The organism is uncultured Azohydromonas sp. (assembly GCF_937926365.1).
In the GTDB taxonomy this organism is placed as follows: domain Bacteria; phylum Pseudomonadota; class Gammaproteobacteria; order Burkholderiales; family Burkholderiaceae_C; genus Azohydromonas.
In genome coordinates this window covers 1-56,183 of sequence record NZ_CALAOH010000250.1, presented here as the reverse complement: position 1 = coordinate 56,183, position 56,183 = coordinate 1, and the positions used below count along the sequence as shown (strand labels likewise).

Genomic DNA, 56,183 nt, shown 5'->3' with positions numbered 1-56,183 from the left:
GGCGAGTCCTTCGAGGCCCTGGCCGGCGAGATCGAGCAGGCGAGGCCGGTCACGATCGCGGCCATCAACGGCGGCTTCCACGGCGGCGCCACCGACCTGGCGCTGGCCTGCGACTTCCGCATCGGCGTGGCCGAGGCGCGCATGTTCGTGCCGGCGGCGCAGATCGGCATCCTGTTCTATCGCGGCGGCATGGAGCGCTACGTGCGGCAGCTGGGCCTGCGCGTGGCCCGGCGCGTGCTGCTGGCGGCCGAGACGCTGGATGCCCGGCAGATGCTGGAATGCGGCTTCCTGGACCGGGTGGTCGAGGCCGGTGCGCTGGCGCCGGCGGTGGACGATTTCAGTGAACACCTGGCCGGCATGGCGCCGCTGGCGCTGCTGGGCATGAAGAAGCACCTCAACCGCATCGCCGCCGGCACGCTGGACGCCGCCGAGCTGCGGCGCGACATCGCGCAGGCCGACGCCTCGCAGGACCAGCGCGAGGGCATCGCCGCGCGCGTGCAGAAACGAAAGCCCGAGTTCCATGGCTGCTGACACCACTCCCGCCGCCGACGGCTACTTCGCGCGCGTGCGCCGCGGCGAGCTGGCGCCGCCGCCCGTGAGCACCACGCTGGGCGGGCGCATCACGGCCGTGGACCTGGAGGCCGGCACGCTCGAATCCGACTACCACGCCGGCGAGGGCTTCCTGAACCCGGCCGGCCAGGTGCAGGGCGGCGTGCTGGGCGCGATGCTGGACGACGTGACGGCCTTCCTCGTCACCGCCACGCTGGCGCCGGGCGAGCACTGCGCCACGCTCAACCTGAACCTGTCCTTCCTGAAACCCGCGCGCGCCGGTGCGCTGCAGGGCCGCTCGCGGCTGGTGCGCCGCGGCCGCGGGGTCTGCCACGTGGTGGGCGAGCTGCTGCAGGAGGGCCAGCTCATCGCCACCGCCACGGCCGTCTGCACGGTGGTGCCCGGCCGCTGACCGCGCGCGCCGCGCGCGGCGCTTCGCTTTCCGAGGCTTTGCCGATGCCGGGCTTGGCGCCCGGCCGGGCGGAGCCTTGCCTTCAAGGGCCTGCATCCGAACGGGCCCGCCTCAACCGCAAGGAGACATCCAGTGAACAAGACCTGCATCACCGCCGCCATGCTCGCGGCCTGCGCCGGCGGCGCGATCGCGCAAAGCAACGTCACGCTCTACGGCATTGCCGACGCGTACGTGGAATCCACCCGCATCTCCGGTCGCGGCTCGATGGCCCGGCTGTCCAACGGCGGCATGCAGCCCTCGCGCTGGGGCATCCGCGGCTCGGAAGACCTGGGCGACGGGCTCAAGGCGGGCTTCGTGCTGGAAAGCGGCCTGTCCATCGACACCGGGACCTCGCTGCAGGGCGGGCGGCTGTTCGGGCGCCAGGCCTACGTGTCGCTGTACTCGCCGCGCGCCGGCGAGATCCGGCTGGGGCGGCAGTACGCGCCCATCCATTACTCGATGGTGTTCAGCGACGTCGATCCCTTCTCGGCCTTCTCGCCGGTGCTGTCGATGTACGTCTCCAACGGCGACCAGAGCCGCCAGGACAACCAGGTGAGCTACTGGACGCCGTCCTTCGGCGGCTTCAGCGCCATGGTGGCCGTGGCCGCGGGCGAGCGCGCCGCCACCGCGCCCGGCGTGGCCACGCCCTGGGTGGCGGCCGGCACGATGAAGCGCAACGTCGGGGGCCTGCTGCGCTACCAGGGCGGTGGGCTGGACGCCACGGTGGCCTACCACCAGGGCGGGCAGGCGACGGCCGCAGGAGACGTGGACCAGAAGGCCTTCAACGTCGGTGCGACCTACAAGCTGGGCGGCTACGTGCTGGGCGGCAACTTCTGGGAGCACCGCAACGAGCTGGTCGGCGGCGCCACGCCCAAGACGCGCGGCCTGGCGCTGGGCGTGAAGGTGCCCATCGGCACCGCCTGGAGCGCCGTGGCGCAGGTGGCGCGGGTGGAGGACAACGGCCTGGCCTACGCCACCGGCGCGGCCAAGGCCGAGGGCCGCAACACCTACCTCAACGTCGGCATGAACTACCGGCTGTCCAAGCGCACGGACGTGTACCTGCGCTACGCCCGCATCGAGGACGACAACGGCGGCTACAACGGCCGTGCCACCACGGCGCTGTACGGCATCTTCGGCCCCGGCAACACGCTGCCCGCCGGCGGCTCGGCCAGCTCGCTGGGGGTGGGGGTGCGGCACGTGTTCTGACGCGGGCCTGATCTCCGGGGAGGCCGCTGCTTGAGTGGCGCGGCGGCTTGCGGCGCTGGTGTGGGTCACCAGCGCCGCTTTTTCGTGCGCCTATTCCGGTTCGATACCCGCGGCCTTGACCAGCCGGCCCCGCGTGGCGAGCTCCTCGCGCACCAGCTCGGCCAGCGCCTGCGGCGTGCCGCCCGAGGGCACCAGGCCGGCCTGCTCCAGGGCCGAGCGCACGGTCTCGTCCGCCAGGGCCTTGTTGATCTCGGTATGGAGCCGGGCCTGGATCGGCGCGGGCAGCCCGGCCGGCGCGAAGAAGCCCAGCCAGCCCGCGAGCACGTAGCCGGGCAGCGTTTCGGCGATGGTCGGCACCTGGGGCAGGCCGCTGAGGCGCTGGGCCTGCGTCACGGCCAGCGCCCGCACCTGCCCGTTGCGGATGTGGGGCAGCGCGGTGGCCAGGCTGGCGAACAGCACGTTGATGCTGCCGCCCAGCAGGTCCGACATGGCCGGCGCGCCGCCCTTGTAAGGCACGTGGAGCATGGCGATGCCGGCCCGCTCGTTGAGCAGCTCGCCGGCCAGGTGGTGCGGCGTGCCGAGCCCCGAGCTGCCGTAGCTCAGCGCGCGCGGATGCGCCTTGGCGTACTGGATCAGCTCGGCCAGGCTGTGCACCGGCAGCGAGGGATGGACCAGCAGCACGATCGGGTTGAAGGCCGCGGACGCCAGCGGCGTGAAGTGCCGCAGCGGGTCATAGGGAAACTTGCGGGTGAGATGGAGGTTGGTCGCCTGGGTGGCGTCGGTACCCAGCAGCAGCGTGTAGCCGTCCGCGCTCGCCTTGGCAACCATGTCGGCGCCCAGCGTGCCGCCGGCGCCGGCGCGGTTGTCGATCACCACCGGCTGCCCCAGCGCCTGAGCCAGCGGCCGGGCCAGCACGCGGGCGAGCTGGTCCGCCGCGGCGCCGGGCGCGTAGGGCACCACGAGGTGGATGGGGCGGTACGGGTAGCCTTGTGCCAGCGCGCCGCGAGCGGCCAGCAGCGGCAGGCTTGCCAGCAGCGCCAGGGCGCCGCGACGGCGCAGCGTTGTCGAACTCATGGGCGTGTTTGCTGCAAAACGACGACAGCGCCATCGCTGCCAGGGAGGGCCTGGGCGCGATGGCACTTGCGAATTGAAGGGAAAGGCGCAGTGTGACTCGCTGCCGTTCAGTGCGCCAGGAAGTCCAGCACCATGCGGTTGAACTTGTCAGCATGCTCCCACTGCGCCCAGTGGCCGCAGCGGCTGAAGACGTGCAGCTCGGCGTTCTGCAGCCCCGCCACCAGGCGCAGGCCCGTGTCCAGCGGCACGAAGCGGTCGTCGCGGCCCCAGATCACCAGCGCAGGCGCCTTGATCTCGCCCAGCCGGTGGCCCACGTCGGGGAACTGCTTCGGATTCGCCTCGGCGCTCTTGACGAAGTTCTCCAGGTGGTCGCGGCGCGTGAGCATGTTGTCCAGGCGGGCCTGGAACAGCTCTTCCGTGAGGCTGCTCGTGTCATACACGAACACGCTCATCATGCGCTTGAGGTTCTCGATGGTGGGCTGGCGGTACAGCGCCCCGATGAGCTTGATGCCCTCGGTGGGCATGGGCACGAAGGAGCTCACGCCGCCGGTGCCGCCGCCCATGAGGATGAGTTTCCCTACCCGCTCAGGGTTGGCCAGCGCGAAGGCCACGGCGCTGTGCCCGCCCATGGAGTTGCCGATCAGGTGCGCCTTGTCCAGCCCGATGGCGTCCATCAGGCCCTTGAGGGCGCGGGCGTTGAGCTCGGAGCGCGAGCCGGTGCACACGATGGGGTCGCTCTTGCTCCAGCCCGGGCAGTCCATGAGGATGACGCGGTAGCCGGCCGCCACCAGCGGCTCGATGTTGCGGTTGAAGTTGGCCCAGCCGCTGGCGCCGGGGCCCGAGCCGTGCAGCATGACGACGGTCTCGTCGCCGCTGCCGCAGTCGTTGTAGTGGAGCTGCAGCGCCAGGTCGCCTTCCTGGATGCGGACGAAACGGCTGGTGGAGGCCTCGGTGAGGGTGGTGTTGCTCATGGCGTGTCTTTCAAAACGTGGATAGGGGAAGCCATTAGGCGGCTTGCGCGGTGGTGCGCTCCTCGTCCCGTCTCTTGAGCAGGTCCAGCGCCACGTCCACGATCATGTCCTCCTGCCCGCCGACCATGCGCCGGCGGCCCAGCTCGACCAGGATGTCCACGGTGCTGATGCCGTACTTCTTCGCGGCGGCTTCCGAGTGGCGCAGGAAGCTGGAGTACACGCCGGCATAACCCAGGGCCAGGGTCTCGCGGTCCACGCGCACCGGCCGGTCCTGCAACGGGCGCACGATGTCGTCGGCCGCGTCCATCAGCCGCATCAGGTCCGTGCCGTGGTTCCAGCCCAGGCGCTCCGCCGCGGCGATGAACACCTCCAGCGGCGCGTTGCCCGCGCCAGCGCCCATGCCGGCCAGGCTGGCGTCGATGCGGTCGCACCCTTCCTCCACCGCGACGATGGAGTTGGCCACGCCCAGGCTCAGGTTGTGGTGCGCGTGCATGCCCGTCTGCGTCTCGGGCTTCAAGACGTCCTTGAAGGCGCGGAAGCGCTCGCGCACGTCCTGCATGCCCAAGGCGCCGCCGGAGTCCACGACGTAGCAGCAGGTGGCGCCGTAGCTCTCCATGAGCTTGGCCTGCTCCGCGAGCTTCTGCGGCGTGGTCATGTGGCTCATCATCAGGAAGCCCACGGCCTCCATGCCCAGGTGGCGGGCGTACTCGATGTGCTGCTTCGAGATGTCGGCCTCGGTGCAGTGCGTGGCCACGCGCACGACGCGCGCGCCGGCGTCAAACGCGGCTTTGAGGTCGTGCACGGTGCCGATGCCCGGCAGCAGCAGCGTGGCGATCTTCGCGTGCTTGACGACACTCGCCACGGCCTCGATCCATTCCAGGTCCGTATGGGCGCCGAAGCCGTAGTTGAAGCTGCCGCCTTGCAGCCCGTCGCCATGGGCGACCTCGATGGAGTCCACCTTGGCGTCATCGAGCGCCTTGGCGATCTGCGCGGCCTGCGCCACGCTGTACTGGTGGCGGATGGCGTGGCTGCCGTCGCGCAGCGTCACGTCGGAGATGTAGAGCTTCTTGCCGTTCATGGTGTTGGTCTCCTTCAGGCCGTGAGCGGCTGCAGCAGCTTGGCCGCCATGCTCTCGGCGGTGCGCAGCGCGGCGCTGGTCATGATGTCGAGGTTGCCGGCGTAGGCGGGCAGGTAGTGCGCGGCGCCTTCGACCTCCAGGAAGATGCTGGTTTTCAGGCCCGCGATGCGTCCCACGCCCGGGATCAGGATGGGCTGCTCGATGCGGTCGAACTGCACGCGCTGCTTGAGCCGGTAGCCCGGCACGTAGGCCTGCACGTCGGCGGCCATGCGCTCCACCGAGGCGGCAATCGCGTCCTCGTCGGCGAAGTCGGAGAGCGTGTAGACCGTGTCGCGCATCATCAGCGGCGGCTCGGCCGGGTTGAGCACGATGATGGCCTTGCCCTTGGCGGCACCCCCGACGGCCTCGATGGCCTTGGAGGTCGTCTCGGTGAACTCGTCGATGTTGGCGCGCGTGCCCGGGCCCGCGCTCTTGCTGGAGATGGAGGCCACGATCTCGCCGTAGTGCACCTTGGCCACGCGGCTCACCGCCGCCACCATCGGGATGGTGGCCTGGCCGCCGCAGGTGACCATGTTCAGGTTATGCGCGTCCAGGTGCTGCTCGCCGTTGACCACGGGAATGCAGTACGGGCCGATGGCCGCGGGCGTGAGGTCCACCATGCGGATGCCGGGTTTCAGGGCCCGCAGGAAGGCGTCGTTCTTCACGTGCGCGCCGGCGGAGGTGGCGTCGAACACGATGTCGATGTCCTCGAACACCGGCAACCGCGCCAGGCCTTCCACGCCCTCGTGCGTGGTCGCCACGCCCAGGCGTTGAGCACGTGCCAGGCCGTCGGAGGCCGGGTCGATGCCGACCATGGCGCCCATCTCGATGTGCTTGCCGTGGCGCAGGATCTTGATCATCAGATCCGTGCCGATGTTGCCGCTGCCGATGATGGCGGCCTTGAGTTTGGTGCTGCTCATGGGTGGGTTCCTCATTCGACGGATGCGCCGCTCGTCTTGACCAGCGCGCTCCAGCGCGTGATCTCTTTCTTCATGAAGTCGCCGAAGGCCTCCGGGCTCATCGGCATGGGCTGCAGGCCCTGGTCGCTGAAGCGCTTGACCACGTCCGGGCTGCGCAGCGCCTTGGTCAGCGACTCGTTGAGCCGGGCAACGGCCGGTGCCGGCGTGCCCGCCTTGACCACGGCGCCGAACCACACGCTGGCGTCCACGCCCGCGGTGCCCAGTTCCTCCAGCGTGCGTACCTCGGGCAGTTGCGCCGCGCGCCTGGTCGCGGCGATGGCCAAGGGTTTGAGCTTGCCGCCCTGGATCAGCGGCGCGGTGGTGATGACGGGGTCGAACATCAGGTCCACCTGGCCGCCCATCAGGTCCTGCAGCGCCGGCGCCGAGCCCTTGTAGGCGACGTGATGGAACGCGCCGCTGGTGCGGCTGCGGTAGAGCTCGCCCAGCAGGTGGCCGATGGAGCCCACGCCCTGCGAGGCGAAGTTCAAGCCGCCGTTGCTCTTGCTGGCGGCCACCAGGTCGGCCACCGAGTTGACCGGGCTGTTCTTGGGCACCACCAGCACCAGCGGCGAGGAGATCAGCGCCGTGACGGGATGGAAGTCCTTGAGCGGGTCGTAGCTGAACTTGCGGAACAGCGTGGGGTTGATCGCGAACATCTCCGTGGCGGCGACGAAGAGCGTGTGCCCGTCGGCGGGCGCGCTCTTGACGGCCTGCGCGGCGATCTGGCCACCGGCGCCGGGCTTGTTGTCCACGATCACGGTCTGGCGCAGGTCCTCCTGCAGCTTGCCGGCCAGCACGCGGGCGATCTGGTCCGTGACGCCGCCGGGCGGGAAGGGCACGACCAGCGTGACGGGTTTGCTGGGGAAATCCTGGGCGACGGCCGCACCGGCCAGCGACAGGGCAGCGGCCGCGGCCGCGGCCAGCGCGCCCAGGGTGAAGCGACGGGTGATGTTCATGGCGAATCCTTTGGGGGATCTGAAGGCATGTCAGGCCGCGGAAAAGCGCGCACGCACGCTGCCCACGCCTTCGATGCGGGCCTCGAAGCGGTCGCCCGGCTGCACGGCGACCATGGGCCCCAGCGCCCCGGTGAGCACGAGGTCCCCGGCACGCAGCGGCTGTCCCAGCGCGGCGAGCTTGCGCGCCAGCCAGACGGCGGCATTGAGCGGATGCCCCAGGCAGGCCGCGCCGCTGCCGCTGGAAACCGTCTCCTCGCCGCGCGTCATCGACATCGCGCACAGCTTGAGGTCCAGGCCGTCGAGCTTCGTGGGCACGCCGCCCAGCACCACCAGGCCGCTGGAGGCGTTGTCGGCGACGGTGTCGGTGAAGCGGATGTTCCAGCGCGCGATGCGGCTGCCCACGATCTCGATGGCCGGCAGCACGTAGGCCGTGGCGTTGATCAGCTCGACCAGCGTGGTGTCGGCCGCGGGCAGGTCGCGCGAGAGCACCAGCGCCACCTCGGCTTCGACCTTGGGCTGCAGCGTGCGCGACAGCGGCACCTCCTCGTCGTCGCCGTAGAGCATGTCGGCGAAGAGGGCGCCGAAGTCGGGCTGGTCCACGCCCAGCTGCTGCTGCACGGCGGGCGAGGTCAGGCCGATCTTGCGGCCGACGATGCGCCGGCCCTGCGCCAGCGCATGCTCCACATTGGCTTGCTGGATGGCGTAGGCGATGCGGCCGTCGGGGTCGGAGCCGATCTCGTCGCGCAGCGGCTCCACGGGCTCGCGCTGGGCCTCGGCCTGGCGCAGTCGCTGCGCCCATTCGGTGATGCGGGGATTCATGTTGTCTCCAGGGTGGGTTCAGGCCTGCAGGCACAGCAGCCCGAAGCCGGCGATGTATTCGGGAATGGCCTGGTAGTGGCGCAGGGTGCAGCGCGGCGAGCGGCCGGCAGGCAGCGCGCTGCGCGCCACCAGCCAGCTCTTGGACTCGTGGGCCGAGAGGCCGGCCTCGCGCTCGATGCTGTCCTCGCTCAGCGCGCACAGCGCGTCGAGCGCGGCGCCGCCCGTTTCCAGCGCATCCATCCAGCGCGCATCCCAGGCCGGGTTGAGCGGCTTCATGGCCGGGTCGCCGGCGGCCAGCGCGCGGCCCGCGGCCATCACGCGCTGGGTCTTGGCGTCGCGCTCGGACGGCGTGGGCTCGCGGCGGAAGGTGATGCGCTCGCGCACGGCCGGGTCCGGGTGCGCCAGCGTGGGCACCGGCGGCTCGTGCGAAAGGCCGCCCGAGCCGATGAGCAGCGTGCGCTGCGGGACGTTGTCCAGGAAACGGCCGATGGCCGCGCCAAGCTGGCGGCAGCGGCGCAGGCGCGGGATGCCCGGCTGTGCCACCGCGTTGAGGAAGATCGGCACCACCGGCGGCGTGTCCAGGCTGCCCCACAGCAGTTGCAGCGCCTGCGCAAAGCCGTGGTCCACCACCATGCGGCGCGAGATGGCGATGTCGAAGTCCTCGTCCATCAGCCGCTGGGCCATCGCCAGCGCCGTGTCGCCGTCCACGTGCAGCTCGCCGGGCGGCGTGAGGTAGTCGCCCACCGAGCAGGCGGCCGTGCCGATGCACAACGGCGGCATCAGCTCGTTGAAGAAGCCGTTGTAGTGATCGGGGGCCACCAGCACCACGAGCTCCGGCTTGAAGGCCTGCACCTGCTCTCGGGCCTGCGCGATGGCGCCCAGCAGCGCGGCCTCGACCGGCGCCGCCACGGGGTTGAGCCCCATCAGCGGCGAATGGGACATGCCCAGGAATGCGCGTTCCATGCTCATGCGGCCTCCGCGAGCTCGAACACCGGTGCGGCGCTGGCCTGCGCGGCCAGCGGCATGGCCATGACCTCGGCCAGTGCGCGCGTGGTGGCGTCCACCTCCTGCGGCGAGCACAGCGCGGCCACGAAGCGGTCGGGGCGGACGAAGACCACGGAGCTGGGCTGCTGCGCGAACCAGGCCTTGAGCCGGTTGCCCAGGTCGCCGATGCTGATCACACCGCGGCGGTGGTCGTCGCGGTGCGCCATCTGCACCGCGGGCTTGACGGTGATGAAACGCGCACCCAGCCGCTCCCAGAAAGCGCGCGCCTGCGCGCTCATGCCGAAGGTCGGGTCGGTACCCCAGGCCACGATGGCGAAGTTCAGGCCGACCACCTCGTCGAGCAGCCGCGTCTGCCCGTCCTCGCACAGCACGCGGGGCTGGATGAACATGCGGCCCACGGCGGTGCCTTCGTCGCTCTGCCGGCCGTGGACGAGGCGGTGCACCGGCGAGCCTTCCTTCTCGGCCATCAGTCCGAGCAGCCGGCCCAGGGCCGAGCCGCCCGAGCGCTCCAGCATCCGCGCCAGCAACCCGTGGCGCGGGGCCGCGCCGTTCGTCAGCACGGCACCCTGCCGGTAGCGCGGCATGGGCTTGAAGCGCATCTCGACGATGTAGCGCTTGGCCGAGGGCAGCCGGTTGAGCGCCAGCGTCAGGCCATCGCGCAACTTCGTGCCCCAGCGGCTGGCGGGCGCGAAGATGTCGCCCGCAACTTCCGAGAGATGGATCATCGAGCGCGCGTGGCTGCGCCGCTCCTGGGTGTAGCTGTCGAGCAGCCGGTCGCTGGCCAGGCCCTTGACCACGTGCGCCAGCTTCCACGCCAGGTTGCTGGCGTCGCGCAGGCCGCTGTTGTAGCCCTGGCCCTGCCACACCGGCATGATGTGCGCGGCGTCGCCCGCCAGCAGGACGCGCTGCACGCGGAAGGTCTGTGCCAGCCGGGCGTTGTGCGTGTAGACGCGCTTGCGGATGTAGTCCACCTTGTCAGGGTCGGCCACGACCTTGCGCATGAGGCGCGCCATGTTCTCGGGCCTGGAGAGCTCCTCCTCGGTCTCGCCGGGCATCACCATGAACTCGAAGCGCCGGATGCCGTGCGGCAGTGCCGCGGAGACGTAGGGACGCTCGGGGTCGCAGTGCATGTAGACATGGGGCGTTCCCAACGGGTCGTTGCGCACGTCCACCACGATCCACTGGTTGGGCTTGGTGCGGCCTTCGAACGGCACGTTCAGGCTGCGGCGGATGAAGCTGTTGCCGCCGTCGCAGGCCACGAGGTAGCGGCCGCGCGCCTGCCGCGTTGCCTCGGCACCCTTGAGCTGCAGCGTCACGCCGGCCTCGTCCTGCGTGAAGGAATCGACCTCGTGGCCGAACAGCACCTGCACGTGCGAGAAGCGCGCCAGGCCCCGGTACAGGATGTTGTCGATCTGCGGCTGGATGAAGGCGTTGCGGCGCGCCCAGCCGAACTCGTCGGTGCGCGGATCGATGTCGGCGAAGCAGCGGCCGCTGGCCGTGACGAAACGCATGGCGTGGTCGGGCGTGATGTGCGCCTGCACCTCGGTGGCCAGGCCGGTGGCCTGCAGCGTGCGCAGCGACTCGTCATCGATGCCGATGGCGCGGGGATAGTCGATGATGCGGTCGAGCTTCTCCACCACCAGCACCCGCACGCCGTAGAGGCCCAGGGTGTTGGCGATGGTCAGCCCGACCGGGCCGGCGCCGACGATCAGCACGTCGGCATCGAGGCGGTGTGGGATGGTGGACACGGCTGTCTCCTTCGGGATCCGAGCGGCGTCGTGCCGCGATGGCCGCAATGTCCTTGTGCTGGGTCAAAGCGTAAACTGCGTGCACCTGGTGCACGTTTGCGCCTGGGTTAACCCGGACCAAGACCTGCCATGCCCGCACCCAGCCGCGACAGCGACGAAGGCGTCTACAAGGAGGTGCGCGGACTCGCGCGCGGGCTGACCGTGCTCAGGGCCTTGAACCGGCTGCCCGGGGGCATCGGCAGCACCAGTGAACTGGCTCGGCTGTGCGGGCTGGACCGCACCACCACCAAGCGGCTGCTGGAGACGCTGCGCGCGCAAGGCTTCGTGCGCCAGGGCGAGAAGGAGGGGCAGTACTACCTGACCTTCGAAGTGCGGCGGCTGAGCGAGGGCTTCGAGGACGAGGCCTGGGTGGCGCGCATCGCCTCGCCGGCCATGCAGGCGGCCGTGCGCGAGCTGGTGTGGCCTTGCGACCTGGGCACGGCCGAGGCGGGTTTCATGGTGGTGCGCGAGTCCACCCACCGCTGGAGCGCGCTGTCCCAGCACCGGGCCATGATCGGCGAGAAGATGCCGCTGCTGGAGACGGCCATCGGCCGCGCCTACCTGGCCGCTGCCGACGAGGCCGAGCGCGAGGCCATGCTGGAGCTGCTGCGCCGCCGTGGCGACCGCCTGGGCGAACTCGCACGCGACGCCGCTCACGTGCGGAGCCTGATCGCCCAGACACTGGAGCGTGGTTACGCCGTCAACGAGGGCGAATGGCTGCAGGAAGCGGACTTTGCCGCCGTGGCCGTGCCGGTGCATGCCGGCCAGCGGCTGCTGGCCGCGCTGAACCTGGTGTTTCCGAAGGCCGCGGTATCGGAGCGTGATCTGCAGCAGCGCTTCGTGCCGGCGCTGCGGCGCCTGGCGGATGCGATCGGGCGCGGCAGCCGGGCCTGGATCGAGAGCTGAACCAGGGTCTACCCCTATCCGGCATGGCTCAGGCGATCCGGACTGCGCAGCGGCGGGGAGGCGGCATCACCCCAGCCCCTGCGCCTCGCGGTAAGCGCGCGCCTCATCCCTCAGCCAGTCCCGGAACAGCATCAGCGAGCGATTCCCAGCCATGCGCTCCGGCCACATCAGGTGGTAGCTGCGGTCACCGGGGTGCTGGTGAGGCGAAGCCCGCACCAGTACCCCGCGCCGCAGCTCGTCCTCCACCAGCGTGCGCGGCACCAGCGCCACGCCCAGCCCGTGGATGGCGGCCTCGACCAGCATTGAGAACAACTCCAGGCGCGGGCCGGTCATGTCCCCGTCCACCTGCACGCCCCGGGAGGCGAACCATTGGCGCCACGCGTAGGGCCGGGTGCTTTGCTGCAGCAGCGTGCACCGGGCCCAGTCGGCTTCGTCGATGCGCGGGCAACGGTGCGCCGCCAGGTAGGACGGACTGGCCAGCGGGAAGAGCTCCTCGTGCATCAGGAACTCGGCCTCGGTGCCGGGCCAGGTCCGTTCGCCCGCGCTGATGGCGGCATCGAAGGGCGTTTCGTCGAACAGGAACGGGCGCGACCGGGCATTGAGGTTCACGGTGATGCCCGGATGCTGGGCGCTGAATCGCGGCAGCCGCGGCAGCAGCCACTTGGTGGCGAACGTGGGCACGACGCCCAGCTCCAGCGTGCCGCCCTGGCTCCCCTTGGCCATCAGGTCCAGCGTGTCGCGTTCGACCTCGTCCAGCCGGGCTGCAACCTGGCGGCTGTACGTCGCACCGGCATCGGTCAGCGCCACGCCGCGCCGGTCGCGGCGGAACAGCTTCACGCCGAGGAAGTCCTCGAGCGAAGCAATCTGTCGGCACACGGCGCTCTGCGTCACGGACAACTCGTCCGCGGCCTTGGTGAAGCTCTGGTGGCGCGCGGCGGACTCGAAGGCGGCCAGCGCCGCGGTGGAGGGCAAGGTACGTCGCATGGCGTCTTATCTGTGCGTTGACGGAACAAGTCAGTGCAAATAAATCGTTTGTGATCCATGCTTTGCTTGCGTAGAGTGCTCATCCACCCCCTCACCAAGCAGGTGCACAAATGAGTTCTTCGCACAAGTATGCCGCCTTCCAATGGGACGATCCTCTGCTGCTGAATTCGCAGCTGACCGAAGAGGAGCGCATGGTGCGCGACTCGGCGCACGCGTACTGCCAGGAACGGCTGGCTCCGCGTGTGCTCGATGCCTTCCGTCATGAGCGGACGGACGCTGTCATCTTCCGTGAGATGGGCGAGCTGGGCCTGCTGGGCATCACCATCCCGGAAGCCTACGGCGGTGCCGGGCTCAACTACGTGAGCTACGGCCTGGTGGCGCGCGAGGTGGAGCGCGTCGACTCGGGCTACCGCTCGATGATGAGCGTGCAGTCCTCGCTGGTGATGGTGCCCATCAACGAGTTCGGCACCGAGGCGCAGAAGCAGAAGTACCTGCCCAAGCTCGCCAGCGGCGAGTGGATCGGCTGCTTCGGCCTGACCGAGCCCAACCACGGCTCCGACCCGGGCAGCATGATCACGCGAGCCCGCAAGGTGCCCGGTGGTTACAGCCTCACCGGCAGCAAGATGTGGATCACCAACAGCCCGATCGCCGACGTGTTCGTGGTCTGGGCCAAGGACGACGAAGGCAAGATCCGCGGTTTCGTGCTGGAAAAGGGCTTCAAAGGGCTGTCCGCGCCCGCCATCCACGGCAAGGTGGGGCTGCGCGCTTCCATCACCGGGGAGATCGTGATGGACGAGGTGTTCTGCCCCGAGGAGAACGCCTTTCCCGAGGTGCGCGGCCTCAAGGGCCCGTTCACCTGCCTCAACAGCGCGCGCTTCGGCATCGCCTGGGGGGCGCTGGGCGCGGCCGAGGACTGCTTCCACCGCGCACGGCAGTACGTGCTGGACCGCAAGCAGTTCGGCAAGCCGCTGGCGGCCAACCAGCTGGTGCAGAAGAAGCTCGCCGACATGCTCACCGAGATCACGCTGGGCCTGCAGGGCTGCCTGCAGCTGGGGCGCATGAAGGACGAGGGCACGGCCGCGGTGGAGATCACCTCGATCATGAAGCGCAACAGCTGCGGCAAGGCGCTGGACATCGCCCGCGTGGCGCGCGACATGATGGGCGGCAACGGCATCAGCGACGAGTTCGGCGTGGCGCGCCACCTGGTGAACCTGGAGGTGGTCAACACCTACGAGGGCACGCACGACATCCACGCGCTGATCCTGGGCCGCGCGATCACCGGCATCCCGGCCTTCTGAGCCACCATGGACGCTTCGATTCCCGCACCGGCCATGCAGCCCGGCGCCTTGGCCGGCCTGCGCGTGCTGGACCTTTCGCGCGTGCTGGCCGGCCCCTGGTCGGGCCAGCTGCTGGCTGATCTTGGCGCCGACGTGGTCAAGGTCGAGCGGCCCGGCGCCGGCGACGACACCCGGGCCTGGGGCCCGCCGTGGCTGCCCGATGAGAGCGGAGCCACCACCAGCGAGTCGGCCTACTTCCTCAGCGCCAACCGCAACAAGCGCTCGGTCACCGTCGACCTGGGCCAACCCGAAGGGCAGCGCCTCGTGGCCCGCCTGGCCGCGCAGGCCGACGTGCTGATCGAGAACTTCAAGGTGGGCGGCCTGGCGCAGTACGGACTCGACTACGAGACGCTGAAGGCCGCGAATCCGCGGCTGATCTACTGCTCGATCACGGGTTTCGGGCAGACCGGCCCGTATTCCTCGCGTCCGGGCTATGACTTCCTGATGCAGGGCATGGGCGGCTTGATGAGCATCACCGGCCGGCCGGACGGCACCGAGGGAGGAGGGCCGCTCAAGGTGGGCGTGGCCTTGACCGACGTGCTGACGGGCCTGTATGCCACCGTCGCCATCCTTGCCGCGCTCGCCCGGCGTGAGCGCAGCGGCCAGGGCCAGCACATCGACCTCGCGCTGCTCGACGTGCAGATCGCATCGCTGGCCAACCAGGCGGCCAGCTACCTGGTGAGCGGCAGGCCGCCCCAGCGCATGGGCAACGCCCATCCGAGCATCGTCCCGTACCAGGACTTCCCGACGGCCGATGGACACATGATCGTGACGGTCGGCAACGACGGGCAGTTCGCGCGTTTCTGCGCCACGCTGGGCCATGCCGAATGGGCGAGCGACGAGCGCTTCGCCACCAATCCGCAGCGGGTTGCGAACCGGGATCTCCTGGTCGGAATGATCCGGTCCGCCACGGTCACTCGCACGACCGACGAATGGGTGACGGCCATGGAGGAGGCAGGCGTGCCGTGCGGGCCGATCAACACGCTGGACAAGGTATTCGACCATCCCCAGGTGCGGGCGCGCGGCATGCGGGTGGACATGGAGCATTCCCTGGGCGGCACGGCGCCGCTGGTGGCCAACCCGATCCGCCTGTCCGAGTCGCCCGTGGCCTATAGGAACGCGCCGCCCACGTTGGGCCAGCACACGTCGCAGGTGCTGGAAGACTGGCTGGCCATGAGCGATGCCGATGTGGCCTCGCTGCGTCAGCGCAGCGTCGTCTGAACACAGTACCGCAAAGGCTCAGGGACGAAGGGCTGGATGCGGCGCGCGCTTGCGCCGGGCTGCAAGGTCGCCCGGACGAGCCTGCCAAGTGAACGGCACAGGCCGTCAGCAACTGCGAACCCGCCGAAGCAACTCCAGCACGGTTCGACGCCGCGCTGGAGCGCCGTAGGAATCCCCGCCCTTTCCGCTCTTTGAGCGGCGAGCGTCAGCGAGAGGACGGGGTGGACGTCAAACCGTGGCCAATAGGCGCCGTGATGATCCGCCAGGACCCTTGTCATGCACCCTTGCGGCATTCGTGATGCGCATTGAACGCCAAGCCGCCGGTGCTGGGGCGCCAGCTGTTCAACCTGTTCACGAAATCTGGGTGCTGCTGGGCGGCGCCCTCGTCATCCTGGTGCTCACGGCCGCGGCCGTGCTGGTGCTGTGGCGCAGCCGTCAGGAAAGCCTGGACACGTGGCAGCGCTACCTGGACAACTTTTCCATCACGACTGCCGAGCACGCATCGCAGACGTTTCGCTCGGTGGATTTCGTGCTCGGCCGCGTCGTGGACCGGCTCCAGGCTGCGGGACTGAACGACAGGCAGGCACTGGAGCGCGCCCTGAACACGCCAGCCATGCATGCCTTCCTGCGAGAGCGCGTGGCCGAGGTGCCCGTGATCGACGGCATCGCGATCTACGGGGTGGACGGCTGGCTCCTCAGCAACACCTGGACCTCTCCACCGCCCAAGCTCAGTGTGAACATGCGGGAATTCTTCCAGGCTCATGTGGCCGATCCGGCGCGCGAGCTCCACGTGTCCCCTGTGGCGATCAACCGCATCACCGGACGCTGGACCTTCGCCCTCTCCCGGAAGCTGCGTTCGCCTTCGGGCCAGTTGCTTGGCATAGCCTTGATCAGCATCGAGCTGAGCTACTTCGAGCAGTTCTACCGCGCGATCAACTTCAGCGATGGCGTCATCCTGCTGTTGCGCCGCGACGGGACGCTGCTGATGCGCTACCCCTTGCGCACCGAGGTGCTGGGCCGCTCCTTTCACGACGCGCCCGCGATGCGAGCGCTTGAGGACGCCCTCGCGCAGGGTCGTTCGGGCGCCACTGTGCGGACCTCCGCACCTCGGATTGCCAATCCGCTCGATACACAGGCTCGCATGGAGACGGCGTATGCCGTCGCCGGTTTTCCACTGGTCGTGGGCATCGCCACGACGGAAAGCTTCGCGCTGCGCGACTGGCGCGCCATGGCGGTTTCTGTCGCTGCCGGCATGCTGGTGACGGACGCGCTGATCGCCGCGCTGACGCTGTGGATCCACCGCCTGCTGCGCCGCCGCCGTGCGGCGCTGCTGCAGCTCCAGGAGGCTCGCGAGGCCGCGGAGAGCGCCAGTGTCGTGAAGTCGCAGTTCCTGGCCAACATGAGCCACGAGATCCGCACGCCGCTCAACGCCGTCATCGGATTGACCGAGCTGCTGCGCCGCGACCAGCCCACGCTCACACAGGTCCAGCGGCTGGAGCAGATCGACAGGGCCGGCCGGCACCTGCTGTCCACCATCAACGACATCCTCGACATTTCCAAGATCGAAGCGGGCCGGCTGCAACTCGAACAGCTGGATTTCCGTCTTTCGGCCGTCCTGGGCGATGTCCACTCGATCGTTGCCGAGCAGGCGCGCGGCAAGGGGCTTGCCCTGACGATGGATGGCGATGCCGTGCCCGTGTGGCTGCGCGGCGATCCGACCCGGCTGCGCCAGGCGCTGCTCAACTACGCCAGCAATGCCGTCAAGTTCACGCAGCAGGGCACCATCGCCATTCGTGTCCGGCTGCTCGAGGACGGCGAAGACCAGTTGCTCGTGCGCTTCGAGGTACAGGACAGCGGCATCGGCATACCGGCAGACAAGCTGTCCGGTCTTTTCAAGCAGTTCAAGCAGGCCGACGCCTCGACAACGCGCGAGTACGGCGGCACGGGGCTGGGACTCGCGATCACGCAGAGCCTGGCCCGGATGATGCGCGGGGAGGCTGGCGCCACCAGCACCCCAGGCAACGGCTCGACCTTCTGGTTCACGGCAAGGCTCGGCCGCGGGCACGGTCCGGTCCCGTCCTCGCAGACGGAGCCCGATGCTGCCGAGGTACTGCGGGCCGAGCATTGCGGCAAACGGCTGCTGCTGGTCGAGGACAACCCCGTCAACCTCGAGGTGGCCAAGGCTTTGCTGAACGCCGTTGGGCTGGTGGTCGAAACGGCGGCCAACGGGCAGGAAGCCGTTGAGAAGGCCACGGCGCACGGCTATGACGCCATCCTGATGGACATGCAGATGCCCGTCATGGACGGGATGCAGGCCACGCGTGTGATTCGCACACTGCCAGGCTGGGACTCCAGGCCCATCCTGGCATTCACCGCGGCCGCCCTCAATGAAGACCAAGCAGCCTGCATCAGGGCCGGCATGAACGACTTCATCACCAAGCCGGTCGAAGCCAGCACGTTGTACCGCACCCTCCTGAGATGGCTGAGCACCTGATCGGAAATTGCCAGTCTGGTCACTGGACGCGCTCAACTTGGCCTGCACCGGGAGCTGTAGATCCCACCTTCATGGCCTGTTGAAGACAGGTCATACCTTCGTGCCTCTATGCCAGCCCGTACCAGAGGCCTGTGGCGATGAGTGCCAGCGCCGTGCAGCGGCGCAACACCAGGACATCGATAAGCGGCACCGCCCGCCGGCCCGCCCAGGCACCGGCCAGCAGCGCCATGCCGACGAGCGTCGAGAGTCCCAGATCGAGCCGGCCGGAAGCCCAATGTGCCGCGCTGGCGGCCAGCGCGATGGGCAATTGCACCGCCTGTGCGGTGGCCACCGCCGCGAGCGTCGGCACGCCCAGCAGCATGAGCACCGGCATCAGCAGCACCGGGCCACCGGTGCCCGACAGGGCCGAGCCACAGCCTACGGCCGCACCCAGGACAGCCAGGGAGCCGCGGCCCAGCGCCGCCAGGCTGGCCGAGGGGGCGCTGTGCAGCGTGATCAGCGAATAGACGCCGGAACCCAGCGCCAGCAACGCCACCCAGCCCCGCACCAGACCGGGCGGGACCTGGTGCACCAGCACCGCGCCGGCGACCGCCCCCGGCAACGCCGCCGCGTGCAGCGGCCAGGTCGCGGCCAGCGCGGCGCCGGGTGACGGCGCGCGCCGCCAGCCAAGCAGCCCGGTGAGCAGGAAGCCGAAGCTCGACGCCGCCACGGCTGCGCCCAGCGGCAGCCCCGCCAAGCCGGCGAGCGCCGGCACCACCAGCACACCGCCGATGGACGTCGCGCCGATCGCCGCCCCGGCCAGCAGCACCAGCATCCCGGATACGAGCAGCATCATTCGCCCTCGGCTCGGCCAGGCAAGCTCAAGAAACCACCTGGTAGTACAGGTTCTGCGGATGGCGCGCCTGCGCGAAGAACAGCCAGCGCTCGGCCAGCAGCCCCAGGAACTGCAGCGGCAGCGCCACCAGCCATGCCAGCGGCGGGCCGCCGCCCAGGGCCCACATCAGCAGTGCGGCCGGCAGCACGAAGCCCCACAGCAGCATGAAGAGCTGGATGCGCCGCAGCGCGGGTATCGATGCATGGGCAAAGAACTCGCGCGTGTTGAAGGACCCGCCCGAGAAGCCCATGGACTTCTGCACCAGCCGCTCGGCGCGTATGCCCGTGGCCGTCTGCTGCGTGGAGCGAGGGACGAGCCGGGCATTGCGCAGCAGCGCCAGCGCACGCGTGCTCAAGGCCGCCAGCGTCAGTGCGAGCGCCCACGGGCCCAGCAGCCGCACGAAGCCGTCCTCGCCGCCCAGCACCGCCAGGGCCCCGGCCAGCACCCAGCCCGAACTCAGGCCGATGAGCGTGTAGTTCACCACGGTCAGCGGGTGCGCCCACTCCTGGAGGAAGCGCAGGCAGGCGTAGATCATGGCCGTGCACAGCCACAACAGCGCGCATAGCAGCAGCGCCAGCAGCGGCAGCAGGAGCCCCGGTTCTTTTCCAAGCGCCAGCGTCAGCCACCAGGCCCCCACCACGGCCATGAACGCCGGCAGCACGATCACCTCCCGCGACATCCAGGACGTGCGCCACATGCGCACCGCGCGCCAGGCGCGCGCCGGTCGGCCCAGGTGCAGGAACGAGGCGGCCAGCGCGGCCAGCAGCAGCGCCTGTGCCACGCCGAGGGCCTGGACCGTGAAGCCGGCGGAAGGAGCCCTGTCCGCCAGCGTCGCCACGACCAGCGCCACGACCAAGCCCTGCGCGCTGCCAGCCAGCGTGGTGAAGAAGACGATGGAGAAGGCTGGGTGCATGTCAGGCTCCCATGCGCAGCAGGCGCGCGAACCACCCCAGTGCGGGCTCCGCGGGCCGTGTCTCCTGCGGCCGCGCCGCGGGGGCGCTCGCCGGCGCGGCACGCGTGTCCTGGTGCGTCGGTTCCGCAGCCTCGGTGATGCGCCGTGGCAGGTAGCGGTTGGCGGGCCGCGTCTCCCACTCCGGCATCAGTTCGTAGCCGCCATGCTCGCGGATGGCCTGGGACACCTCGGAGGCCGGGTCGTTGACGTCGCCGAACAGCCGCGCCCCGGTGGGGCAGGCCTTGACGCACGCGGGCCGGCGGTCCTCCAGCGGCAGCAGCTCGTCGTGGATGCGGTCCACGCACAGCGTGCACTTGGTCATCACCCCGCGCGACTCGTCGTACTCGCGCGCACCGTAGGGGCAGGCCCAGCTGCAGTACTTGCAGCCGATGCACTTGTCGTAGTCCACCAGCACGATGCCGTCCTCGGCGCGCTTGTAGCTCGCTCCCGTGGGGCACACCGGCACGCACGGCGGTTCCTGGCAATGCAGGCAGCTCTTGGGAAAGTGGATGGTCTGCGTGCCGGGGAAGCGGCCCGCCTCGTAGGTCTGGACCCGGTTGAAGAAGGTGCCCGTGGGCGACGCGTCGAACGCACCGGGGTCCGGCGGCAGGGCGGCGGCGCCGGCGCTGTTCCATTCCTTGCACGAGGTGACGCAGGCATGGCAGCCCACGCACACGTTGAGATCGATGACCAGCGCGAGCTGTCGCGCCAGCGTTTCGCGGGACTCGATGGGCGTCATCACTTGCGGCTCCTGAAGAAGGCGGTCACGGCCTGGCCCAGTACGCCGGGCACGCTCGCAACGGCGGCGGCCCGGGGATGGCTTTCCTGCGGCTCGTCGGGCGCGGCCGGACGGATCCGCACGCGCACGTCGTACCAGCCGGCCTGGCCCGTCACGGGGTCCGAATTGCTGATGGTCTTCTGCCCCATCGGAAGCTCCTCGCTGATGAGGTGGTTGAGCAGAAAACCCTTGCGCGACTCGTCGGCCCCGGGCGCGAGCTGCCAGGCGCCGTCGGCCTTGCCGATGGCGTTCCAGGTCCACACCGTGCCCGGCTCCACCGCGTCGCTGTAGCGCGCCATGCAGCGCACCCGGCCCCATCGGCTCTCCACCCAGCACCAGCCCCCATCGCTGACCCCCGCGGCCATCGCGGTGACCGGGTTGACGTGCAGGTAGTTGTGGCTGTGGATCTGGCGCAGCCAGGCGTTCTGCGAGTCCCAGGAGTGGTACATCGCCATCGGCCGCTGCGTCACGGCCGCCAGCGGGAAGGCGTCCGTGTCGGTGCAGGCCTGCTCCAGCGGCTCGTACCAGAAGGGCAGGGGGTCGAAATAGGTGGCCACGCGCTCGCGCAGCGCCTCGGGCGGCTGCCGCCCGCGCCGCTTGCCCTGCGCCGCCAGGCGGAACGCCTGCAACGTGTCGGAGTACAGCGCCAGCTGCACCGGGTCGTTGCGCTGGCGCCAGCCCTTGTCCTTGGCGAAGTCGAGATACGCCCGATTCCAGTTGCGCATGTACTGCTGCTCGGGGGGCATGTGGTACTGGAAGACGCAGTTGTTCTTCTCGTACATCTCCCACTGCCGCGGATTGGGCGCGCCGCGCAGGTGCTCCGTGCCGTCCTTCCCCCTCCAGCCCATGAGGAAGCCGATGCCGGACTGGACCTCGTAGTTGACGATGAAGTCCGGATAGTCCTTGTACTTGCGCGTGCCGTCCGGGTGCGTGAAGGCTGGCAGCTTCAACCGCGAGCCCAGCTCGATGAGCACCTCCTGGAACGGCCGGCACTCGCCCGTGGGCGGCACCACCGGCACGCGCACCGAGTCCACCGGGCCGTCGTACTCCGAGATGGGCCGGTCGAGCATGCTCATCACGTCGTGCCGCTCCAGGTACGTGGTATCCGGCAGCACCAGGTCGGCGAAGGCCACCATCTCGCTCTGGAACGCATCGCACACCACCAGGAAGGGAATCTTGTACTTCCCGTCCTCGCCCTTGGCGTTGAGCATCTCCCGCACGGCCATCGTGTTCATGGTCGAGTTCCACGCCATGTTGGCCATGAAGATGAGCAGCGTGTCGATCGGGTACGGGTCGCCCCGCGTGGCATTGGTGATGACGTTGTGCATCAGCCCGTGCGCGGACAGCGGGTGCTCCCAGGAGAAGGCGTGGTCGATGCGGATCGGGGAGCCGTCCGGATTGATCGCCAGCTCCTCGGGGCTCGCCGGGAAGCCCAGCGGCGCGGCGTTGAGCGGCGTGTTGGGCTGGATCAGCTCCGGGTCGTTGAAGGCACGGTAGTTCGGCACGATGTGGCGCGGGTACGGCGCCTTGTGCCGGAAGCCGCCCGGCCGGTCGATGGTGCCCAGCACGCTCATGAGCACGGCCAGCGCGCGCACGGTCTGGAAGCCGTTGGAATGCGCCGCCAGGCCGCGCATGGCATGGAAAGCCACCGGGCGCGCCGTCGTGGTGGGATGGCGCTTGCCCCAGGCGTCGGTCCAGGCGATGGGCAGTTCGAACGCCTGCCGCAGCGCCGTCTCGCCCAGCTCCCGTGCCAGCTTGCGAATGCGCCCGGCCGGGATGCCCGTGATGGCCTCGGCCCATTCGGGCGTCGTGCTGGCCACGCGCTCGCGCAGCAGCTGGAACGAGGGCGCCACCCGCGTGCCGTCCGCCAGCACGTAGTGGCCCTCGAGCGCCAGGTCCCGGCCCTCTTCCACCCCCTGCGGATACGCGGCCACGACGCACCCGGCGGCCTTGTCCCAGGCCAGCTTGTTGTGCGGGTTGCGCCCATCGGCGGGCGCTCCCGCGTCAGGGTCGAAGGCGAACAGGCCCTCGCGCTCGCCCTCGTCCAGCACCACCAGCTGAGGCGCATTGGTATGGCGCTGCAGGAACGCGCGGTCGATGAGGTCGTCCTGGATCAGCTCGTGCAGCAGCGCCATGAAGAGCGCGCCGTCGGTACCGGGCCGAATCGGGATCCACTCGTCGGCGATGGCCGAGTAGCCGGTGCGTACCGGGTTGATCGAGATGAAGCGGCCGCCCGCGCGCTTGAACTTGCCCAGCGCAATCTTCATCGGATTGCTGTGGTGGTCCTCCGCGGTGCCGATCATCACGAAGAGGCGCGCGTGGTCCAGGTCGGGCCCGCCGAACTCCCAGAAGCTGCCGCCGATCGTGTAGATCATGCCGGCGGCCATGTTCACCGAGCAGAAGCCGCCGTGCGCGGCGTAGTTGGGCGTGCCGAACTGGCGTGCGAACAGCCCGGTCAGGGCCTGCATCTGGTCGCGCCCGGTGAACAGGGCGAAGCGCTTGGGGTCGGTGGCCCGGATATGCGCCAGACGTTGTGAAAGCAACGAATAGGCCTCGTCCCAGGAAATCGGCTCGAACTCGCCCGCGCCGCGCTCGGCGCCGGGCTTGCGCCGCAGCGGCTGGGTCAGCCGCGCCGGTGACACCTGCTTCATGATCCCCGAGCTGCCCTTGGCGCAGATCACCCCCTTGTTGAGCGGGTGCGCCGGGTTGCCGTCGATGTAGCGCACCTGCCCCTCGCGCAGATGCACCCGGATGCCGCAGCGGCACGCGCACATGTAGCAGGTGGTGGTCTTCACTTCCGTGTGCGCCGTGGCGGACGCGATCGGATCGTGCAGCGGCTGATTGGAGAGGAATTTCAGCATGGTGAGGCCATCCTAGGCTTCGCATCCTGACCGATGAAGCTCATAATTTCTCTTGTCATGAACGAAAAAACCGATCAGAGACTGAAGTTGACCCTGCGCCAGCTGGAGGTGTTCGCCGCGACCGCCAGGGCGGGTTCGACCCGTGCCGCAGCGGAGCGCGTGGCGCGCTCCCAATCCGCGGCCAGCACGGCGCTGGCCGAGCTGGAGGCCACGCTGGGCGCGCAGCTCTTCGACCGCGTGGGGCGCCGTCTGGTACTCAACGAGAACGGCCGCGCGCTGTTGCCGCGCGCGGCGTCGCTGCTGGAGCAGGCGGCCGAGCTGCAGGCGCTGTTCGATTCGGAGCATGCGGCGCCGCTGCGCGTGGCCGCGAGCTTCACCATCGGCGAGTACCTGCTGCCGCCGCTGATCTCGCAGTGGAAGCAGATGCACCCGCTCAGCCAGGTGCGGCTGGACATCGCCAACACGCGGGAGGTGCTTGACGCGGTGGCCGCCTTCGATGTGGACGTGGGCTTCATCGAGGGCACGGGGTCCCATCCGGAGCTCCGGGTGCGGCGCTGGCTCAGCGACGAGCTGGTGATCTTCGCGGCGCCGGGCCATCCACTGGCAACGCGCGGCGCGGGCACACGGCGCCTTGCCGACGCGCGCTGGGTGCTGCGGGAGCAGGGGTCGGGCACGCGCGAGGCCTCCGACCGGTGGCTGACGGCGCAACTCGATCGCGTGGACATCGGCCTCGAACTGGGCAGCAACGAGGCGGTCAAGCGCGCGGTGGCCTCCGGGCTGGGCGTGGGCTGCCTCTCACGCCATGCGGTGGCCGAGGCGCTGGCGCAGGGCACGCTGGTGGACCTGTCCGCGGCATTGCCGCCCATGCGCCGCGCCTTGTCGATCGTGGTGCACCGCGCCAAGCGGCTGGGTTCGGCCGCGCAGGATTTCATGCGGCACTGCCTGGAAAGTCACGCGCAGCCCCGCAGCGCACGGGGGGCTTGAGGGCGGTGCGGGCGCGCTGCCTTGCGGCGCAGCCACCGTGGCATGCGCATCGGCAATCCCAAGCGGCAGCTTTGCATCAGGGCTTGTTGCGGACCACTTCCTGCAGAAGCCGGCGATCGAGTATCAGGTCGGCCACCAGGCGCCTGAGCCGCGCGTTCTCCTGTTCCAGCACGCGCAGCCGTTGCGTCCCGGTGGCGTCAAGGTCTGCATGGCTCATGGCCTGGGCCTCCAGCGTCGCGTCCGTGAGGTCGTTGTGCCGCCATCCTTGCGCCGCCGGCATACCGGCCTTCAGGCACAGCCTCACGGCGGCCTGGACGTCGGTGTAGCGGAACTTCCTCATCGCTCCTTGTTGCCCTCCCGGGCCGAATCGGAAGCGACCGGATGACGGTGCTCGACCGGCGTCCTGGCGCCGGGGCCCGGTCACGCGCCGAGCTTGAGCACGCGCTCGGCGTTGCGGTACATCACGCACTCCAGCACCTCGGGCCGCAAGCCGAGCTCACGGTAGTCCGCCACGGACTGCTTCATGGCCCGGAACGGATAGGAGCTGCCGAACATGAGCTGCTCCTTCATGAAGCCGTTGGCCGCCTCGACGTACAGGCGCCCGCCGGGCATGAAGATGTACATGTCCGCCACGACGCTCACGTTCTCGTAGCGGAACGCCACCCCCACCATCTCCTGCACGTGCGGCCAGAACCCGTGGTAGCAGACGATCTGCAGCTTCGGGAAGGCCCGCGCCACGTGGCCGACATGGGTGGGATCGCTCAGCGACAGGCTCGGCGAGGTCGGGCCGGACATGAGGCACACGGGAACGCCAAGCTGCTCGCAGGCGTCGTAGACGGGAAACAGCATCGGGTCGTCGCAGTGGCGCGGCGGATTGCAGAAACCCGGCTCCAGGTTGATGGCCTTGAGGCCGAGCTTGCCCACTGCGCGCTCGACTTCCGCAATGGAGCCGCGCACGCCCCGGGCGTAGGGATCGACCGAACCGACGCCGACCAGTTCGCGGTGGCCCTTGACCATCTTGTGGATCTCGTCGTTGCTGTGGCTGACGCCGGGGGTCTCGCGGCCCACCACCACCGCCATCGAGATGTCGCTGTCCCGAATCTCGTCGATGAAGCCATCGAGCGTGGCCGAGCGCGTGAAGTGCTCGTCCTCGTGCGAACCCACCCGGCGGTTGAGCCACTTCACCACCTCGTAGGATGGCGTGCCCGGTGTGGCGCCATAGAAGTCGTGCAGGAACGCAGGGCGGCTGCGCATGTCGATCACGGTGTTGGACGTCTTGCTGGGCATTTCCATCTCTCCTGTGGCAGTCAAGATAGGCAGGCGTGGCCTGTTCAGGGCCGCACATGCGCACGAGTTACACGTTGCGGCGCGTCAGGCCGTGGCGCCCTTGCCGGTGCGCCGGGCATACGCTTCGACGAAGTCCGAGGCGGCCTTGCTGCCCCCGGAGAAGGACTTCATGGCCTCCTCGTGCAGCAATGACAGCACCGTCATCTTCACGTCGTTGGCATGCTCGTTGTCGAAGATGTCGGCCAATCGGCGCGGTCTGGGCAATTCCAGGTCGATGACCGTACGCACCCGCATGGGGATGTTGGTCATGACGATGAGGCGGTCAGCGAGGTAGATCGCCTCGTCGATGTCGGTGGTGATGAAGAAGTTGGTGCGGTGCGATTCCTCGAACAGGGCCGCGTAGTACTCCCACATCAATTCCTTGGACATCGCGTCGAGCCCGCGGAACGGCTCGTCGAGGATCATGACCTTGGGGTTGTTGATCATCGCGCGCGCGAGCTCGGCGCGCCGCTGCATCCCGCCGGAGAGCTGGGAGGGGTACTTGTCGCGAAAGGCCTCCAGGCCGACCTTCTTCAGCAGGAAGCCGGCGTGCTCGCGGGTGTTGGGCCCCATCTCGCCGCGCGCACGCGGCCCGTAGAGGATGTTGTCCATCGACGTCATCCAGGGGAACAGCGCCGATTCCTGGAACACCACCAGGCGGTCCTTGCCCGGAGCGGTGACGATCTCCCCGTCGATCCTGATCTCGCCCACGGTCGGCCGTTCGAAGCCCGCCAGCAGCCGGATGAGCGTGCTCTTGCCGCAGCCCGAGGGACCGATCATCACCGTGAGCTTGCCGCTCTCGATGGTGAAACTGCAGTTGCGCATCACGCACTTGCTGAAGGCGCCTGCGCCGTAGTCCTTGCCAACGCCTTGCACCACGATCTCGCCGCTGTTGCCCGCCTGGGGCGCGGCCGCGGGCCGACCAGAGATAGTCATGAGCGCCTCCGTTTCAACGCTTGCGCAGCCACGGCGTGGCCAGGCCGCCCAGCCGGCGCAGTGCCTCGCTGCACGCGTAACCGGCGATGCCGATGCTGATCATCCCGACGACGATCTGCTCGTACGAGCCGCCGACGTAGGAGTTCCAGATGAAGAAGCCCAGCCCGCCACCCGAGCCGCTGCTGCCGCCGCCGGAGATCATCTCCGCGGCAACGACCACGTTCCAGGTGATGCCCATGCCCACCGAGGAGCCCACCACGATGGACGGCAGCGTGGCAGGCAGCACGACGCGCCGGAAGATGTCCCACTGCGACGCGCCCATGGCCCGAGCCGCATGGAAGAACCTGGTGTCGATGGACTTGGCCCCTCCCACCACGTTGATCACCACCGCGAAGAACGCGCCCAGGAAGGTCACGAAGCCGATCGAGAGCTCCTGCGTGGGCCAGAAGATGATGGACGCGGGCACCCAGGCCAGTGGCGGTATGGGCCGCAGCACCTCGAAGCTGGGAAACCACATGTCGTTGAACACGCGGCTCACGGCCATGAGCAGGCCCAGCGGGATGCCCACGAGCATGGCCGCCGTGAACCCCATGAGCACGCGCATGAGGCTCAGGTACCAGCTCTGCCAGTACCCCGGGTCCGTCAGCAGGCCGCCCCACACCTGCAGCACCGCGCTGGGTGCGGGCACCATGCCGATCCACGGCAAGGCGGTCCCGAGCCATTCCTTGGAACGGGAGCCGGCCTCCCAGAACACGATGAACAGCAATATCGACACGACGGCCCGGCGCGTCGCCTGGCTGGGCATGGGCAACTGCAAAGACGCTCTGGAAAACACGGCGGCCTGCATGGCTTCAGCCCTCCTTCTCGCCGGCGGCGAACGACTTCCTGGCCTCTTCGTGCACCACTTCGCTGGTTTCATCCATGATCTGGCGGAAACGCGAACTGGTGAGCACGCCGTAGTCGCGCGGATGCGCGATGTCGACCTCGATCACCTTCTTGGGGCGACATGGGCGCGAGGTCATGATGACGAGCTTGTGGCCCAGGAAGACGGCTTCTTCCAGGTCGTGCGTGATGAAGAAGATCGTGACCTTGTTGCGGTAGTAGATCTCCAGCAGCGCCTCGTGCATGACCGACTTGGTCAGCGAGTCCAGGGCCCGGTACGGCTCGTCGAACAGCAGCACCTTGGGGTCGTTCATCAACGCGCGCACGATTTCCACCCGGCGGCGCAGGCCCGATGACAGCTCGCCCGGATAGTTGTGCTCCATGCCACTGAGGCCCGCGTCGGCCATCATGCCGCGCGCCTTCTCGTAGACCTCCTTGCGGCTCATGCGCCCCTGCATCATGGGGCCGAAGGCGACGTTGTCGAGGTTCGTCTTCCAGGGAAACAGGGCGCCGTTCTGGAACACCACGACGCGGTCGGAGCCCGGGTCCGCCAACGGCTTCTCCGGTCCGCACAGCAGCTGGTCGTCGAGCCATATCCGCCCGGAGGTGATGCTGTGGAACCCCGCGATGGCGTTGAGCAGGGTGGTCTTTCCGCAGCCGGAGGGGCCCACGATCATGCAGATCTCGCCGGCTGCGATGTCGAGCGAGCAATGGTCCACGGCCATGACGGCGGCGCCCCCCGGGTCGTAGACCTTGACCACGTCCTCGATGCGTATCGCGCCCTGGGCCGCCGCCGTGCGGCCCGACACGGCTCGCGCCGGCGTTGTCTCCATTACGGCAGCCATCAACGACCTCCCATGGTGAGTTCCCGCACACGCCACTGCATCAGCCAGTCGCCGGCCACGCGCACCATCGCGCTCGTGACATAGCCCACCAGGCCCAGCGTCACCATGCCGATGATGATGGTGGGGTAGCGCACCATCGTGTACGAGGTGTTGATCACGTAACCCAGGCCGAACTCGCCTGACACCATCTCGCCGGCCACGAGGGAGAACCAGGCCACGCCGATGGAGATCTGCAAGCCGGTGAAGATGAACGGCATGGCCCCCGGCACGATCACCTCGCGGAAGACCTGCCACTTCGACGCGCCCAGGCAGTACGCCGCGCGGCTGTAGGACTCGTCGATGGACTCGACCCCGAGCATCGTGTTGAGCGCCGTGGCGTAGAAGGACGCCAGGAAGGTCAGGAAGATGACCGGCGACTCCGTTCCGCTGAACATCAGGATGGCCAGCGGCACCCAGGCCAGGATGGGAATGGGGCGCAGGGTCTCGAACACCGGGAAGACGTACTCCCTGAAGGTCTTGGACCAGCCCAGGAACAGCCCCAGCGGCACCCCCAGCGCGGTGGCCAGCACGAAGGCGATGCCCACCCGGCGCACGCTGGCCCAGATGTGCTGGTAGTACTCCGGCGTGTAGACCGACAGGCCGTAGGTGGGGTCCTGGCTGAACATCTCCTTGACCACGACCGTGAGCCCGGGCATGTCCGCGAACCGCGGCAGCTTCCAGACCTCCACCGTCAGGTACCACAGGGTCAGCAGGATGCCGAACCCGGTCACCATCAGGTACGGTCGCGGGCTCTTGAGCCACTGCGCCAAGCGGTACATGGTCAGCGCCCAGCCCGTCGGGACGCCCGCCGGCCCCGCGCTGCGCCCGTTCAGATGCCGTACGCGCGCAGCCACGGAAGCCGGCGCCGAGAACTCCCGCGTGATCATGGCGGCAAAGCGGCTCATCACGACGCTGCCCGCGGCCGGGTCCCGCTCGATCACCTGCAGCAGCTGCTCGCCGTCGATCTGCAGGACCTCGGTACGCTCCAGGGCGGTGGTCTCGGCCAGCCGCTGGCGCGGCGCCTCCAGCACGGCCGCCCAGCCGAACACGTCGCCGCTGTGCATGGTGCGCTCCAGCCGCTCCTGGCCGGGCGCCAGCAGCTCGTGCCGTACCCGCCCGCTGGCCACGATGTGGATGTCGTCGGCCTCTTCGCCACGCCGGTAGATCACCTGGCCCGCGGCGTAGGAGCGCACGCGCGCCAGACGGGCCACCGCGTGCAGCAGTTCCTCGGGCAAGGTCTGGAAGGGAAGGGTGCTGCGCAGCAGGGCGCAGATCCACTCCTGGGAATAGGTTTCGACACCCGGCACCTCAAGGGCCCGGGACGATGACGCGGACCCCGGAACGGTGGTCGGCGCATTCGCGGCGCCACGCCAGGGCGGCGCGCCGGCGGCGGTGCTGCTAGCGGGCGTATTCACGGTCTTCCAGTGCGGTGACTTGGCCAATGGGCGACTTCATGCCGCGCTCGTTGAGCACGGCTTGAGCCAGTTCCGGCATGACGGCGTCGGGCCGGAGCGTGTCGACGTTGATGCTCTTGATCGAATGCAGGAACTTGGTGGCACTGTTGATGAGGGCCATCGAGTCCGCGTCCACGACGTAGGGCAGGCGCAGCCGGATCGGGGCACCGCCCTGGGCCTGCGCGTACTTGCCGTACATGGATGACCACAGCATCTTCTCGGTGAAGCCCGTGGCCTGCTGCGCCGCCATGGACGCCACCTCCATGGCGTTCTTCGGGTCGGCCAGGAAGAGCTGCGCATCGAGCTCGGCGTTGAGCCAGGCCTTGGCAATGTCGGGACGCTGCTTGACGAGATCGGCCCGCATGGTCAGGAAGCCGCCGTCGATCTCGCCCACCGAGGCGCCAGAAGCGATGCGCTTGGCCAGGCCCTCCTGCACCAGGCGCGACGCGGTGGGCTCCCATACCACGGCCGCGTCGAGCTTGCCGGCGCGAAAGCCGCTGGTGATGACCTCGATGGTCTGGTTCAGGTAGGCGCTGGGCGCCACGCCTTCCTTCTTCAAGGCCGCCTGCCCGAAGCGGTCGGCACAGCTGCCCAGGGGCACGGCCACCCGCTTTCCGCCCAGCCAGCTCAGCGCCTGCTTCGCGTCGGCGAACCCGGGCGCATCCGGGCGCGCGAGGAACACGTTGCACTGGTCGCTGCCCAAGCCCAGCGTCGCGACGATGCGGATGTCGGCCACGTTGTGCTTGGTCGTGGAGACGATGGCCGGCATGTCGCCGACGTAGCCGATGTGCTGCTTGCCGGCGAGCATCGCGTTGACCACCACGGCGCCCTGCAGGCCCACCGCGAACTCCACCTTGGAGCCCTTGGGAAGGTATTTCTCGTAGAGCTTCTTGCCGCGCATCACCACGCCCGACCACGACTGGGTGTAGTAGGGCTGGTAGCCCACCACGAGGTTCACGGGCTCACCGGGCTTGCCGTACTGCAGATCACCGGCCACCGCGGCCGATAGCGCTCCAAGCGCCAACGCGCATGCGACACCAAGGCGTGCTGCGGGAGCCGCGCGCGCGCAGCCAATTCCGACGGGGTTCATTACTGTCTCCTGTTGTCGTGTTGGCGTGAGTCACCGGCCAGCGGACCAGTGACGTGCACATGGCGTCGTCTGGGACCCTTGGGCCGACGCCCCACCCGTTAGCGTCCAGCCGCGGAAGTGAGCTGGTAGGCGATGAGGTGCGAGAGCTGCCGCATGACCTCGAAGCCCGACACCGGGTCGCTCCTGAGCAGCTCCAGCGTGTGCCGCCCGTCCAGGCGCAGCACCTGCGAGGGCTCCATGCATGTCGCGCGGGCAATGCGCACGGGATGGTCGTCCAGCAGCGCCGCCCAGCCGAACGCCTCGCCCTTGCGCAGCATGAACCCGGCCCGGCGCGTGCGGTCCTCGCGCCCGACCACGAACTCCACCCGCCCGGATTCGAGCACGTAGATGTCCGTGGCCGGGTCGCCCACGTCGTAGATCACGTCGGGGCTGGCGTGGCATTCGCGCCGGGCCAGCGCCTCGAGCGCATGCAGCGTCGGCTCGGCCACGTCCTTGAACAGCTGCGAGGCCCGCAGCGCGCTGCCGCGCACCAGGAACAGTTCATCGTCCACCTGCTCCAGCGCATAACGCTCCAGGGGCGCTTCCGCCAGCCCCATGGCCTCGCCGGTGCTGGCATCCCACTGCCACAGGTGCTGGTGACAGGTGAGCGTCCTGCCGTCGAAGAAGCCCTCGTCCAGGCAGACGTCCTGGTGCGGGCACAGCCCCTGGAATGCCCTGAAGCCATCGACCGAGCGCAATACCAGCACCTTCTGGCCATCGCTCCCGTCATAGCACTTCATGCCCTGCGGCGGCACATCGCCCGCCTTGCACAGTCGAATCCTGCTCATGCCGCGGCTCCTTAGGCGAACTTGTCGTAGCGGATGTTGTCGGTCGAGACACGGGCGCGCAGCAGCATCCGCACCGCGGCGTCCACCGCCGCGGGCGGCCCGGCGAGGTACGCGCGCAGGTTCTCGCACCGCCCGTCCAGGACCTTCTCGGCCACCGCATGCACCACGCCCTGCTGGAACTCCAGGCTGGGGTAGTCCGCGGCCAGTCCGGTCGGCACCACGTCGTCCGACAGCGCCACCGTGACACGCAGGCGCTGGCCGCAGCGGTCCACCAGCGCCGAGAGCCTGTCGAGCGCGAACACGTCGGCGGCCGTCCGCACCCCGAAGAAGACGTGGCCGTCGTAGCGGTCGAAATGGCGCGCATGCGCCGCGCTCTGGAGGATGGCCAGCATGCCGGCGATGCCGCTGCCGCCGGCCACGCACAGGATGTTGCGCTCGACACCGGGATGGTAGGTCGCCTTGCCAAGCGGAGCGAACAGCTCCAGCGGCATGCCGCTGCACGGGGCGCCGAACAGCCGCTCCGAAGCCGTGCCTCCGGGCTTGCGCTTGAGAATGAAGTTGGCCACGCAACTGCATTTCTCCCAGCTCGACATCGACCAGGCCCTGAAGCCTTGCACCTCGGGCATGCGCACCAGCGCGAACTGCCCGGCATCGAATGCCAGCGGCTGCTCGGTGCGCACCGTCAGCTGCAGCACGTCGCGCGTGAGCAGCCTCGATTGCACCACCTCGCCTGAAGTGAATGCGGGCATGAAGCTGCCCGGATCCAGCGGTGCCACGAAGCCCGCGACCTCCACGCACAGGTCGCTGCGCGGCTCGCACTGGCACATCAGGAACTCGTCGCGCCGCTTGAAGCCCTTCGTGCCTGGTGCCTCAGGCCAGGGGTCCGCGATCTCGCCCTCCAGCAGCCGAGCCTTGCACGTGCCACACGTGCCGGTGGCGCACTCGTAGGGCAGCCCGATGAGCTGGCGCAGCCCGGCCAGCAGGACCTTGTCCCCCGGATCGGCCTTGAACTGGTACGCGCCGTTGCGCGCATTGACCTGGACTTTCATGGTGCCGCCCGCCGTCAAAACGGAATGTGATGGCCGTAACCCAGCATGCGGGTGTCCAGGCGCACATCGCGCGCCAGCAGCCGCGGCCCGTCCGGTCCGAGCTTGACGGTGTCGTGCACCTTGCCCACGGCGAAGAGCTCGGTGACGCCGCCGTCGTTCGAGGTGCGGAACACCTGCAGCGCGCTGACCACCTTGGCCTGCTGCTCCTCGTCCCGGGCCTCCACGGTGTAGACCGTGACGTGCCGCGACAGCGGCGACTGGTCGCTGTTGTGGCGTGGAAGGTTGGCGAACAGTTGCCGCATACCCAGCTTGTCGTGCTCCAGCCAGATCATGTCCTTCCTGATCTCGGGGCTGTGGGCGCTGATGCGGTAGCGATACTGCTCGTCGCACAGCGACAGGTAACCCTCGAAGTCCTTGGCATCGAGCATCAGCATGGAGCGGGCAATCAGTTCCGAAACGGCATGGCGATGGTCCACGGCGGTCCTCCCTTGATGGGGCGTGAAGATGCGGGCAGCGGATTCAGGCAGCGCGTTGCGCGCTGCCGGACTCCGCGAACGGATCGCTGGCCAGGCGTCCCATTCGACGGCTCCATTCGGCATAGAAATGCCGCATGCCGACCTCGTCGTGGATCGTCGAGTGCTCCTCGCGGCCGTGAATGACCCAGTGGCTTCCAGAGCGCTCGCGCATGGCGCGCCCCTGCCCGTAGACGCCCAGCAGGTCCTCGTGCAGGTTGCGGCCGAACGGCCCCCAGATCACGTTGTGGTCGCGTATGCGCTCGGCTCTCTGCTCCGGCGTGTCGGACTTCAGGCCCAGCCCGCGAAACTCGATCACGAGCTTGTCGGGTCCCAGCGGCACGGCGGTGTCCATGCGCAGCACGGATGTGCGCAGGTTGTAGGTCATGCCGGGGAAAATGTCGATGAGAACCCAACCACCAGGCGCCAGGCCGGGCCAGCCCACGCCACGCTCCTTGCTGCCGTCGTAGGCGTCGTACTTGATCGTCATGGAGCCCACAGAGGCGTGGCCGTTCGGATACCCGGTGTACTTCCGGTCGAAGTACCCCGGTTGCATCATGCCGGTGGCTCGATTGAAGTAGTGCATGTAGTCGTGATAGAACTCGCTGTTCGTGTCGTGCCAGAGCTTGTAGTTCGTCGGCACCACGGCCTTGTGGTAGTGGAAGACCTCCAGCGGGGCTTCGAGATGCTCGTCGAGCAGCTGCATCGCGTCGCCGATGTACTCGCGCAGCGTGCAGGCCCCGTCGTCCATGTTGACCCACACGAATCCTCCGAACCCCTGTTCCGTCCGGATCTCCCGCAGCCCCGCCTGATCGCAGCCGAATCGGTCCTGGTAGCCCTGCTTGCCACGCGAGATGTCAATGCAACGGCCCGCCGTGTCGAACGACCAGGCGTGGAAGATGCAGGTGATGCGCTTGGCATTGCCCACGGGCTCGTACAGCAGCGTGTTGCCACGATGCGGGCAAATGTTGAGGAAGGTACGGATCTTCATGTCCTCGCCGCGCACCACGATCAGCGGCGCTCCGCCTGGATGCTGGAAGGTGCGGTAGTCGTAGGGGCTGGGCAGCTCGGACTCGTGGCAGGCGATGATCCAGCACTTGTTGAAGATCTTCGACTGTTCCTCCTTGAACAGGCCGTCGTCCGTATAGATGGCGCTGTTCACGTAGTGCGTTTGCGGGAACTGGGGACGCTTGCTCCATTCGGCTTCGTTGCGCGACATGCTGTGGTCTCCGAAGGTATGGGTCTGAAGGCAGGCCGCGTTTGCGGCCAGCACGCCGACTTCATTGCACGGTCCATGCCAGTGGCCGAGGCCGAGGCCAAACAGGGGCGTTGCCTCGACGGCGTGCGGGCTGAGAGGCTGGGACTGCGGGACTTCCCGGAGCCCGCCGCCCGGCCGGCGTTTCCTTGAGAAACATCAAGATTGGCGATTTGGAAACATGGCGGCCGTTGACGGCGGATTCACGCCTGCTTGGCCACTGCGTCGGCAGGGACCGCCTCCCAGCCATGGCGGCTTGGCATCGGGCTTGCAACCGGCCGCCAGCAGCACTACTGACCGTGCCAGCCAGCGTTGCTGGCCGACATGCCCCAAACACACTGAGGCCCCACGGATGCCCGCCAACGCCACCACCTTGCGCACGCAGGATGCCCGGTTGACACGGCTGCTGCCCATGCTGCGCTGGTGGCCGCTGGTGAACCGGCGCAGCCTGCGGGCCGACGCGATGGCCGGGCTCAGCGGCGCCATCATCCTCATACCCCAAGCGGTGGCTTACGCCAGCATCGCGGGGCTGCCTCCCCAGTACGGCATCTACACTGCCGTCGTCCCGGTGATCGTGGCGGCGCTGTTCGGCTCGTCGCTGCACTTGGTGTCCGGGCCGACTGCCGCATTGTCTTTGGTTGTCTTCACAACCGTTGGCGCCCTGTCCGAAGCCGGCAGCTCCCGCTACATCGAGCTGGCGCTGACGCTGACGTTCATGGTGGGCGCGCTGACGCTCGTGCTCGGCCTGGCGCGCCTGGGCAGCTTGCTGAACTTCGTCTCGCACAGCGTGGTGGTCGGATTCACGGCCGGCGCGGCCGTGCTCATCGCCGCCAGCCAGCTAAAGCATTTCCTGGGTCTGGCCTATCCCTCCACGGGGTCCCTGGCCGCGACGCTGCAGGCCACGCTCGATCAACTGTCGCAGGCCAGCCCCTATGTGACCGCCGTGGGCCTGGCCACACTGGCCGCCGGCATCCTGTGCAAGAGATTCGCGCCACGCCAGCCCTACATGATCGTGGCCATGGCCGCCGGTGCCGCCACCGCCGCGGTGCTGGAAGAGCTGACAGGTCACCAGGCGGCGATACCGACCGTCGCGGCCTTGCCTGCCGTGCTGCCGCCTCTGTCACGCCCGGACCTGTCCGTTGCCACGCTGCAGCAACTTGCCCCCGTGGCATTGGCCATCACCATGTTGTCGCTCACGGAGGCCCTGTCCATCGCCCGGGCCGTGGCGCTGAAGTCCGGCCAGCGCATCAACGGCAATCAGGAGCTCTTCGGGCAAGGCCTTGCAAACCTGCTGGGCAGCTTCTTTTCTTCCTATGTCTCCAGTGGCTCGTTCACCCGCAGCGGGCTCAACTACAGCGCGGGCGCGCGCACGCCGCTCGCAGCGGTGTTCTCCTCCGTGTGCCTGGTGGGCGTGCTGCTGGTGCTCGCCCCTGCCATCCGGCTGCTGCCGCTGGCTTCCATGGCGGCAGTCCTGTTCATGGTGGCATGGTCCCTGGTGGACCTGCATCACATCCGCATGATCGTGCGCACCAGCCGCGGGGAAACCGCGGTCCTGTTGGCCACCTTCGCTTCCACGTTGCTGCTGCAGCTGGAGTTCGCGATCTACGTCGGCATCATCCTTTCCCTGGTGCTGTTCATCGAGAGGACGGCGCGTCCGCACATCCGCGATGCCCTGCCGGCGCCGGGGACGGCGACGTACCACTTCGTGGAACGCCGGCAGGAAAAGGGCTGCCCTCAGCTGCGCATCGTCTTCATCGACGGCCCGCTGTACTTCGGCGCGGTGGACCATGTGCAGCGCCGGCTGCAGCAGCCGAACCAGATGCCGGCCCCCAAGCACCTGCTCATACTCGCGCCGGGCATCAGCTTCATCGACCTGTCCGGGGCCGAACTGCTCGCACAGGAGGCCAGGCGCCGCCGGGCCATCGGCGGGGCACTCTACTTCCATCGCCTGCAGGGCACGGTGCAAGACACCCTCGTGCGCACCGGCTTCATGGCCGACATCGGCGCGGAGAACCTCTTCGTCGTCGGACAGGACGTGATGGAAACGCTCTACGACCGGCTCGATGCACGCGTCTGCCAGCATTGCACTGCACGCGTGTTCAGGCAATGCCAGGGCCGGCTTCCGGGTGGCAGCCCCTGCCCCTGATCCAGGAGATGATGGCCGTGGTTGCGATGCCAACTCAACGTTACAGGCCGCTTGGCCACGAGACGTCCAGCCCGACTTGCCTGGCATTGGTAATCGGGGTTTTCCACAACGCAACGGGCTTGACGCTGGCGGTGTGCGTTACTAGCCTGCTCCCGGGCAAGGCAATCGAGGACAACGAAGTGCAGGCACAAGCCGGGCGTGCCGACTCCCTGGAGATACTGCTGAGCACCGTGCCATGGCCGGTGGTGGCACTGGATCACCAAGGCAACGTTTTGCGAACCAGTGAGGAACTCTCCTCGCCACCGATGCGTCCCTCCGACCCGAGGGACGGTCTGCGCGAGCGTTGGCTGGAATACCGGAGGGCCTTGTCCGGCCACGCGCCATGGCCAGGACCGCAGCAAGTGGAGTACATCCGCCATGACCACCAGGAGCAAAAGAAGGTTCACGAGACGCTGATCCTGCGTCCGGCACCCTGGGGATATTGCCTGTTCGTTGTCGGCCGCACCGAACCAGCCGAGATGCAGGCAAGCCAGTTGCAGACCGCACGCCTGGCCGCGCTGGGTTTCATGATCGCGGGCGTGTGCCACGAGATCAGCAGTCCGCTCACCACGGTGCGCTCCGTGGTACAACTGCTTCGAAGCGAGCCGACGCCCGACCCCAAGCTCCTGCGCAAGAGCCTCGACAGCATCCACGGTAACGTGGGCCGCATCATGGAGATCGCCAGGCGGCTGCTGGATTCGTCCCGTCCCGGCGACGAGCCGCGCTCGACGTTTGCCGTTTCGAGGGCGATAGACGAGGCGCTGATCTCCGCACGCGCCAACGGCGTTTTCGAGCGCATCCGGCTGACGGTGCGCCACCACCCGCAGGCACTGGTCCGCGGCAACATCGGGCAGTTGCGCGAGGTGTTCTCCAACCTGCTGCTCAATGCCTCGCAGGCCATGGACGGTGCCGGCCAGATCGACATCAGCACCACCTGCACGAGCGAAGACGAGGTCGACGTCTGCGTGGCCGATGGCGGGCCGGGCATACCGCACGACATCGCGCATCACCTCTTCGAAGCATTCTTCACGACCCGCAAGCACTGCGGCGGCACCGGCCTGGGGCTGGCGATATCGGCACAGATCGTCAGCGAGCACGAGGGCCGGCTCTGGTTCGAGAACCGCAGCGGCGGCGGCGCGAGTTTTCACGTGCAACTTCCTCGGGCACGTCGATGAACGCACGCGAGGCCATACCCGTGCCGGCGTCCGCTCAGTCGGTGCGCGTTCTCGTCATCGATGACGATGTGGGTGTGGGCGAGGTCGTCTCCCTGCTGCTTGGGCGGGTGGGACACGACTGCGTCGTGTGCGACTCCGCCCGCGCAGGCGTGGCACGGTTGCGCGAGGAAGATTTTGACCTGGTCATCACCGACCTGCGCATGCCCGATGGCAGCGGCTTGCAGGTGGTTGCGGCCGCACGGCAGCATCTCCCGGATGCCGCCGTCATCCTGATGACCAGCTACTCCTCGATCGAGAGCGCGATCGAGGCGCTGCGCCGCGGTGCCAACGACTACATCATCAAGCCTTTCGACAACGACGACTTCCTGTTCTCCATTGAGCGTGTGCTGGAGGAGCGCCGCCTGCGGCGCGAGAACCGCGTACTGCGCCGCAGCTTGCGCAAGGCCTATGGCACCAACACGCTCATAGGCCGGAGCCCGGGCGTGCAACGGCTGCAGGCGCTGATACAGCGCGTGGCCCATACCGACGCCAACGTGCTGATCCAGGGTGAAAGCGGCACCGGCAAGGAGTTGGTTGCACAGGCCATCCATTTCAGCGGCGACCGGGCACACAAGCCGTTTGTGCCTGTCAACTGCGGCGCCATACCTTCGGACCTGATCGAATCCGAGCTTTTCGGACATGCCAAGGGCGCGTTTACCGGCGCCTCCAGTGCCAGCGAGGGCCTCATCCGCGAAGCCAGCGGAGGCACGCTTTTCCTTGACGAGATATCCGAGCTCCCCCTGGGCGTGCAGGTGAAGCTGCTGCGTGTGCTCCAGGAGCGCCAGGTCCGGCCGGTGGGCTCGACGCAGGCGTACCACACCGACACGCGCTTCCTCGCGGCCACCAACCGCGACCTGAGGAGTTGTGCCGAGCAAGGCACGTTCCGCGCTGACCTGTACTACCGCCTGAACGTCATCACGATCCACGTGCCGCCACTGCGCGAGCGCACGGGTGACATCGAACTGCTGGCCGTGCATTTCATGCGCGAGTTCGTGCGCAAGTTCAACAGTCCCATCACGGGCATGGCACCGGAATTCCTGGGTTTCCTCAACAACTACCACTGGCCTGGCAATGTCCGGGAGCTGCAAAACGTCATCGAGCGGGCCGTCATCCTCGCGGATACCGAGCTGCTGAGCCTGGGCGACCTGGAAGAATCCATTGCCACGCCTGCTGCAGCCCGAGTCGAGCCTGAAGGCGATGTGCCGCTGTCCATCGAGGATTACATCAAGGATGTGGTCCTGCGTTACCAGGATCGGTGCAATGAGGCGCAGCTGGCGCAGATGCTGGGCATTGGCCGCAAGGCATTGTGGATGCGGCGCAAGCAGTGGGGACTTTTCCGTGCCGCCCGCGAGGCCGTTGCATCAGGAGGCAGACCATGATTGAAAGCCTTGCTCGATCACCCAGTGCCAGGGACATCATGCGGCAGACCCCCTTCTTCGCGGAGCTCGACGAGTCAAGACACGAGGTGGTGTTGTCGCTGGGCACACAGCAGCACTGGGAGGCCGGGGAGATTGTCTACCGCACAGGCGAGCCAGCCCGGTATTTCTACGTGCTGGTGCAAGGCATCGTGCGGTTGACCATCGGCCTCGATACACGCATCGCAAGTGCAGGCGACATTCTTCACTGCGGACAGGTATTCGGCTGGGCAGCCTTGACGCCCGACTCCACCCGGCGCATAGCAACCGCCGCGTGCGTCACCGACGCGACCGTGCTGGCCATCCACGGCCCCGGATTGCTGGCACAGATGGATCTCGACCATACGCTCGGCTACTTGCTCATGCGCCAGCTCAACAGGCTGGTCACGGGAACGCTCACGGCCTGTGCCGCCGGCTGATCGGCCGAAGCGTTTCCCCGCGACCATCCAGGTCAACAACCTGTCCAACGTTCCGTCGGACTACATGGACCCCGGGCGCTGGGTGCAGTTGTCCCGCGAGGTGCAGGCCGCCCTCGACCGGCCGGAGGTGTCGGGAGTGATCGTCTCGCACGGGATGGACACGCTGGAGGAGACGGCATTCTGGCTGGACCTGACCGTGAAGTCGTCCAAGCCCGTCGTCCTCATCGGAGCCCAGCGCAACGCCTCGTCCCCCGACTTCGACGGCCCGCGCAACCTGCTCAACGCCGTGCGCATCGCGGTGGACGGCCAGGCGCGTGACAAGGGCGTCATGCTGGCCATGAACAACCAGATCAACGCCGCGCGCTACGTCACCAAGACCCACACGACGAACGTCGAGACCTTCAATTCCGGCGACTTCGGCTTCATCGGCGAGGTGTACCCGGAGCGCGTGATCTTCACCAGTGCGCCGCAGCGCAGGCAGCACATTCCGATTCGCACCGACAAGATGCCGGACGTCGAGATCGTGGCCATGTACGGCGGCGCCGACGGCGCGGCGCTGCGCAGCGCCGTCGATCGCGGGGCCAGGGGCATCGTCGTCCAGGCCCTTGGCATGGGCAACATGAACGTGCCGATGTACGAGGCCGTCAAGTACGCCATCTCGAAGAACGTGCCCGTGGTGGTATCGACCCGCGTTCACAACGGGCGGGTGTTGCCAAGCTACGGCTTCGTGGGCGGCGGCAAGACGACCCACGAAGCGGGCGCGGTGATGGCCGACGACTTCAAGCCGGCCAAGGCGCGGATCCTGTTGATGCTGCTGCTGCAAGGCGGGGTGTCTGGCCAGGCCGATCTTCAGGCCGCCTTCAGCCGTTGAAGTGACCGAGTAGCAGTGCCTTGGCGCAGCCCGAGGGATGGCCGCGCCCTCTCGCCCATCGCGCGCCGGCGGCACAAGGCGATCCCGCAAGCCACACCTTGGGGACCGCTACGTCCTTGCATCACCGCTCCCGTGTGGAACGCGTACTCAAGGCTGCCGGCGACCGCGGCGCCGCCAGGCGCCCAGGCCCAGAATGCCCGCCACCATCAGCACCAGCGACGAGGGCTCGGGCACTGGCTGGATATGCACGTCAAAGGCACCGGCGTTGTTGTTCCATTCGGCGCCATCCATGGTGCCCAGGAACAACCGCGTGGCTCCCTCGGGCACGTAGAAGACCTGCTGGCTTCCCACGCCTTCCCCCGCAAGCCCATCGCCGATGAAAAATGTCTGCTGCAGTTGCGGACGCAATCTGGAAAAATCCAGCCCCAGCCGGGAGAAGTCCAGCACCGCCGGCGTGCGGCCGGTATCCGGCTCGTCGGGCCCCAGGAAGACGCCAATCAGGGAATTGATGGGCGCCACGATGTTGGACAGGCCATTGAAGCTGAGATGGCTGAACCAGTCGGCGCCGTCGCGGCCCGGTATCGCTCCGTCCGGGCTCGGAAAGGCGAAACCGCAGGTCGGGCAGCACACGGTGGACGGACTAGTGGTCCCGCAATTGGCCACTGCGCCCGTGACGTTGAAGCGCAGCGTCGGCGTGGCGCTCAGGTCGATCCACGTCACGGCCACGGGGGACTGGTACGGCGCTCTGTCCGGAAAATCCGCGGTCCCGTCCGGAGCACCGGCCAGCCAGGGATTGGCTGCGCCCCGCACTCTCGCCGCCGCGGCGTCGGGCGGCACCGCCAGCAGGCCCACCACAAGGGCCAGGCTCACGAAGAGGGGCAAGCCGGCCGCTCGACGGCGCGCCCGGATGCTTGAACAGGCGCGCAGGACGTTTGTACATGGACGCATGATCGGCACTCCTTCGTCTGGAGAGCAGCGTTATAGGAGCCGTTTTCGCAATCCCGAGAAACGGCTGTTCTCGCACCGCCCTGCCTGGCCCCTTCCATTGCGGGGGGCCGTTCACCGTGCGTTACCGACGGCGCACGTTTGCTGAAGACCGACAGCGGGCCGACACGTCTGCAGCGAAGGGGTTACGGCTGTTCAGCCTGCGAACCTCGCGCCACGGTCCACGCCAACGCGGACACTGCCTGCGTTGCGGTGGCCCGAGGTGGGACAGAACTTGGGCTTGGGCTGCGCGGCCTGCGGGCTGCCAAGCGCAGCGGCCACGTCAGCGGCGATGCGGTCCTGCAGGGGCGAGGCGATGGCACTTTGCAGCGCGCGCTCGGCAGTGGCCAGCGCCTGGATGCGGCCCAGGCCTTCGTCGCTGGCCGGCACGCTGTGGAATTTGATGTTCGTTTGCGGAGTGCGCTCGCATGGCGCCCGCTCCAGCATCCGGGCTCGTTACCGCAGCAACCGCCAGCGCCACCCTGTCCTACGGGATCGCGGCGACCTACACCAAGCGCCGACTCGCCGGCGTGAACCCGCTGGCGGTGGCCACGGGCAGCCAGGTGGGCGCGGCCCTCGTGCTGGCCCCCTGGCGCTGCTGGCATGGCCGGCGCAGCCGGTGTCGCTCATGGCATGGGCCAGCGTCTTCGTGATGGGCGCGGCGTGCACCGGCATCGCCTACATCCTGTACTTCAGGCTCATTGCCCATGTAGGCCCGGCCCGCGCCCTTGCCGTCACCTTTCTCGTCCCCGCGTTCGGGATCCTGTGGGGCGCAGCGTTCCTTGGCGAAGACGTCACCATGCAGACGGCTGTCGCGGGGCTGGTGGTGCTGGCTGGAACGGCGCTTTCCACTGGGCTCGTCAAGCCCGGTGGCATTTGGAGGGCACTCAGCCCGGCGAAGCGTCCTGGCTGAAACCAAACTCGCTCCAGCCCTGATGCGTAGCCTGTCAAGGGCAAGCGCGAGCCGCGCTCTGGCTCACCGTGAATTCCGCTTGCCGGCGCCAGCCCATTCCCATATCAAGCGGCTGAAAGCGTCGTGAAGTAGACCGAGGTTACTTCAAAAGCGTGCAGCATTTTGCCGGCTGGAATGTGCCCAAAGCTGACATGGCAGTTAAGGCCGTGAGCTATCGACAACCGTATCTTGCGGCAAGGCTCTTAGGGCGTTTGATGGACTCACCGTACATGCCGACAGCCATAATCAAGAGACGGCAATCATTCGAGGATATCGACCTTGGCACTTATGTTTGCCACCTGATGGCAGGCGCCCGGAAAAACCATCTTGAGCCGGGTGTGGTCTTTCCGAATATGTTAAAATAGAAATTGAATTGACGATGGCTTTAACAGGAAAATGAAGCCACTGAAGCAGCGTTTCAAGGTAACGCTCCTCACGATAGACGGTGTCAAGTAATAGCCTGGAAATACTCAAATGATGGATTGGGTCCCTATAGTCTTCTTTGCGTTCAAGATTCTCGTGTTCGGCACGGGCATGTTCTTCGCCATCAAGTGGCATTACGATAAAGAGAAGAAAGAGAAGGAAAAGAAAGAACGAAACCAGCGGGCCGTAAGCACCCATCGAACACACCCTTGACGTCTCATTCGGCTTCTCGATCGAAGCTGAAATATTCCTTCGTCATGCCCGCGCAGGCGGATCAGAGCTCGCTTCGGCAAATAGCATCGGCATCGCTGCGGTACCATTAATCGGCGAGCCATCAGGCATTACATTGACGTGCTTCACAGCCGTTGCTCTAGACATTTGCAATTTGCCGCTGGATTTGAGTTGGCGCCATATCTTCGGAGCGGGTTTGCTTGGTGCTTTGTCCCGGCGATGCCCGGTCGCCATGGGCGACTTGGTGAAAAGGCTGCAGCGCGGGACTGTCGTGCCGTCCCCTGCGGCCGTTCATGCGATGAGCCCGCCAAGCGCCTTGGGGCTCGACTCGGCAAGCGGGCATGGCGCAACGGGGGTGGGCTGCATGCACCCGCCAGGAAGCCTGCCCGCGCGCTTGTCCAGGCGAGCTTGCGCTGTCGGGACGCTGCCGATCCGGTCAACCGACAAGCAGGCAAGGAGGCAGCGATGTTCAATTTTATTTGAACATCGACGCGAGATAGTTGAAAATATGATGCATGCCCCGTGCCCCCAGGATCACCAACGACATGCCCGCCCCGATGGCCAAGGCGCTGCAGGAACTGGGCGCGAACCTGCGCCTGGCACGTGAGCGGCGCAGGATGTCGATCCGCACGCTGGCGGCCGAGATCAACGTCTCGGTGCCCACGGTCATGAGCATGGAGCGCGGTGAGGCCACCGTCAGCATGGCGGTCTACGCCGCCGCGCTGCTCTTCTACGGCCGCGTGGAATGGCTGCCCGACCTGATGGCGCCCGAGTTCGACCGGGAAGCGCTTCGCATCGAGCTGGCCGGTATCCGGCCAAGGCCTGCGCGCAGGCCGTAGGCTGCAAGCTCGCAAGGGCGCCGCGCATGCCGCGCCTCCATCCCAAGCTATCCCCATTTGCTGGGGATAACTCTGTACGCAAGCCATCGCAGCGCGTCATAAGCCGCTGTCCCGTTTGAACTTTTCTGGAATGCTTAAAAAGTAGGCAATCCGGAGGTGAAGTCCTGGACTTGCCAGTGGCAACCGTGGAGACGGCGCATTGCCTGGTCGATGAATGCAAGGCACGCGCAGCCCATGGCCCAGCGGCATGGCCTACGGATTGGATGGTGGACCGGGCGGACCGTCGTGCGGTCTGAGGTGGGCAGGTGCCAGCGCCAGCATCCAACGGCCTGTCGTTGTGCGAAACCTCGGATTGTGCAAGCAGGCGCCCCCGGCGAAGCCGACCAGGCAGCCGAGGACCGTGTCCAGAAAACGTGCTCGGATCAGGTCAGCGGCGGAGCTCTGGCCCAGCGTTGCGGCCTCAGCCAGCAAGATGGTCAGCGGCGTGATGAACGCCGCGGCCAGCGCATAGTGCCTGACGACAAGGAGCTCGATCAGGAACGACAGCGCCATCATCAGCAGGGCCACGCCCCACAGGTCCAGCGGCGGCAGCAGCAGCGCATACGACAGCACGAGCCCGACGGCCGTGTCCAGCACCCGCTGCACCTGCTTGTTCCACCGTTTCATGCTTTGCAGCAGGCTCATGCCGGCCAAGTATGGCGCAGCGCCTTGGGCGAACTGTCCGCGCAGACGAAGCGGCAATCGCTGGCAGGAGCGATTGGATGCGCGTGGAGGTGTGGATGCCGCCCGAGCTGACGCAGCAGGTGCGCGAGAGGGAGGCGCAAGCGCGCGGGTGGGCAATGGCTGGGGCGAGCGAGCCTGGATGCGTAGGCATCCATGAAGCAGCCAATTGGCTGCCTACGCGCATCCCGTCCCCTACAGCAGCATCGCGTGCTGCGTGGCCGTGTGCAGGTCGCGCCAAGCCCGGTTGAGGTCGGTGCGCGGATCGGCGGCGGCCAGGCCGCACAGGGGGTAGACCCCATCCACGGCCTCACGCGCCGTGCGCGCCCAGGCCAATGCCGCGTCGCGCAGCGGCTTCTCGTCGATCCGTCCACCGTCGCGCTCGACCTGGTTCCACGCTGCATCGAGCAGCTCCAGGCACCGGCCGCGCGCGCCTTCGAGTTGCTGCGCGGATGACTGCAGCTGGGCGCGCACCTGCAGCCGCGCGCCCAGGGGCTGCCGGCTGGGCCCGACGGGGCGTTCCAGCACCAGCGGCGTGGCCAGGCGCAGGAAGCCGCGCGCCATGCCACCGAGGTTGGCCGCCAGCGTCACGCAGGCCAGCGCGTCGAAGGGGAAGCGGTAGAGCGCACCAGGCTGCGTCGCCGTGGCGGGGGCGATGTCGAAGGCATGGATGTCGGGCACCACCAGATCGCGGATCTCGAAGGCGTGGCTGGCGCTGGCGCGCAGCCCGATGGCGGCCCAGGTCGGCAGCACCTGCACGCCGGCCGCCGGCACGATGAAGGCCCGCACGCTTGGCGCCCCAGACGCATCGCGCAGCGGCTGACCACCTTCGTGCAGCACGGCGGCAAAGGTGAAATGGCTGGCGTGCGGCGCGCCGGTGGCGTGTGCCCAGCGGCCGGCGATGCGCCAGCCGTCGCCCTCCCGCTCGGCCACGCCGGTGGCCGCGCCGCTGCCGGCCAGGCACATCCCGGGTGTGGCCACCACCTCGCGCGCCAGCGTGGGCGGCAGGAAAGCGGCGAACCAGCCCGCGCCGGCGCACAACGTCACCACCCAGCCGCAGCTGCCGTCGGCCTCGGCGATGGCCTCTTCCAGCCGCACGGCCTGCGGCAAGGGCAGTTGCGCGCCACCCAGGGAGCGCGGCGCCAGCAGCCGGAACCAGTCGTGGCGCTCGATGAGTTTGAGCTGCGCCGGCGCCAAGCGGCCCAGTGCCTCGGCCTCGGGCGCAGCCTCGCGCAGGACGTGGGTGTCTTCGTCAGTAAGGATCATCAATGTTCGTGTGAAGCTCGTTGGCCAGGCCCACCAGTTCCTGGAAGACGAAATCCGTCGCGCGCCCTTGCGGTGACGCAGCGATCGTGCTGCGTTCTACCGCCACAAGGGTTCAGGCCTTTTGCCGGCAGTTCTCGGCGCACACCTTCTGGTTGCGCCCGAGGATCTTCCTGGTCACCAGTTCGGAGATTGGCCTGTGCAGGCCACACTTGAAGCACGACATCGTGGCCGAGGCGCTGCCCAGGGTCACCGAGCCGAAAGCCGAGCCGGGCTTCTTGGCCGTGTACCGCAGCCCATCACTGGAGATCGTTGTCTTGGTATCGGGTTCGCGTGTGCTCATGTCGTGCCGGGTTGGGAACAGCCGCGCAAGATGGTGGCGAGCGAAGAGATTTCAAGGGTGAAGTTGTTTTGGGCGCTCTCGACAGCAGGCCCCGTGCAGGATGGTGTGGATGCCGCCAAACGGACCCGAACAGGAGCAGGTTGTACGGCAGGCAGGCAAGATGAATGTTCGCCGTAACGCCCAGCGCCATACCCTGGGCAGCCAGAATCAGGCCAACACCGTGCTGAGGAAGTTGAGGAGGCTAACAACTCCGATAGGCCGCGCCACAGCAGCGTCGCAGCGGCAGGTGGCCGCTCCAGCGGCGGAAGAAAACGCTTTCATCCTATTGCGCGGGTGATGCGCGACCCGGTATCCCGGGACAGTACGCCAGGCGCTGGCGACGATGGGCTGCAGTCCTGCTGTACATGGTCCAGCAGTGATCGCATCACGACCCCGTCGGTCCATCGCGGGCTGGCGAATACCGGGAAGTCCGTCTGGTTCAGCCCCTGCTGAGGGCGCATGCGCACTTGGTACGTCTCATCCGCCTTGTCGAAGTCCACGGCAATGCTGGCGTCAAGCATGAACAGTCTCAGGGACAGCTGCGGCCGGCTGAACCGGCTTGCTGCACCCTCATGAGCTCCAGCCGCTCGCCCAGAGGCATGCCCTTGGGCCACTGGACGGCTTGTGCCGCGGCCACCGCCTGCTGTATGAGGCCAGCACACAGGCACGCCAGGGCGTTTGTGCCGCCCAGCGCGCGGTACATGCACGCAGGCCGCCTCGAGAGAAGCTCGCGCATCAGGCAGCTTTTCGATCTACCGCCTCGTCGGGCGCAGCTTCGGCAGTCGCCTGCGGCAGCCGGCAGGCGAGCACCTTGTCGATGACCTTGTCATCCATGTCCACGATCTCGAAGTGCCAGCCCTCCCACTCCACGGAGTCGCCCAGGCTGGGCAAGCGGCCCGTCATCAGCATGAGCATGCCGCTCAGGGTGTGGTAGCGGCCGCGCTCCTCCTCGGGTACCGCGTCGAGTCCCAGCCGGTCCTTGAGCTCGGGCACGGGGATGTGCCCGTCGAGCAGCCACGAGCCGTCCTCGCGCTGCATGGCCCAGGAGGTGGCCGGGTCGCGCGGCTGGAACTCGCCCGTGATGGCCTCGATGAGGTCCTGCAGCGTGACGATGCCCTGGATCTGGCCGTACTCGTCGATGACGAAGGCCATCTGCACGTCCGAGTCGCGGAAGTTGTCGAGCAGCTCCATCCCGGTGACGGTCTCGGGCACGTACAGCGGCGCCTTCAGCGGCTGCTCCGACAGGCTGCGTGAGCCGCCTTGCAGCGCGCGCGACAGCCACTGCCGGGCATTGATCACGCCCAGCAGCTGGTCGAACCCGCCCTTGACGACGGGAAAGCGTGCGTGGTCCGACTGCTCGATGAGCGCAAGGTGCACCTCGAAAGGGTCATCAACGTCCAGGGCCACGACGTCGGCGCGCGGCACCATCAGCGAGCCGATCTGCCGGTCGTCAAGCCGGAACACGTTGCGCACCATGGTGTGCTCGTGCGACTCGATGACGCCCGCGCTCGTGCCCTCGGCGAGCACCGCATGGATCTCCTCTTCAGTGACCGCATGGTTGTTGCCGTCCTTCACGCCCAGCAGCTTCAGGAAACCCTGGGTCGAGACGGTGAGCAGCTTCACGAAGGGCTTGGTGGCCAGCGCCAGGAAGTCGATGGGCCGCGCCACCAGCCGCGCCAGCGTCTCGGGATGCGACTGGCCCAGGCGCTTGGGAACGAGCTCGCCCACGACGATGGAGAAGTAGGTGATGAGCACCACCACCAAGCCCGTGGCACCGTAGCCTGCGTAGGGCTCGGGAGCACCCAGATCGCTGAGCCAGGCGGCCAGCGGCTGCGCCAGGGAAGCCTCGCCCACGATGCCGTTGAGCACGCCGATGGACGTGATGCCAATCTGGATCGTCGAGAGAAACCGGGTCGGGTCTTCGCCGAGCTTGACGGCCGCGGCGGCGGCGCTGTCGCCCTCATCGATGAGCTTCTGCAGCCTGGCCTTGCGGGCGGTCACGAGAGCGATCTCGGACATGGCAAACAGGCCGTTGAGCACGATGAGGGCGATGAGTATGAAGACTTCCATGGAGGGCGCCGCTACAGGCGCCATGAGTCGTTGAGGGACAAGTATTGTATGAGTTGGCCCAAGTCTTGCAGACGGAGGTCCATTCGGCGTCCAGTGCCTCGGCGGCGGATGAGCGCCTGGCCCAGCACGAAGGTGCGCGGCAACTGCAGTGCACCGGCTTCACATGGCAGGCTGCTCCTGCGCGGAAAAGCAACGCCGAGCCGGTCCAGTTCCCGGCCGTGATGGCCGCAACGCCCGGCTCTTCGTTCAATGCGCGTCCAGCGCCTCCTTGCGGCACGCCGTCGCGTGATGCAGTGGGCTGCCCGGTCACACTGAACCTCGGTCGTTGCAAACGCCCAGCGTGGCCTGCGTCTACGTGGGTCGATGGTTCGAAACGGACGGCGCGCCGGAATCAGCGCAGCTGTGGCACGCCATGCATGTCGAGCACCCGCCACGGCGGTTTCAGCGGCTTGCTCGAATCCGGCTGACAGCCAGGATGCCGACGCTTCAACCATCGCCGTATCCCGGCCAAGCCTGCGGTCCGCCGGCACTGGGTTGTTGGCGCAACGCCGGTGGCTCAGAGCAAGCGCAGCTCTCCCAGCAGCTCGAAGGCCTTGTCTTCCGACAGCGCGCCTTGCCTGGCCTTGAGCACCAGGATCTTGATGAGCGCTTCCGTGATGGGCGCCAGGCCGCCTTCGATGACCAAGGGCTGTGAATACACCGGCGTGAAGTCAGCAGCTCGCAGCGTGGCCTGATAAGTATCCACAGGTGCCGGGGCCTCAGCCGGTGCCGCAACTGGCGCCAGTGCAGCAGGCGCAATGACCTCGGTACGCAAGGCGGGCGCAGGCGCTTGCGCCGCGGGCTGAGCTTCAGGCGCAACCGGCACCAACAGCTCGGCCTGGGGCGCAGCGGTGGTACCCGCGCTGGTGGATGCCTCGACGAGATCAGTGGGTTCGATGGGCTGTTGGGCGCCTTGGGCGCGCCGTCGTGTCTGCTTAATGGGGGCAGCGTGGGAGGCGCCATCATCTTCAGCGGCGTCCGTCTGCCCGGCACTCGGCCCGCTCGAATCGGTTACGGCCAAGGGGACTTCAGCCGTGTCGCTGCTCGGTGCGGTGTTGGCGTCGGTGGCTGCCCCCCGCAAGGGCGCAAGACGCTCAAGCGTGGACGCCGGAATGTCAGCGGCCGTGCGAGGAGCCTCGAACCAGTTGGCGGGCAAGCCCAGCACCCGGGCCATTTCACGGCACAGCTCCTGGTCCAGGGCCTTGCGCCCGCTGAGCATGGCTGACACGTACGGCGGCTTGGCGTGCAGCAGGCGGGCCAGCGCGCTCTTGGCGCCCTTGCCCTGCAGCAACACGGCCAGGTTCTGCTTGCGCACTTCGGGAGTTGCCATGGGGAGGAGGTCTTTCGCACCAGGTTGCAAGGGGGAGGCCAATTCGGACAAATGCAACTGCACTTCGGCAGCGGCAGCCGTTCGCCTTGGCGCTGCAGCGGCACGCTTGCCAGCGGCTTGCGCGCTTTCAGGCGCAGCAAGCGCCTTGTCGGCCTCAACAGCCGGTCCTCCTGTCGGCGCTTCTTCACTTCCTTCGTTGCTCGCTGCCCTGAGAGCGAAATTCACGGCGGCTGTGGCGTCACCAGCGGCCTCCTGGACCTGTAGCGCATGAGCAGCAGTCTTCGCCGGGGCGGGCGCTGCTTGAGAAACGACAGAGCCTTCCGACGTGGGCTGCCCGGAGGCAGTGCTCACCACCGGCATGACAGTCGTGGAATCCTCGTCGAGCTCCTCGTCATCCAGCAGCTGTGCTTGATCCGGGTTCTTCAACAGATGCAGCGTGCGCGCAGGCACCTCCTTGTTGAGGCCATCGAGCCATTTGCCGGGCAGCTTCAGGGTGCGCTCGATATGGAAGGCTGTCTCGTCAGGGCAGAGTGCGCCCTGGGACATGGCTTCAAGGCGCTCCAGGGGCACCTCGGCCACCAGCGCCATGGCTTCCGGCACGGGCGCGTTTTCCAGCAGCAGTCGCAGGTTCGCAGCCCGCAAGGCGCCCTTCACACCTTGCTTGGCGACCGCGGGCTTGGCGTTGTCTTGCCGCGGCCGATCGGGCCGTCTGTTCGACGACGGGTGAAAAATGACGTTATCCCGGGGCGAGTCAGGGTAGTCACGGCCACGACCGCGGTTGCCGTCACGCTGCTTCGGTTGCCAATTGGGCTTTGCCAAGTGATGCTCCACCAAGTATTCGTCAAGCCAGCGGTTGCGACCGCTGTCGCAACCCTGAGCACGTCGGACAGGCTCGCTGTCGATCGGGTTCCGCGCCATGGCTGAGGTCGCGTGTTGGCCGCAGGCGGATGGCTCGTGAAGAGGACGTCGAGCGCCAGCGTAGGGACTGCCGCATGGCTGCATGCGTACACCGACGCCCTTTGACCCGATGGACGGGAGCCGTTCAGTCCCAGTTTAGATGAAAGCTCAACGGCGGGTATCCAGGCTGCTTGCGCCATGCGGGCAATGCCGCGCCACGAGCCGCGACGCTGAACTGCCGTGACCTTGGCGGTAGGTCCGGATTCCTTGATGGCGTTATGCTGCCCACCCCGTTGTTTATGAGGATTCCACTTGGCCGAGACCAAACCCCAGAAAAGCAGTGCTTTCATGAAGGCCTTGAAGCCCAGCCCTGAACTGGCCGCCATCATCGGCGCCGAGCCGCTGCCCCGCACCGAAGCCACCAAGCGCCTGTGGGACTACATCAAGCAGCACAACCTGCAGAACCCGGCGAACAAGCGCAACATCCTGTGCGACGGCGCGCTCAAGGCCGTCATGGGCAAGGACGAGGTGACGATGTTCGAGATGACGGGGCTGGTCAGCAAACACCTGTCCTGAACCTGCGGCGCGCCGCAAAGCCGGTCCAAGCCGGCAGGAGCTTGAGATGCCAGGGATACACCGGCAGCATCAAGGCTCCAATGTGAAAGCCCCGCGACGCGGGGCTTTTTCCATGGTGCTGGCGCCTATACGGTTCATGGGTTGTTTGCACAGAATGGGATGACCGTGTGATTCTGACATCGCGGTCGCATGGTTTCTCCAAGGACGTGCTGGCCGATGCGAACGCACCTCCAGCACGACGCGCAGGGCATTTTGCGGCACCGGCATCCTCGTCGCGTTCTGCTGGCCCTCGGCACACCGTCACTGCCCGGCTCGGCGCTGAGCACCGTTGAAGTCGGCGTCGCCGTTGCACGAACGCTTGGCACAAGCTGGACGGTCGTCGGAAGCGATGGCACTCAAGCGCCCGCTGGAGCCGGGCATGTCAGCAGGCGCGCTGGTTTCCCGAACGGGGCAGGGCATCGGGCGCCCCGATCCGAATCGGCGTGCCCGCTTCGTCGAGCTCGATGCGGCCGGTCAGCGCCGTGGCGTGCGCCAGGCTCCACACCGTGATGGAGAGAAACGTCGTTGCAGGCGCGGCATGTGGGTCGTGACCCGGCCGCAGCCGTCTGGCCAGGTACATCAGCACCAGGGTCGCGTCGTCGCCTTCGCCGACAGCGAATTGCGCCCTGGACTCCATTTCCGCGAGCTCTTCGGCCATGTCGTGCTCTGGGAGCTCGACATCAATGACCGCGCGTTCCAGGCCGGCTGCCAGGTCCGCGGTGCGGAACACCAGCCAGCGGCCGGGAAAGTCGCGCAAGCACACCCCCGGCGCACCATAGCGGCGGGACAGTCGGTCGTAGAAGGTCTGGAGCAGCCGTGAGGGCTGCTGATCGGGCATCGAAGACATGGCCCTGAACTTTGCCATTCATGCGGGCCGGGCTTGAGCCGTTGTTTCAGCACCGCCACACCCGCTCGAGGGCGTGCGTGGTCTGCGGCCGATGGTTCCTGCTTCGAGTTCAGGCATGTCCCGGCGGGTACGTGAAGCCGCCGCCGTGCTCCATCTGAAGCCGTGCTTCTTCCAGGAGGTCCTCCTGGACCGGATCCGGTGCGCCGCCTCGCGCGAGGTGGGTCTCGTACCAGGCGGCGATCAGCAGCCCCACCAGCGGCCGTGGGCCTTGCACGAGTGCGTCGAGGTCCAGCTCACTGGCCTCGCAGATGGCCTCGATGGGCGCCATCCTGAAGCGCAGCAATCCATCTTCCGCGTCGCGCGACAGGCACAGGTCCGCGAATTCGACGCCGTCTGGAATGGTCACGCGCAGCTGTCTCATGCTGCTTTCCTCCATGGCCATGCCGAGATGCTCCTCCTTCGTTGGTGGCTTGGACGGCCAGTGCATGGAAGGCCCTGCGCCGGATACCGCAAAGCCGGCAAGGCCGGGGGTAGGGTGCTTCCCTCGCCGTTGCAGTATCAGGACACGGTGGCCTCGGCGACCGGCGTGTCGGTGGCCGGCGGCGCTTCGGGAGCCACGGCGGACACTTCGTTCGCAGCACGCACGGGCTCGTTCGAGCCGCTGGCGGCACTCGTCCTGCGCGGTGCCTTCTTGCCTGCAGCCTTCTTGGCGGGCGCTTTCCTGGCAGCTGCCTTCTTCGCGGCCGGCGCCGCGGTATCGGCCGCCTCGGCCTTCGGCACAGCATCAGCCGCCGCAGCCTGGGCGCGTGTCTTCCTCGCCGCAGCCTTCCTGGCCGGCGCTTTCTTGGCTGAGGCCTTTCGGGCTGCACGCTTGGCCGTCACGGTGACGTCGACGGCTTCAGCTGCGGGAGCCTCATCCGCAGGGGTGGCCTGGGCGCGCGTCTTCTTCGCAGCGGCCTTCTTGCCAGCCGCCTTCTTCGCGGGCGCAGGCGTCGTAGCCGCTTGCGTGGCACCAGCTCGCTTCTTGGCCGCCGGTGCAGCGGTCTTGGCACCGCGCGGGGCACGGCCTTCTTCCATGCCGAAGCGCTTGGCGGCCTTGGCGTCAGTCGTGGCCAGGTGCGCGCCCTTGGCCCTCACGGGCTGCTCCAGCCGCACGGCACCGCTCTCGTCCATCCTGGAGAGCGTCTGCGCCAGCTTGCCCACCGCGCGGGCGAGCTGCTTGACCGTCTTGGCGCCGACCGCGAGGCTCGCCAGATCGATCTTCGTGCGGAAAGTGGCCGCAGCCACCGGTTGCGGTACCTTCTTCGCGGCCGCTTTCTTGGCGACAGGGGCGGGCCTCTTCGCTGTAAGCGCTCGCCCGGCGGCGTTCTTGCCTAAACGGTCAGGCCGTGCAAGGTCGAGCGCAGCGGGTTGGCTGCGAAGTGCTGCTTCCACAGCCGTGGCGTGAGCTCGGCCACGCGTGCGGCCGGATGCTGGCCCACGCGCTGCAGCACGTCCACGAGGTCGGTGTACGGGTCGATGCCGTGCAGCCGGCACGTCACGATGAGGCTTTGCACGATGCCGGCGTGTTGAGCCCCGACCTCGGTCCAGCAGAACAACCAATTCCGGCGACCTAGCGGTACCGGGCGCAACGATCTTTCCAGATGGTTCGTATGTGTGCCTTGCAAAGGCACGGTTGATCCGTCGGTGAAAGCCCGACCCGGCCAACTCGCGCTCCGGCCGGAAGCACAAGGAGCGGTCCAGGAGGTAACGAATGGGCTGAAGCACTGCTTGAAAAGGCCTCGTAGGAGGCCAGCAGGCCATGCGGGCCGCAACGTGAGTGAACACTGAGCAGGCCTCGAAAAGTCATCGTGGATGCCGACCCGCCATACAAACGGGGAAGGCCGTCGGCGGCGCCGAAGCGAGCGTGAAGAGCAGGCGCCGCGTCCACCGGGGTAGTGGTGGCAGCACGCATGGGTACAGATCGATCGTGCAACAAGGGAAGTCCGTGGTGGTGATTGACCGGCAGTTGATCAACGACGACCTCGTGAGGGGTGGAGTCGGCCGCTGCGGATGGCGGATGGGGGCGTAGTAGTGATGAAGCCGGGTAACGCTGGTGGAGCGAAGGCCCCCTGTTCCGAGGCGAACGTACAAAGTGGGAAGAGCCCAGGGATTGGCGCGAGCCTACTAACCCTGCCTGATTCGGTTCGAACCCTGCAGAGTGCGTTGCAGGTGAAAGCCAAGAGCGAAGCAGCCTACCGGTTCTACAGCTTGTGGGACAAGGTGTGCCGCGAAGACGTCCTGTCCGAAGTGTATCGACGCTGCCGCGCCAACCGCGGCGCGCCGGGAGTAGATGGCCAGACCTTCGAGCGCATCGAGGAACAGGGGCTGGAGGCCTGGCTGCAAAGACTACGGCAGGAGCTGCGTACCAAGCAGTACCGGTGCGCGCCCCTGCGGCGTGTATGGATTCCCAAGGCAAACGGCGGGAAGCGCCCGCTGGGCATTCCGACCATCCGCGACCGTGTCGCGCAAATGGCGGTGCTGCTGGTTCTCGGACCGGTCTTCGATGAAGACCTGTTCCCCTGGCAGTACGGCTTCCGCGAAGGCATGGACGCCAAGATGGCACTACGCCGCATCCACTTCGGCATTGCCGAGCGTGGTGCGCGCGAGGTGGTGGACGCCGATCTCTCGGACTACTTCAACACGATCCCGCACGGGGACCTGCTGCGCTGCGTTGCACGGCGGGTTGCCGACGGGACGGTACTGGCCGTGATCCGCCAGTGGCTTGATGCACCGGTGGTTGAACGTGCCGACGACGGCGGAGAGATCCGCACGACAGTGGCGCGCGACACCAACCGTGGCACCCCGCAAGGGGGTGTCATCACTCCGGCAACAACGTTGCAAAACTGAGCCCGGCCCTGGCGGGGGCGGGTCTTCATCGACGCGGAAGACGACCCGGACGCGCTCGGGTTCGATCTCCACACGCTTGACCAACGTGCGGATGAGGTCCCGTCGACCATGCCAGTCAAGTTGCTCCAACCCGTCGCTGACCTGGGCGCTGAACTCCTCCAGCCGACCGATAACGAGCTGCAAGTCGGCCTCCAGGCGAGCCTGGGTCCGCGCCTGTTCGGCCTGTACTTCGAGCGTGTGCAGTCGCTCCTTGAAGCGGCGAATGCGGGGCTCGGCTTCGGTCTTGTCGAGGTAACCCTCGGCGTACCCATCGATCAGGCGTGCGATGCCTTGCTGCACCTTGGCCATCTGACGCTCCAGCACGGCGGCATCAGCTTGTCCGGGTGGCGCCTGCACCGCGTCCAGCCGTCGCTGGTACTCGCCCACCACGCGGCGGGGATCTTCCAACAGACGGCACACTTCACCCCAAACCGCTTGCTCCAGCCTATCGGTACGTAGCTGCTTGTTCTGACACAAGCGATGTCCACCAAAGCGGTAGACATCGTTGCCAATACAACGATAGTAAGCATAATTCCGCGTGTGGTGCTTGCGGGCACTGGGACTGATGGCCTTGCCGTAGTAGGCATAGCCACAGCAGGCGCACACGATCAAGCCCTGCAGCAGGTACTTCACTCCCCGCTGGCCGCTTCGAGCGCGTTGGCGGTTCTCTTCAAGCTGCACCTGCACGGCGTCAAACAACGCCTCGCTCACCAGGGCTGGCACCGGGATTGTCAGCCATTGGCTGGCCGGAACGTCGTATGTCGAGCGACCTGAGCGTGGAGTGATAGTTCTCCCTCGTTGCTCACGCAACCTCGGGCGCAGAGTATCAGCGTGGGTCTTGCCGAAGGCCGCTTGACCGCGATAGGCGGGGTTCTTCAACAGGCCCCATACGGTGGTGCGGTCCCACCAGCTCTTGCCGCGCGGGCTGGCAATGGCCTCGCTCTTCAACCGCCGACATACGTCGTTCAGGCTCAACCGCTCGCGGCCGACCCAGTCGAAGATGCGCTCTTCGAGCAAGCCGGCCGTGACGTCCAAGCCCTGAGGGCCCAGGCGCTGGCC

General features: G+C 67.7%; 52 protein-coding genes and 3 pseudogenes (1 of these 55 running past the window's edge). 18 read left to right on the top strand and 37 right to left on the bottom strand.

Features of this window, described 5'->3' with window-relative positions; all coding sequences use genetic code 11:
• The 3 genes from Q0741_RS27695 to Q0741_RS27685 form a co-directional block, all read left to right on the top strand.
• Window positions 1-531, top strand: the 3' portion of a protein-coding gene (locus Q0741_RS27695) for an enoyl-CoA hydratase/isomerase family protein (RefSeq protein WP_298236416.1). It extends 249 nt beyond the left edge of the window; only the last 531 of its 780 coding nucleotides appear in the window; its start codon lies off the left edge, out of view; its stop codon occupies window positions 529-531.
• Complete coding sequence (locus Q0741_RS27690) at window positions 521-961, top strand: PaaI family thioesterase (RefSeq protein ID WP_298236415.1); 441 nt, start codon at window positions 521-523, stop codon at window positions 959-961. Before Q0741_RS27695 ends, Q0741_RS27690 begins: the two co-directional genes overlap by 11 nt.
• 132 nt (window positions 962-1,093) lie before the next feature.
• Window positions 1,094-2,206 (top strand): porin, encoded by a 1,113-nt coding sequence (locus Q0741_RS27685; protein ID WP_298236414.1) that lies wholly within the window; start codon window positions 1,094-1,096, stop codon window positions 2,204-2,206.
• Between the two features lie 90 nt (window positions 2,207-2,296).
• Here the strand turns inward: Q0741_RS27685 and Q0741_RS27680 are convergent, their stop codons facing one another.
• The 8 genes from Q0741_RS27680 to Q0741_RS27645 all read right to left on the bottom strand — a co-directional run bounded on the left by Q0741_RS27680 (window position 2,297) and on the right by Q0741_RS27645 (window position 10,855).
• Complete coding sequence (locus Q0741_RS27680) at window positions 2,297-3,280, bottom strand: tripartite tricarboxylate transporter substrate binding protein (protein ID WP_298236413.1); 984 nt, start codon at window positions 3,278-3,280, stop codon at window positions 2,297-2,299.
• Between the two features lie 107 nt (window positions 3,281-3,387).
• Window positions 3,388-4,251 (bottom strand): alpha/beta fold hydrolase, encoded by an 864-nt coding sequence (locus Q0741_RS27675; protein WP_298236412.1) that lies wholly within the window; start codon window positions 4,249-4,251, stop codon window positions 3,388-3,390.
• 34 nt (window positions 4,252-4,285) lie between these two features.
• Window positions 4,286-5,329: a 4-hydroxy-2-oxovalerate aldolase gene (gene dmpG / locus Q0741_RS27670; protein ID WP_298236411.1), complete on the bottom strand. Its 1,044-nt coding sequence runs from the start codon at window positions 5,327-5,329 to the stop codon at window positions 4,286-4,288.
• A 14-nt stretch (window positions 5,330-5,343) separates the two neighbouring features.
• A complete protein-coding gene (locus Q0741_RS27665; protein ID WP_298236410.1) occupies window positions 5,344-6,288 on the bottom strand; it encodes an acetaldehyde dehydrogenase (acetylating) in 945 nt (314 codons plus the stop codon).
• Window positions 6,289-6,299: 11 nt separating this feature from the next.
• Window positions 6,300-7,283 (bottom strand): tripartite tricarboxylate transporter substrate binding protein, encoded by a 984-nt coding sequence (locus Q0741_RS27660; RefSeq protein WP_298236409.1) that lies wholly within the window; start codon window positions 7,281-7,283, stop codon window positions 6,300-6,302.
• 30 nt (window positions 7,284-7,313) lie between these two features.
• Window positions 7,314-8,102: a 2-keto-4-pentenoate hydratase gene (mhpD, locus tag Q0741_RS27655; RefSeq protein ID WP_298236408.1), complete on the bottom strand. Its 789-nt coding sequence runs from the start codon at window positions 8,100-8,102 to the stop codon at window positions 7,314-7,316.
• Between the two features lie 18 nt (window positions 8,103-8,120).
• Complete coding sequence (locus Q0741_RS27650) at window positions 8,121-9,071, bottom strand: 3-carboxyethylcatechol 2,3-dioxygenase (protein ID WP_298236407.1); 951 nt, start codon at window positions 9,069-9,071, stop codon at window positions 8,121-8,123.
• Window positions 9,068-10,855, bottom strand: coding sequence for a bifunctional 3-(3-hydroxy-phenyl)propionate/3-hydroxycinnamic acid hydroxylase (locus Q0741_RS27645; protein WP_298236406.1), 1,788 nt, complete (start codon window positions 10,853-10,855; stop codon window positions 9,068-9,070). Before Q0741_RS27645 ends, Q0741_RS27650 begins: the two co-directional genes overlap by 4 nt.
• Before the next feature lie 129 nt (window positions 10,856-10,984).
• Between Q0741_RS27645 and Q0741_RS27640 the strand changes: the two genes are divergently transcribed.
• Window positions 10,985-11,800: a DNA-binding transcriptional regulator gene (locus Q0741_RS27640; RefSeq protein WP_298236405.1), complete on the top strand. Its 816-nt coding sequence runs from the start codon at window positions 10,985-10,987 to the stop codon at window positions 11,798-11,800.
• Between the two features lie 66 nt (window positions 11,801-11,866).
• Here the strand turns inward: Q0741_RS27640 and Q0741_RS27635 are convergent, their stop codons facing one another.
• The gene (locus tag Q0741_RS27635; RefSeq protein WP_298236404.1) at window positions 11,867-12,784 is read right to left on the bottom strand and encodes a LysR family transcriptional regulator; all 918 of its coding nucleotides are present in this window, start codon (window positions 12,782-12,784) and stop codon (window positions 11,867-11,869) included.
• A gap of 110 nt (window positions 12,785-12,894) precedes the next feature.
• Between Q0741_RS27635 and Q0741_RS27630 the strand changes: the two genes are divergently transcribed.
• From Q0741_RS27630 to Q0741_RS27620, 3 genes are all read left to right on the top strand, one after another.
• Window positions 12,895-14,082, top strand: coding sequence for an acyl-CoA dehydrogenase (locus Q0741_RS27630; RefSeq protein ID WP_298236403.1), 1,188 nt, complete (start codon window positions 12,895-12,897; stop codon window positions 14,080-14,082).
• A 6-nt stretch (window positions 14,083-14,088) separates the two neighbouring features.
• On the top strand, window positions 14,089-15,342 hold the full coding sequence (locus Q0741_RS27625; RefSeq protein ID WP_298236402.1) for a CaiB/BaiF CoA-transferase family protein: 1,254 nt from the start codon (window positions 14,089-14,091) through the stop codon (window positions 15,340-15,342).
• Between the two features lie 298 nt (window positions 15,343-15,640).
• On the top strand, window positions 15,641-17,836 hold the full coding sequence (locus tag Q0741_RS27620; protein ID WP_298236401.1) for a hybrid sensor histidine kinase/response regulator: 2,196 nt from the start codon (window positions 15,641-15,643) through the stop codon (window positions 17,834-17,836).
• Window positions 17,837-17,942: 106 nt separating this feature from the next.
• Here the strand turns inward: Q0741_RS27620 and Q0741_RS27615 are convergent, their stop codons facing one another.
• The 4 genes from Q0741_RS27615 to Q0741_RS27600 are packed head-to-tail and all read right to left on the bottom strand — an operon-like array spanning window position 17,943 to window position 23,301.
• Window positions 17,943-18,671, bottom strand: coding sequence for a sulfite exporter TauE/SafE family protein (locus Q0741_RS27615; protein ID WP_298236400.1), 729 nt, complete (start codon window positions 18,669-18,671; stop codon window positions 17,943-17,945).
• A gap of 25 nt (window positions 18,672-18,696) precedes the next feature.
• Entirely contained in the window at window positions 18,697-19,623 is a 927-nt protein-coding gene (locus Q0741_RS27610) for a DmsC/YnfH family molybdoenzyme membrane anchor subunit (RefSeq protein WP_298236399.1), read from the bottom strand.
• Between the two features lies 1 nt (window position 19,624).
• The gene (locus tag Q0741_RS27605) at window positions 19,625-20,401 is read right to left on the bottom strand and encodes a 4Fe-4S dicluster domain-containing protein (protein ID WP_298236398.1); all 777 of its coding nucleotides are present in this window, start codon (window positions 20,399-20,401) and stop codon (window positions 19,625-19,627) included.
• A complete protein-coding gene (locus tag Q0741_RS27600) occupies window positions 20,401-23,301 on the bottom strand; it encodes a molybdopterin oxidoreductase family protein (protein ID WP_298236397.1) in 2,901 nt (966 codons plus the stop codon). Before Q0741_RS27600 ends, Q0741_RS27605 begins: the two co-directional genes overlap by 1 nt.
• Before the next feature lie 57 nt (window positions 23,302-23,358).
• On the opposite strand from Q0741_RS27600, the gene Q0741_RS27595 reads away from it, so the two are divergent.
• Window positions 23,359-24,285 carry a LysR family transcriptional regulator gene (locus Q0741_RS27595; protein ID WP_298236396.1) on the top strand — a complete coding sequence of 309 codons (927 nt, stop codon included), beginning with the start codon at window positions 23,359-23,361 and terminating at the stop codon, window positions 24,283-24,285.
• A 76-nt stretch (window positions 24,286-24,361) separates the two neighbouring features.
• Here the strand turns inward: Q0741_RS27595 and Q0741_RS27590 are convergent, their stop codons facing one another.
• The 11 genes from Q0741_RS27590 to Q0741_RS27540 form a co-directional block, all read right to left on the bottom strand.
• On the bottom strand, window positions 24,362-24,625 hold the full coding sequence (locus Q0741_RS27590; RefSeq protein ID WP_298236441.1) for a hypothetical protein: 264 nt from the start codon (window positions 24,623-24,625) through the stop codon (window positions 24,362-24,364).
• An 80-nt stretch (window positions 24,626-24,705) separates the two neighbouring features.
• Window positions 24,706-25,572, bottom strand: a complete 867-nt coding sequence (locus Q0741_RS27585) for an amidohydrolase family protein (protein ID WP_298236395.1) — start codon at window positions 25,570-25,572, stop codon at window positions 24,706-24,708.
• Window positions 25,573-25,656: 84 nt separating this feature from the next.
• Window positions 25,657-26,547, bottom strand: coding sequence for an ABC transporter ATP-binding protein (locus tag Q0741_RS27580; protein ID WP_298236394.1), 891 nt, complete (start codon window positions 26,545-26,547; stop codon window positions 25,657-25,659).
• A gap of 13 nt (window positions 26,548-26,560) precedes the next feature.
• Window positions 26,561-27,352 carry an ABC transporter permease gene (locus tag Q0741_RS27575; protein WP_298236393.1) on the bottom strand — a complete coding sequence of 264 codons (792 nt, stop codon included), beginning with the start codon at window positions 27,350-27,352 and terminating at the stop codon, window positions 26,561-26,563.
• A 46-nt stretch (window positions 27,353-27,398) separates the two neighbouring features.
• The gene (locus Q0741_RS27570) at window positions 27,399-28,274 is read right to left on the bottom strand and encodes an ABC transporter ATP-binding protein (protein WP_298236392.1); all 876 of its coding nucleotides are present in this window, start codon (window positions 28,272-28,274) and stop codon (window positions 27,399-27,401) included.
• Window positions 28,274-29,620 (bottom strand): ABC transporter permease subunit, encoded by a 1,347-nt coding sequence (locus Q0741_RS27565; protein ID WP_298236391.1) that lies wholly within the window; start codon window positions 29,618-29,620, stop codon window positions 28,274-28,276. Before Q0741_RS27565 ends, Q0741_RS27570 begins: the two co-directional genes overlap by 1 nt.
• 91 nt (window positions 29,621-29,711) lie before the next feature.
• Window positions 29,712-30,764, bottom strand: coding sequence for an ABC transporter substrate-binding protein (locus Q0741_RS27560; RefSeq protein WP_298236390.1), 1,053 nt, complete (start codon window positions 30,762-30,764; stop codon window positions 29,712-29,714).
• Between the two features lie 191 nt (window positions 30,765-30,955).
• The gene (locus Q0741_RS27555) at window positions 30,956-31,684 is read right to left on the bottom strand and encodes a cyclic nucleotide-binding domain-containing protein (protein WP_298236389.1); all 729 of its coding nucleotides are present in this window, start codon (window positions 31,682-31,684) and stop codon (window positions 30,956-30,958) included.
• 11 nt (window positions 31,685-31,695) lie between these two features.
• Window positions 31,696-32,733: a 2Fe-2S iron-sulfur cluster binding domain-containing protein gene (locus tag Q0741_RS27550; RefSeq protein WP_298236388.1), complete on the bottom strand. Its 1,038-nt coding sequence runs from the start codon at window positions 32,731-32,733 to the stop codon at window positions 31,696-31,698.
• Window positions 32,734-32,747: 14 nt separating this feature from the next.
• A complete protein-coding gene (locus Q0741_RS27545) occupies window positions 32,748-33,209 on the bottom strand; it encodes an aromatic-ring-hydroxylating dioxygenase subunit beta (RefSeq protein ID WP_298236387.1) in 462 nt (153 codons plus the stop codon).
• Window positions 33,210-33,252: 43 nt separating this feature from the next.
• A complete protein-coding gene (locus tag Q0741_RS27540) occupies window positions 33,253-34,464 on the bottom strand; it encodes an aromatic ring-hydroxylating dioxygenase subunit alpha (protein WP_298236386.1) in 1,212 nt (403 codons plus the stop codon).
• A gap of 388 nt (window positions 34,465-34,852) precedes the next feature.
• On the opposite strand from Q0741_RS27540, the gene Q0741_RS27535 reads away from it, so the two are divergent.
• Genes Q0741_RS27535 through Q0741_RS27515 form a run of 5 tightly spaced genes read left to right on the top strand, consistent with a single transcriptional unit; the run spans window position 34,853 to window position 40,604 of the window.
• Window positions 34,853-36,646, top strand: coding sequence for a SulP family inorganic anion transporter (locus tag Q0741_RS27535; protein WP_298236385.1), 1,794 nt, complete (start codon window positions 34,853-34,855; stop codon window positions 36,644-36,646).
• 11 nt (window positions 36,647-36,657) lie between these two features.
• Entirely contained in the window at window positions 36,658-37,860 is a 1,203-nt protein-coding gene (locus tag Q0741_RS27530) for an ATP-binding protein (protein WP_298236384.1), read from the top strand.
• A complete protein-coding gene (locus tag Q0741_RS27525; protein WP_298236383.1) occupies window positions 37,857-39,278 on the top strand; it encodes a sigma-54 dependent transcriptional regulator in 1,422 nt (473 codons plus the stop codon). The genes Q0741_RS27530 and Q0741_RS27525 overlap by 4 nt, the downstream gene beginning before the upstream one ends.
• Window positions 39,275-39,733 (top strand): Crp/Fnr family transcriptional regulator, encoded by a 459-nt coding sequence (locus tag Q0741_RS27520; protein ID WP_298236382.1) that lies wholly within the window; start codon window positions 39,275-39,277, stop codon window positions 39,731-39,733. Before Q0741_RS27525 ends, Q0741_RS27520 begins: the two co-directional genes overlap by 4 nt.
• On the top strand, window positions 39,720-40,604 hold the full coding sequence (locus tag Q0741_RS27515) for an asparaginase (protein WP_298236381.1): 885 nt from the start codon (window positions 39,720-39,722) through the stop codon (window positions 40,602-40,604). Before Q0741_RS27520 ends, Q0741_RS27515 begins: the two co-directional genes overlap by 14 nt.
• A gap of 147 nt (window positions 40,605-40,751) precedes the next feature.
• Here the strand turns inward: Q0741_RS27515 and Q0741_RS27510 are convergent, their stop codons facing one another.
• Window positions 40,752-41,486, bottom strand: a complete 735-nt coding sequence (locus Q0741_RS27510; protein WP_298236380.1) for a PEP-CTERM sorting domain-containing protein — start codon at window positions 41,484-41,486, stop codon at window positions 40,752-40,754.
• 258 nt (window positions 41,487-41,744) lie between these two features.
• Window positions 41,745-41,978, bottom strand: a complete 234-nt coding sequence (locus Q0741_RS27505) for a hypothetical protein (protein WP_298236379.1) — start codon at window positions 41,976-41,978, stop codon at window positions 41,745-41,747.
• A gap of 86 nt (window positions 41,979-42,064) precedes the next feature.
• On the opposite strand from Q0741_RS27505, the pseudogene Q0741_RS27500 reads away from it, so the two are divergent.
• Window positions 42,065-42,501 (top strand): annotated as a pseudogene (locus tag Q0741_RS27500) (DMT family transporter); the annotation flags it as partial.
• 285 nt (window positions 42,502-42,786) lie between these two features.
• Here Q0741_RS27500 and Q0741_RS27495 read toward each other — a convergent pair.
• The gene (locus Q0741_RS27495) at window positions 42,787-43,161 is read right to left on the bottom strand and encodes a hypothetical protein (RefSeq protein ID WP_298236378.1); all 375 of its coding nucleotides are present in this window, start codon (window positions 43,159-43,161) and stop codon (window positions 42,787-42,789) included.
• Here Q0741_RS27495 and Q0741_RS27490 point away from each other — a divergent pair.
• Together Q0741_RS27490 and Q0741_RS27485 are read left to right on the top strand one after the other, a co-directional pair.
• Window positions 43,160-43,801: a Na+/H+ antiporter NhaA gene (locus Q0741_RS27490; protein ID WP_367184191.1), complete on the top strand. Its 642-nt coding sequence runs from the start codon at window positions 43,160-43,162 to the stop codon at window positions 43,799-43,801. The genes Q0741_RS27495 and Q0741_RS27490 overlap by 2 nt on opposite strands.
• Window positions 43,710-44,033, top strand: coding sequence for a helix-turn-helix transcriptional regulator (locus Q0741_RS27485; protein WP_298236377.1), 324 nt, complete (start codon window positions 43,710-43,712; stop codon window positions 44,031-44,033). The genes Q0741_RS27490 and Q0741_RS27485 overlap by 92 nt, the downstream gene beginning before the upstream one ends.
• A gap of 252 nt (window positions 44,034-44,285) precedes the next feature.
• Here Q0741_RS27485 and Q0741_RS27480 read toward each other — a convergent pair whose 3' ends face one another.
• From Q0741_RS27480 to Q0741_RS27460, 5 genes are all read right to left on the bottom strand, one after another.
• Window positions 44,286-44,717: an FUSC family protein gene (locus Q0741_RS27480; RefSeq protein ID WP_298236376.1), complete on the bottom strand. Its 432-nt coding sequence runs from the start codon at window positions 44,715-44,717 to the stop codon at window positions 44,286-44,288.
• A gap of 231 nt (window positions 44,718-44,948) precedes the next feature.
• The gene (locus Q0741_RS27475) at window positions 44,949-46,019 is read right to left on the bottom strand and encodes an acyl-CoA dehydrogenase (protein WP_298236375.1); all 1,071 of its coding nucleotides are present in this window, start codon (window positions 46,017-46,019) and stop codon (window positions 44,949-44,951) included.
• Window positions 46,020-46,131: 112 nt separating this feature from the next.
• Window positions 46,132-46,359 (bottom strand): hypothetical protein, encoded by a 228-nt coding sequence (locus Q0741_RS27470; protein ID WP_298236374.1) that lies wholly within the window; start codon window positions 46,357-46,359, stop codon window positions 46,132-46,134.
• A gap of 774 nt (window positions 46,360-47,133) precedes the next feature.
• Window positions 47,134-48,468, bottom strand: coding sequence for a hemolysin family protein (locus Q0741_RS27465; protein WP_298236373.1), 1,335 nt, complete (start codon window positions 48,466-48,468; stop codon window positions 47,134-47,136).
• A 556-nt stretch (window positions 48,469-49,024) separates the two neighbouring features.
• The gene (locus tag Q0741_RS27460) at window positions 49,025-50,656 is read right to left on the bottom strand and encodes a helix-turn-helix transcriptional regulator (RefSeq protein ID WP_298236372.1); all 1,632 of its coding nucleotides are present in this window, start codon (window positions 50,654-50,656) and stop codon (window positions 49,025-49,027) included.
• Between the two features lie 426 nt (window positions 50,657-51,082).
• On the opposite strand from Q0741_RS27460, the gene Q0741_RS27455 reads away from it, so the two are divergent.
• On the top strand, window positions 51,083-51,310 hold the full coding sequence (locus Q0741_RS27455) for an SWIB/MDM2 domain-containing protein (RefSeq protein WP_298236371.1): 228 nt from the start codon (window positions 51,083-51,085) through the stop codon (window positions 51,308-51,310).
• Window positions 51,311-51,731: 421 nt separating this feature from the next.
• Here the strand turns inward: Q0741_RS27455 and Q0741_RS27450 are convergent, their stop codons facing one another.
• From Q0741_RS27450 to Q0741_RS27435, 4 genes and pseudogenes are all read right to left on the bottom strand, one after another.
• On the bottom strand, window positions 51,732-52,196 hold the full coding sequence (locus Q0741_RS27450) for a hypothetical protein (protein WP_298236370.1): 465 nt from the start codon (window positions 52,194-52,196) through the stop codon (window positions 51,732-51,734).
• Window positions 52,197-52,305: 109 nt separating this feature from the next.
• Entirely contained in the window at window positions 52,306-52,638 is a 333-nt protein-coding gene (locus tag Q0741_RS27445; protein ID WP_298236369.1) for a hypothetical protein, read from the bottom strand.
• Window positions 52,639-52,754: 116 nt separating this feature from the next.
• Window positions 52,755-53,483, bottom strand: a complete 729-nt coding sequence (locus Q0741_RS27440; RefSeq protein ID WP_298236368.1) for a histone — start codon at window positions 53,481-53,483, stop codon at window positions 52,755-52,757.
• Window positions 53,484-53,569: 86 nt separating this feature from the next.
• Window positions 53,570-53,848: pseudogene (locus Q0741_RS27435) on the bottom strand (transposase domain-containing protein); the annotation flags it as partial.
• A 400-nt stretch (window positions 53,849-54,248) separates the two neighbouring features.
• Here Q0741_RS27435 and Q0741_RS28935 point away from each other — a divergent pair.
• Complete coding sequence (locus Q0741_RS28935) at window positions 54,249-55,085, top strand: reverse transcriptase domain-containing protein (protein WP_367184188.1); 837 nt, start codon at window positions 54,249-54,251, stop codon at window positions 55,083-55,085.
• A 468-nt stretch (window positions 55,086-55,553) separates the two neighbouring features.
• On the opposite strand, the pseudogene Q0741_RS28930 reads toward Q0741_RS28935, so the two are convergent.
• A pseudogene (locus Q0741_RS28930) lies at window positions 55,554-56,141 on the bottom strand (recombinase family protein); the annotation flags it as partial.
• Window positions 56,142-56,183 lie beyond the last annotated feature (42 nt).

Coding starts and splice junctions, on each gene's coding strand:
- Q0741_RS27575 (WP_298236393.1), bottom strand. CDS start 27,352: ATGCCCAGCCAGGCGACGCGCCGGGCCGTCGTGTCGATATTGCTGTTC.
- Q0741_RS27650 (WP_298236407.1), bottom strand. CDS start 9,071: ATGAGCATGGAACGCGCATTCCTGGGCATGTCCCATTCGCCGCTGATG.
- Q0741_RS27640 (WP_298236405.1), top strand. CDS start 10,985: ATGCCCGCACCCAGCCGCGACAGCGACGAAGGCGTCTACAAGGAGGTG.
- Q0741_RS27610 (WP_298236399.1), bottom strand. CDS start 19,623: ATGCACCCAGCCTTCTCCATCGTCTTCTTCACCACGCTGGCTGGCAGC.
- Q0741_RS27495 (WP_298236378.1), bottom strand. CDS start 43,161: ATGGGTGCTTACGGCCCGCTGGTTTCGTTCTTTCTTTTCCTTCTCTTT.
- Q0741_RS27630 (WP_298236403.1), top strand. CDS start 12,895: ATGAGTTCTTCGCACAAGTATGCCGCCTTCCAATGGGACGATCCTCTG.
- Q0741_RS27525 (WP_298236383.1), top strand. CDS start 37,857: ATGAACGCACGCGAGGCCATACCCGTGCCGGCGTCCGCTCAGTCGGTG.
- Q0741_RS27675 (WP_298236412.1), bottom strand. CDS start 4,251: ATGAGCAACACCACCCTCACCGAGGCCTCCACCAGCCGTTTCGTCCGC.
- Q0741_RS27535 (WP_298236385.1), top strand. CDS start 34,853: ATGCCCGCCAACGCCACCACCTTGCGCACGCAGGATGCCCGGTTGACA.
- Q0741_RS27660 (WP_298236409.1), bottom strand. CDS start 7,283: ATGAACATCACCCGTCGCTTCACCCTGGGCGCGCTGGCCGCGGCCGCG.
- Q0741_RS27570 (WP_298236392.1), bottom strand. CDS start 28,274: ATGGCTGCCGTAATGGAGACAACGCCGGCGCGAGCCGTGTCGGGCCGC.
- Q0741_RS27465 (WP_298236373.1), bottom strand. CDS start 48,468: ATGGAAGTCTTCATACTCATCGCCCTCATCGTGCTCAACGGCCTGTTT.
- Q0741_RS27470 (WP_298236374.1), bottom strand. CDS start 46,359: ATGAGCACACGCGAACCCGATACCAAGACAACGATCTCCAGTGATGGG.
- mhpD (WP_298236408.1), bottom strand. CDS start 8,102: ATGAATCCCCGCATCACCGAATGGGCGCAGCGACTGCGCCAGGCCGAG.
- Q0741_RS27585 (WP_298236395.1), bottom strand. CDS start 25,572: ATGCCCAGCAAGACGTCCAACACCGTGATCGACATGCGCAGCCGCCCT.
- Q0741_RS27625 (WP_298236402.1), top strand. CDS start 14,089: ATGGACGCTTCGATTCCCGCACCGGCCATGCAGCCCGGCGCCTTGGCC.
- Q0741_RS27680 (WP_298236413.1), bottom strand. CDS start 3,280: ATGAGTTCGACAACGCTGCGCCGTCGCGGCGCCCTGGCGCTGCTGGCA.
- Q0741_RS27635 (WP_298236404.1), bottom strand. CDS start 12,784: ATGCGACGTACCTTGCCCTCCACCGCGGCGCTGGCCGCCTTCGAGTCC.
- Q0741_RS27665 (WP_298236410.1), bottom strand. CDS start 6,288: ATGAGCAGCACCAAACTCAAGGCCGCCATCATCGGCAGCGGCAACATC.
- Q0741_RS28935 (WP_367184188.1), top strand. CDS start 54,249: ATGGCGGATGGGGGCGTAGTAGTGATGAAGCCGGGTAACGCTGGTGGA.
- Q0741_RS27445 (WP_298236369.1), bottom strand. CDS start 52,638: ATGGCCATGGAGGAAAGCAGCATGAGACAGCTGCGCGTGACCATTCCA.
- Q0741_RS27590 (WP_298236441.1), bottom strand. CDS start 24,625: ATGAGGAAGTTCCGCTACACCGACGTCCAGGCCGCCGTGAGGCTGTGC.
- Q0741_RS27450 (WP_298236370.1), bottom strand. CDS start 52,196: ATGTCTTCGATGCCCGATCAGCAGCCCTCACGGCTGCTCCAGACCTTC.
- Q0741_RS27455 (WP_298236371.1), top strand. CDS start 51,083: ATGAAGGCCTTGAAGCCCAGCCCTGAACTGGCCGCCATCATCGGCGCC.
- Q0741_RS27480 (WP_298236376.1), bottom strand. CDS start 44,717: ATGAGCCTGCTGCAAAGCATGAAACGGTGGAACAAGCAGGTGCAGCGG.
- Q0741_RS27620 (WP_298236401.1), top strand. CDS start 15,641: ATGCGCATTGAACGCCAAGCCGCCGGTGCTGGGGCGCCAGCTGTTCAA.
- Q0741_RS27600 (WP_298236397.1), bottom strand. CDS start 23,301: ATGCTGAAATTCCTCTCCAATCAGCCGCTGCACGATCCGATCGCGTCC.
- Q0741_RS27595 (WP_298236396.1), top strand. CDS start 23,359: ATGAACGAAAAAACCGATCAGAGACTGAAGTTGACCCTGCGCCAGCTG.
- Q0741_RS27540 (WP_298236386.1), bottom strand. CDS start 34,464: ATGTCGCGCAACGAAGCCGAATGGAGCAAGCGTCCCCAGTTCCCGCAA.
- Q0741_RS27555 (WP_298236389.1), bottom strand. CDS start 31,684: ATGAGCAGGATTCGACTGTGCAAGGCGGGCGATGTGCCGCCGCAGGGC.
- Q0741_RS27690 (WP_298236415.1), top strand. CDS start 521: ATGGCTGCTGACACCACTCCCGCCGCCGACGGCTACTTCGCGCGCGTG.
- Q0741_RS27615 (WP_298236400.1), bottom strand. CDS start 18,671: ATGATGCTGCTCGTATCCGGGATGCTGGTGCTGCTGGCCGGGGCGGCG.
- Q0741_RS27475 (WP_298236375.1), bottom strand. CDS start 46,019: ATGATCCTTACTGACGAAGACACCCACGTCCTGCGCGAGGCTGCGCCC.
- dmpG (WP_298236411.1), bottom strand. CDS start 5,329: ATGAACGGCAAGAAGCTCTACATCTCCGACGTGACGCTGCGCGACGGC.
- Q0741_RS27520 (WP_298236382.1), top strand. CDS start 39,275: ATGATTGAAAGCCTTGCTCGATCACCCAGTGCCAGGGACATCATGCGG.
- Q0741_RS27605 (WP_298236398.1), bottom strand. CDS start 20,401: ATGACGCCCATCGAGTCCCGCGAAACGCTGGCGCGACAGCTCGCGCTG.
- Q0741_RS27550 (WP_298236388.1), bottom strand. CDS start 32,733: ATGAAAGTCCAGGTCAATGCGCGCAACGGCGCGTACCAGTTCAAGGCC.
- Q0741_RS27485 (WP_298236377.1), top strand. CDS start 43,710: ATGCCCCGTGCCCCCAGGATCACCAACGACATGCCCGCCCCGATGGCC.
- Q0741_RS27580 (WP_298236394.1), bottom strand. CDS start 26,547: ATGACTATCTCTGGTCGGCCCGCGGCCGCGCCCCAGGCGGGCAACAGC.
- Q0741_RS27530 (WP_298236384.1), top strand. CDS start 36,658: ATGGCCGTGGTTGCGATGCCAACTCAACGTTACAGGCCGCTTGGCCAC.